The organism is Achromobacter sp. 10T422 (assembly GCF_056394065.1).
Window position 1 is genome coordinate 461,374 of record NZ_JBFTHD010000001.1, and the last position, 57,671, is coordinate 519,044.

The 57,671-nt window shown below is 62.1% G+C and carries 31 protein-coding genes and 1 pseudogene (2 of these 32 only partly in view); 7 read left to right on the top strand and 25 right to left on the bottom strand.

Annotated elements, in window-relative coordinates; translation table 11 throughout:
• From AC1DB0_RS02045 to guaB, 18 genes and pseudogenes are all read right to left on the bottom strand, one after another.
• On the bottom strand, positions 1 to 1,050 hold the 5' portion of the coding sequence (locus AC1DB0_RS02045; RefSeq protein WP_476756705.1) for a hypothetical protein. The gene continues 54 nt to the left of window position 1, outside the view; 1,050 of the gene's 1,104 nt are visible here — the first part of the coding sequence; the start codon lies at positions 1,048 to 1,050; its stop codon lies off the left edge, out of view.
• The gene (locus AC1DB0_RS02050; RefSeq protein ID WP_476756704.1) at positions 1,047 to 2,741 is read right to left on the bottom strand and encodes a hypothetical protein; all 1,695 of its coding nucleotides are present in this window, start codon (positions 2,739 to 2,741) and stop codon (positions 1,047 to 1,049) included. The genes AC1DB0_RS02045 and AC1DB0_RS02050 overlap by 4 nt, the downstream gene beginning before the upstream one ends.
• 606 nt (positions 2,742 to 3,347) lie before the next feature.
• Positions 3,348 to 4,583, bottom strand: a complete 1,236-nt coding sequence (locus AC1DB0_RS02055) for a Shedu immune nuclease family protein (protein ID WP_476756703.1) — start codon at positions 4,581 to 4,583, stop codon at positions 3,348 to 3,350.
• Between the two features lie 327 nt (positions 4,584 to 4,910).
• Complete coding sequence (locus tag AC1DB0_RS02060) at positions 4,911 to 10,052, bottom strand: ATP-binding protein (protein ID WP_476756702.1); 5,142 nt, start codon at positions 10,050 to 10,052, stop codon at positions 4,911 to 4,913.
• 19 nt (positions 10,053 to 10,071) lie between these two features.
• Positions 10,072 to 10,512: a hypothetical protein gene (locus AC1DB0_RS02065; RefSeq protein ID WP_476756701.1), complete on the bottom strand. Its 441-nt coding sequence runs from the start codon at positions 10,510 to 10,512 to the stop codon at positions 10,072 to 10,074.
• Positions 10,513 to 10,527: 15 nt separating this feature from the next.
• Complete coding sequence (locus AC1DB0_RS02070; RefSeq protein ID WP_476756700.1) at positions 10,528 to 11,439, bottom strand: AbiJ-NTD4 domain-containing protein; 912 nt, start codon at positions 11,437 to 11,439, stop codon at positions 10,528 to 10,530.
• Positions 11,436 to 12,227, bottom strand: a complete 792-nt coding sequence (locus AC1DB0_RS02075) for a hypothetical protein (RefSeq protein ID WP_476756699.1) — start codon at positions 12,225 to 12,227, stop codon at positions 11,436 to 11,438. Before AC1DB0_RS02075 ends, AC1DB0_RS02070 begins: the two co-directional genes overlap by 4 nt.
• Positions 12,228 to 12,518: 291 nt before the next feature.
• A complete protein-coding gene (locus AC1DB0_RS02080; RefSeq protein WP_476756698.1) occupies positions 12,519 to 15,605 on the bottom strand; it encodes an AAA family ATPase in 3,087 nt (1,028 codons plus the stop codon).
• A complete protein-coding gene (locus AC1DB0_RS02085) occupies positions 15,602 to 16,303 on the bottom strand; it encodes an ABC-three component system middle component 1 (RefSeq protein WP_476756697.1) in 702 nt (233 codons plus the stop codon). The genes AC1DB0_RS02080 and AC1DB0_RS02085 overlap by 4 nt, the downstream gene beginning before the upstream one ends.
• Positions 16,300 to 18,963: an ABC-three component system protein gene (locus AC1DB0_RS02090; protein WP_476756696.1), complete on the bottom strand. Its 2,664-nt coding sequence runs from the start codon at positions 18,961 to 18,963 to the stop codon at positions 16,300 to 16,302. Before AC1DB0_RS02090 ends, AC1DB0_RS02085 begins: the two co-directional genes overlap by 4 nt.
• A 972-nt stretch (positions 18,964 to 19,935) precedes the next feature.
• Complete coding sequence (locus AC1DB0_RS02095; protein ID WP_476756695.1) at positions 19,936 to 21,000, bottom strand: caspase family protein; 1,065 nt, start codon at positions 20,998 to 21,000, stop codon at positions 19,936 to 19,938.
• A gap of 18 nt (positions 21,001 to 21,018) precedes the next feature.
• Positions 21,019 to 23,511 carry a GAP1-N1 domain-containing protein gene (locus AC1DB0_RS02100; protein ID WP_476756694.1) on the bottom strand — a complete coding sequence of 831 codons (2,493 nt, stop codon included), beginning with the start codon at positions 23,509 to 23,511 and terminating at the stop codon, positions 21,019 to 21,021.
• An 18-nt stretch (positions 23,512 to 23,529) separates the two neighbouring features.
• A complete protein-coding gene (locus tag AC1DB0_RS02105; protein ID WP_476756693.1) occupies positions 23,530 to 24,360 on the bottom strand; it encodes a TRAFAC clade GTPase domain-containing protein in 831 nt (276 codons plus the stop codon).
• A complete protein-coding gene (locus AC1DB0_RS02110) occupies positions 24,357 to 25,226 on the bottom strand; it encodes a TRAFAC clade GTPase domain-containing protein (RefSeq protein WP_476756692.1) in 870 nt (289 codons plus the stop codon). The genes AC1DB0_RS02105 and AC1DB0_RS02110 overlap by 4 nt, the downstream gene beginning before the upstream one ends.
• 102 nt (positions 25,227 to 25,328) lie before the next feature.
• Positions 25,329 to 26,672, bottom strand: a complete 1,344-nt coding sequence (locus AC1DB0_RS02115; protein ID WP_476756691.1) for a GTPase-associated system all-helical protein GASH — start codon at positions 26,670 to 26,672, stop codon at positions 25,329 to 25,331.
• A gap of 790 nt (positions 26,673 to 27,462) precedes the next feature.
• Positions 27,463 to 28,729 (bottom strand): annotated as a pseudogene (locus AC1DB0_RS02120) (tyrosine-type recombinase/integrase).
• Between the two features lie 326 nt (positions 28,730 to 29,055).
• Positions 29,056 to 30,648, bottom strand: a complete 1,593-nt coding sequence (guaA, locus tag AC1DB0_RS02125) for a glutamine-hydrolyzing GMP synthase (RefSeq protein ID WP_046805861.1) — start codon at positions 30,646 to 30,648, stop codon at positions 29,056 to 29,058.
• A gap of 99 nt (positions 30,649 to 30,747) precedes the next feature.
• On the bottom strand, positions 30,748 to 32,208 hold the full coding sequence (gene guaB / locus AC1DB0_RS02130; RefSeq protein WP_054425503.1) for an IMP dehydrogenase: 1,461 nt from the start codon (positions 32,206 to 32,208) through the stop codon (positions 30,748 to 30,750).
• A gap of 263 nt (positions 32,209 to 32,471) precedes the next feature.
• On the opposite strand from guaB, the gene AC1DB0_RS02135 reads away from it, so the two are divergent.
• The 4 genes from AC1DB0_RS02135 (at position 32,472) to AC1DB0_RS02150 (ending at position 35,995) form a co-directional block, all read left to right on the top strand.
• Positions 32,472 to 33,110 (top strand): DUF2239 family protein, encoded by a 639-nt coding sequence (locus tag AC1DB0_RS02135; protein WP_476756690.1) that lies wholly within the window; start codon positions 32,472 to 32,474, stop codon positions 33,108 to 33,110.
• 107 nt (positions 33,111 to 33,217) lie between these two features.
• Positions 33,218 to 34,588, top strand: a complete 1,371-nt coding sequence (locus AC1DB0_RS02140) for an HdeD family acid-resistance protein (RefSeq protein WP_054425499.1) — start codon at positions 33,218 to 33,220, stop codon at positions 34,586 to 34,588.
• 210 nt (positions 34,589 to 34,798) lie between these two features.
• Positions 34,799 to 35,554 carry a sulfite exporter TauE/SafE family protein gene (locus tag AC1DB0_RS02145; protein WP_175169172.1) on the top strand — a complete coding sequence of 252 codons (756 nt, stop codon included), beginning with the start codon at positions 34,799 to 34,801 and terminating at the stop codon, positions 35,552 to 35,554.
• A gap of 60 nt (positions 35,555 to 35,614) precedes the next feature.
• A complete protein-coding gene (locus AC1DB0_RS02150) occupies positions 35,615 to 35,995 on the top strand; it encodes a DCC1-like thiol-disulfide oxidoreductase family protein (RefSeq protein WP_054425492.1) in 381 nt (126 codons plus the stop codon).
• A gap of 36 nt (positions 35,996 to 36,031) precedes the next feature.
• Here the strand turns inward: AC1DB0_RS02150 and AC1DB0_RS02155 are convergent, their stop codons facing one another.
• Positions 36,032 to 36,955, bottom strand: coding sequence for a LysR family transcriptional regulator (locus AC1DB0_RS02155; RefSeq protein ID WP_175169173.1), 924 nt, complete (start codon positions 36,953 to 36,955; stop codon positions 36,032 to 36,034).
• Between the two features lie 246 nt (positions 36,956 to 37,201).
• Here AC1DB0_RS02155 and AC1DB0_RS02160 point away from each other — a divergent pair, with 246 nt between their 5' ends.
• Together AC1DB0_RS02160 and AC1DB0_RS02165 are read left to right on the top strand one after the other, a co-directional pair.
• A complete protein-coding gene (locus AC1DB0_RS02160) occupies positions 37,202 to 38,197 on the top strand; it encodes a Bug family tripartite tricarboxylate transporter substrate binding protein (RefSeq protein ID WP_054425489.1) in 996 nt (331 codons plus the stop codon).
• Positions 38,198 to 38,356: 159 nt separating this feature from the next.
• Positions 38,357 to 39,322: a 2-hydroxyacid dehydrogenase gene (locus AC1DB0_RS02165; RefSeq protein WP_175169174.1), complete on the top strand. Its 966-nt coding sequence runs from the start codon at positions 38,357 to 38,359 to the stop codon at positions 39,320 to 39,322.
• Positions 39,323 to 39,377: 55 nt separating this feature from the next.
• Here AC1DB0_RS02165 and AC1DB0_RS02170 read toward each other — a convergent pair whose 3' ends face one another.
• The gene (locus tag AC1DB0_RS02170) at positions 39,378 to 39,779 is read right to left on the bottom strand and encodes a hypothetical protein (protein ID WP_054425468.1); all 402 of its coding nucleotides are present in this window, start codon (positions 39,777 to 39,779) and stop codon (positions 39,378 to 39,380) included.
• Positions 39,780 to 40,008: 229 nt separating this feature from the next.
• Here AC1DB0_RS02170 and AC1DB0_RS02175 point away from each other — a divergent pair, with 229 nt between their 5' ends.
• Positions 40,009 to 40,209, top strand: coding sequence for a hypothetical protein (locus AC1DB0_RS02175; RefSeq protein ID WP_054425465.1), 201 nt, complete (start codon positions 40,009 to 40,011; stop codon positions 40,207 to 40,209).
• A gap of 47 nt (positions 40,210 to 40,256) precedes the next feature.
• Here AC1DB0_RS02175 and AC1DB0_RS02180 read toward each other — a convergent pair whose 3' ends face one another.
• The 5 genes in view from AC1DB0_RS02180 to AC1DB0_RS02200 are tightly spaced (at most 15 nt apart) and all read right to left on the bottom strand, a layout consistent with a single transcriptional unit that may run on beyond the window.
• Entirely contained in the window at positions 40,257 to 41,048 is a 792-nt protein-coding gene (locus AC1DB0_RS02180) for an efflux RND transporter periplasmic adaptor subunit (RefSeq protein ID WP_441370888.1), read from the bottom strand.
• Positions 41,049 to 41,061: 13 nt separating this feature from the next.
• On the bottom strand, positions 41,062 to 43,035 hold the full coding sequence (locus AC1DB0_RS02185; protein ID WP_054425462.1) for a preprotein translocase subunit SecA: 1,974 nt from the start codon (positions 43,033 to 43,035) through the stop codon (positions 41,062 to 41,064).
• Positions 43,036 to 43,050: 15 nt separating this feature from the next.
• On the bottom strand, positions 43,051 to 45,204 hold the full coding sequence (locus AC1DB0_RS02190; protein WP_476756689.1) for an efflux RND transporter periplasmic adaptor subunit: 2,154 nt from the start codon (positions 45,202 to 45,204) through the stop codon (positions 43,051 to 43,053).
• 7 nt (positions 45,205 to 45,211) lie between these two features.
• On the bottom strand, positions 45,212 to 47,035 hold the full coding sequence (locus tag AC1DB0_RS02195) for a GAF domain-containing protein (protein ID WP_476756688.1): 1,824 nt from the start codon (positions 47,033 to 47,035) through the stop codon (positions 45,212 to 45,214).
• Positions 47,028 to 57,671, bottom strand: the end of a protein-coding gene (locus tag AC1DB0_RS02200) for a DUF4347 domain-containing protein (protein ID WP_476756687.1). Its footprint extends 21,747 nt past the window's final position; the window shows 10,644 of its 32,391 coding nt (coding positions 21,748-32,391); the start codon falls outside the window, past its right edge; it ends in the stop codon at positions 47,028 to 47,030. The genes AC1DB0_RS02195 and AC1DB0_RS02200 overlap by 8 nt, the downstream gene beginning before the upstream one ends.

A 57,671-nucleotide genomic window follows, 5' to 3' on the forward strand; every position in this document is an offset into this window, starting at 1 on the left:
CGCCATGTTGAGCATCTTGTCCGCCTCTTCGCTCATTGTCTGCCCAAACGCCCCATCCTGCCCGGCACTTATGGTATCCATCCATAGTCCGTGGAGAGACAATCTCCCCAGCGTCTCAAACAGCGAGATGTTGATGTCAACCGCATTGCGTGAATTCACAGCCATTGAAAGCGCGTAGCGCTTGTTGGAGAACGGCCCAACCTTCTCCTGGAAAAGGTGAGCGATGATGATGTGAAGCTGCACGACTTGATCGAAATGAGCTAGCCGCTCCTGTCGCGTCGCCCCCTTGCGCAGACGGGTAGTATCGCAGTGGGGCCAACTGCGTAGGAGTACCAGCTCAGATGCTCGATATGCTGCTTCAAGGTTATCGGCGTCGCGAGCCCATACAAAGAGTATCCAAAGGCATAGGTAGGCTTTGCGTAGCTGGCGTGTACGCTCTATCTGGCTCTTCGGCTCAGAGAAGATGACATTGAGCAAGTGACGGAAATGCCGATAAGCGACGTCGGGCTGGTCAAGCATCGCTAGCGCCTTCTGAAACACCCCCCGGTTCTCGCTCTCAATTAACTCTGCACGCAACATGCCACTAAGAATCAGATCCGCGAGACGATCTCCGTTCCACTCGGCGAAGTGAACGTTGGCTTTCTCGTTTTTCCGGCAAAATCCGCTCCACTGAGCGCGAATATCCTCGCGCATCTCGCCGCCCATGCAAACGCATATAACGACGGGCAGATCCGCTAAGTGGGGTGGGATGCGGTTCGGGATATAGTCATCCAGAACCTCGTTAAGCGATGGCCGCACGGCTTGCTGGCCGGTATCCCAATGCTCACGCGTCAAATCGCCGGATTTGATTGTGAACAGGAATAGGCTTCGAGCGCCATCGCGATCTGGATTGGGGCCAACTGCAGCGATGTCGACGCCGGCTTGCCGCGTGCCACGGCGAGGACGGGTTAGTACTTCAAATCCACTCTCAGCCAAAAGATCGGGAAAAATAGCGTCAAGTTCGTCGCGTTCGCGCAGCGAGCGCAGATAATGCATAACGACAAGTTTCATCGCTGTTCTCGCAGCTCAAGCTGGAAATGGACAAGCATATGATCGAGGCCAAACGGGTCAACGATGCTGAGGAGAGGTAACTCGGACGACACGGAAAACGATTTCATCTCGGTCTCGGTGAGATGTGTGGTGCCCTCCCCGGTATGGATCGGCGTCAACGACGATCGGCCATATAGGATGTACTGCTTGGTGATGAGATCATCAAAAATGGATTTCCGACTCCCCTGCTCCATGCTCCGTCCCATCTGCTCATGCCACTGAACTCGCTCCGCCACGCGCTGCATTTCGCTGGGGTGCAGTTCGACTAGGCGTTCAATTTCTTCCATCTCATCCTGAAGCGCTGCCTTACGTGCGAGCAGTTCAGCAAGGTCCAGGGTGCTCTCACCGCCGGCTGCGACGTAGCGCTCAAGGTAGCCCTTCAAGTTGCCTCCATAGCTAACGAGCAAGGGGTGGTAGATCAGTTCGAGGACATCATTTTTGATATCTGGAGACCCATCACGAAGTACAGCTAACGGTATGGCAGCTGCGGCCAGAGGATCAATGAAGAACCATCCAATGGCCTTGCGACAGAGGAATAATTGATCGGATGGAGCTAACGGAAGAGATGACGTGGGGATGGAGAAGGGAGGGTCATCGTTGCCCAGGCTGCAAACTTCGCTGGACAAGCATTGATGGGTGTGCGCACTCCCGTTCAGTAGCCAGTACACAACTGCGCTCCCCAGTACCTCAGGGCCGACATTTTGCAACGCGTGGTAAGTGCTCTGGAACGCGTCCAGCGTAATCCGGCCTTTTGACCGATCGAATAGCTCAGTAAGCAGATAAAACACTTTTTCAGCATGCCCAGCACCCACGAGCTGATATGCGGCATGGTCGAGATGCGAAATCGTGCCTGCGTTAGCTGGGTCAACATCGGCAGCGGCATTAAGGCATAGGTCCATCGCGTTTTCTGTGAGAGCGACGCGATGAATCCACAACAAGTTCGTTGCCAAGTGGATCGCTAAGGAACTCCTCGTCTGAAGGACTCGTTCAAGTTGTTCATCAAAGCCGACCGCTGCAAGTGTGTTTCGCTGTGCAGCAGCGCAATAGCCCGCCTCGAGGGACCGGAGCGCGATGTCTTCATCGTTGCTGGACGCTCCTTGGAGCAGGGTGTCGAGCACCTCACCGTAGCGTTCACCCAGTTCCATGGCACCCAAAGCCGAGATGGCTGCGAGCTTCGCCTCCCGCTCATGTGCTTGCGCGAAAATGAGGCCTTCCTCAACATCAGCGTTCATTAGGAGCACCGTGAATAGTTGACGCAGAGCCAGGCAATCGCCGGTACGTGCTGCTTCGTAGATCCTGGAAGATCTAACTGGGTTCTTCTTCGTCCATTCCCCAAAAGCGGTACTAGGGGCACTAGCAACCAGATCGTTGCCGCCCGCATCGCGCAGGCGCGCGATAAAGGCAAGAAGGACGTCCTGATCTACGTTCAGAAGGGGTATCAGATCGCAGAGAACATGCTGTACGAGGAAGAAGCGCGGTCCTTCCAACTCCGCCAGCGATTCTTCAACACGAAGGTCAATCGGTGGCCCATCGCTAGCGTTCAATATGGTTGCAAGTGTCTTGAGCAACGCATAATGGTTATCATCCCGAAGCCGATACTTCCGGTCCGCAAGAGTACCAACCAAGCCCCGTGTGCGGAGCTGCGTAGCCAATTCTCTTTCGTCTGGCGGTATCTCCACTGTTGCTATTGGCCTACCCATTGAATCCTTTGCTCCCAAAAGAGCTTCACTTCCACTCTGCGATCACTAAGCGGATAAAGCTCTTCCAAATCAATGCATTGGAACCCATAGTGCCCGACCATATAGGACCATGGCGTGAGACTACATTTACGCAACGTGCAAATGCAGCACATTGACCACCGAACCAAAGTTCGAATAATACCTCGTCACTCAAACCCCACAATCGACAATCGCCGCCCAAAATGAAAAGAGCGCCGAAGCGCTCTTTCCCTTTACTTCAACACCTGATGAACAGGATCACTCCCACTCGATCATCAACAGATCACGTAGACCCGCATGGTTAAAGGGATTGGCTTTGATTGACATGGAGCCTTACCGTCGTTTTTACCGTCAGCCCTGCAACTGATGCGGGAAATGACGGCAACTTGCGAGGGAACCACTCTAACAAGCTCATTATCAATCAGAGTCTAGGATAGCTGAAATCTGGCCCGCCGACAGCAAGCATTGGATAAGTAGGAGAAAGCTCTATTGCACCTATCTTGTCTCATTTGATGCCATACCAACAAAGCGTCACCTGATCTATCTCGCACTACCCTCAAGCACGAGTATGGTGTTATTCAGCCGACGCAACAGATCATCGTAGGTAACGATGTCCATGATGTTGGCGTACTTACGCTTGATCACTTCGAAATCTAGGAGCTGACCTCCGCTCATCCCCGCGCCGCCGATCTCATCACGGCCGACAATGATCGTGGCTTTGGGATTGGATATGCGGATCCTCATACCCTCCGGCAGTTCGTGAGCATATTTTTCCGTCAACGTCAGTTCACCTTTGATGCCCCATTTCGAAAGATGGAAGAGGTATTTCTCGGCTTGCATTATGCTACCGCTCAGCTCCGCAGTAGGAATACTGTTGCCTCGATACTGGCCTCTTCGGAGGATCTTATCCTCGAACGGTTTCTTTACCTCAATTACATCAAGATTTCCATTTGCATCGATGAGAGCTATGTCGATGTAGCGGTTGGTCTTCTTATTGGGATCGCTATAATAATCGTGGATAGTAACATTCTCAAGAATCTTAATGTACTTCGGGAACAACAGAAGCAGGACAGACATCATGAGCGACTGCCATTCGCGCTCAGAGATATCTAACTTCGTCTCTAAGGCATCAACTATCAGATTTCTGATCAGGATGTACTTCTCAATCTCCATTTTCTTGAGTTCTTCGAGATCGAATGTTGGGCCGGTCTTGCCGGCCAATTTTTTGTTAAGGTAGTTTTCGTAGCGGCTCCGAGCATCCTTCATGCCGTCCATGTACTGTGACAGAACCGTCGTCACACGAGCGTCCGCGTAGCGGTCCAGCTCGTATGTGTTCGGAAACTTGGCCTGCAATTCCCTGAAAACGTCCTTCGGAATGGCGTCGTTTCGAGAGCCACCGACGATGATCGGATTCGAATGATTCAAGAGGCTCGCGAGCCGGCCGAATATGGAGACATTTCGTTCCGCGGCGAAAAGCGTCCTCTTGAATTCCGACTCGATCTCAATCAGTACGTCGTTGTCAATTCCAAGCTTGCTACCGGCTATCCTGACGTAATCATTTTCATAAGCACCGAAACGAAACCGATAGGTAAACTCATTAATGTTGGAATTAGACTTCGGCGGTTTATTAATCAGATCTTCGGTTTCGAAATAGAAAACGCTAGAGATAATTACCTGTCCCTTGGTCTGCAGATCTTCGCGAACCCAGGCATTGCCGCCACGGTCGGCTTGATACTCGAAAATGAGACCTTTATCTGTGTGCACGAACTTAATCATCTTCCCTCTTGGAGGTATCCATTAACTGCATCTGGCTTCCTGCTGAGCGCGGCCGCCGGCCTTACCTTGCCGCTGCTGAAAGAGACGGAGCCCTTGATTGCGCTTGCGCAATCTTCTTCTCACGCTAGAGCGGCCACATTTGTACTAGCCGCCGTGATCTATCTTGCTGCAATCTGGTTCACCAACCCGCGCCGAACGACGACTCGAGAAAATTGACCATTGAAACTGGCGTGCGCTGAAGCGTTCAATGCGACAAACATCGACCACCGCCTTGTCTCCCAGACCGGGAAATTGAAGCTCACGCCCAGCGAGCGATGCAAGCTCGAATCAGATGAGTCCGAGACGGCTGGACAGTGAAAGGGCACGCACATTCTGTTGCCCCACCAACCAATCGAGCATTCTACGAAAAGCTGCAAAAATCTCCTTTGAGGATCTGATCTTGTGTTCCTCCCGATTCCAAGCTTCGCTGAGCAACGCCGCCAGTCTGTCGTGCGCAACGGACGCGCCACCTATCCCGACAAGTCCATCCCGCTGGATCATCTCATCGATCCACAGCAACGCTTCCAGGCGCAGCGCAATTGCGGCGGGGCCCGCAAGCCAGCCAGCAAAAACAGCGAGACGTTCGCCGTTAAGCGGTGCTTTCTGCATCCAGAGTCGGAAAACATCCAGAAGACTCCGGACTATCGGTTCGTGTTTGGCTTGCCAGGCCGGCCGGCAGACGAAATTCAACCCCAGCAACGCATCCCAGACCGCCTCGCGCGACCGCCAGACTTTCGCCTCGCCGGTCGACCCGAGCGCGTACACAGATATGCCACGAACAGTGTCAACGTAGTGCTTTGACACTTCATCAGCGATCAGTGCGGATCGATGCATTGCCGACATCAAGGTCTCTGGAAAAGCATGCCAGGCGTTCGGCAGATCAAATACCGGTCTCCACAACAAATGCGGCTCATCATGAGCCTCGCACTGCAACAGGACCACACCCAGGTTCTCGAGGATCCAGGTATCGTCATCCATCTCGTAGTACTGTTGGCGTGCCGCGGCCCGTTTTGCGACAAAGCTCGCCGCGTCCTTCCAGAACTGGACGATGCTCCCCCGCTCGCCTGCGCTCTCCGCATGGTTCGGTAACGGTAGCCACGTATGCGCGGAACGCACGACATCCAGGTCGAGCGCTGGATGTCCCCATTCAATTCGCTTTGCCTCGATAACGGGAAAGTGATCGGCGCTCTCGTATGCTTGCCAGGGAACGAGTTCGGCAGGCAGCGCCCCCGAGACGAATGCTTCGATCTCGTCCATGACCCAAGTTTCAATTTGCTGCCACAACTGCCCCAGCTCTGATTCGTCTACGCCAAAATGCTGGGAATGTTGCAAGAACAACTGGCAGCGCACTTTAAGAAATGCGGCATCCATCGCCAGTCTACAGAGACGCCAGAAATCGTCACCGATTCTGGAGCGAAACGGTGCGCACGCCTGGAACAGGGTCTCGCGCATTGCGAACTTCTGCAGCACCAGTACCATCTGGGCGACCCACTCGCGCAGATCAGGATTGTTGAGGTTTCGAATCCATAGCCTGGCAACCGACTCCGCCATAAAACATTCCCAGGATAGCGTGGAAAGACTATCGCCGATGTCGATGGTTCGCTGCGGCTGATCGTTCCAGAGCGCCAGCAATGTGCGCGTCATCCAGCCGTACCTCGACTCGTCTTCGGCGCACCAGTCCGAATGGCGCAACAGTACCGCAATACAGCCGCTGACCGCGTTGTCCCACTCATCGCCAAGGGTATCCGCCGCCGGAAGCGAAGGCCGCCCCTCTTCTGCGAGAGACCTGCAGAGTTGCCACCAGGCTTCGAGCTGCGTTTGATCAAGCATGTCGGGCGAGTCAAGGATCTTCCGGCATCGCAATGCGATTCTCACGAGCTCGGCTCGCTTCATCACGTCATCGTATTCGGATAGTTGCGCACTCCCGGATGCGCGACTGCCGAGCGCATCCTGGGTGGCGCGCTCGATACCCTTTACGCGCCATTCCGGATCCAGAAATCCGATGAGTTGAGTTCTTATCGAGGCGACAAGCGGGTCATGATCGCTCACCTGTATCCACTGCTCCCTTACTCGGGCAAGGTATTCGAGCGGCACCAATTTGGCTTCGACCATCCCGGCGAAACAGGTTCGCATATCGGTCTGTCTGTGCGGGAGAGCGTTAAACGTCAACGCCATGTCCATCACGAATTTTGGCGGACGTCTAAGGCCCACCATCGTTAGATGCGTTCGTCCCTTTGTCCCTTTTTCTATATCCCACAGAAAGATAGCCGCGTCAGACAACAACGGTCTGAGCGGCCCGAGAAACAACGCTGGCTTTCGCTTGCCCACATCCGCAAGAACGCCGAGTACCGCAGCACTCGAGCTTTTTGCAAGAATCGCTTCCAGCCTGGCCGAAATGTCTTCGCCGGCTTCAATATTCATATACAGATATTGCTCAAGCGCCATCAAGGCAATCGTCACGACCCTTGATGAACGACCTGCACCCATGCTCCAGAGAAACACGTGTCTGTTGCCATAAAACGGCTTCAGGCCGTGATCCATTACGAGCGTCAAGGCCTCCTGACTTTCCGCTCCATCTCCTTGGTCTACATCACGAGCGTCGTCATGCGACAGGGCCTCGCCAGTCGTCAAGTCAACGAGACGAACGATCAGTTCGAGGCCCTCGTCAAAGTTCAGGCCCAGACACATTAAAAACGGTCCATAAAGATAAATCGTGGGCAACCAGCTCATGCGTTCAAGAACCGGGCTGTCGCGCCGTCTGCGGTCAAACTCGATGACCGGAGACCTCGTGGGAGAGCTCAACAGCGTGGCAAGGATGACTTCTCGTGCGAGCGCCGGTCGTGCGCTGAAGAGCTCTTTAATACCTCTTCCGTCGAGAACGGCGCGTCGGAACGCCTCGTCGACCTCCATGCGCGGGCCGTCAGGCCACGGATGCGGCGCGTCATCGACCGGCGCCTCCTGAGCGCGCCCGCACGCTTCCAGTGCGAGCACCTCGACTTCGTCCGGGAACTCGCCTGCGGCCAGTAGCATGCAGCGGAATAGCAAACACCGTTCGTCCGCACAAAATGTGGGCTTCCCTCCTTTAACCCCGGCGATCGCGCATTTGCCGAGCGCCACCCCAAGCGCTGCCGCTTCGCTGCGTGCCCCAGCCTCCGCGGGCGCGCTTTCAAGCCACATTACGACGAGTTCGGAAACCTTGGGTGCCTGCGACGCAAGGATAGCCAGCCGATGCTCATACAAAAATTTGATGACCTCGGGCCAGACCGGGTGCCCCGGCACACGGTCAACGAGGCTTAGATCCGCTCCCTTTTTATTTTGTGTAGCCTGGAATGCCTGGGCGAGTCGTCCCGAACCCGTTGCAAAAGCAAGAAACCGCGTGAGCAGGCGATTGAGTAGCGCACCGTCCTGTTCCAGCAAAACGGGCAACAGTGCATTGAGATTTTCATGAACATTGCCCGAGTACAACGGACCTTCCAGAAATGCGTCTCTCGCACCGATATGGCGGCTCTCGCCGAGTGAAGCCAGAATGGCCTTCCACTCGCCAACGCCTTCCGGCTGCTCAATCACCGCTGTACCGAACAGACGCAGCGCGCGCTGCCACAGCGGGGAATCACCCCGGTCATGCAGATAACCGGCGAGATCATCCCGACGATTACGCAATGTTCGCAACCGCGCCCAGTCACCGTAGAGATCATGGGAGAACGCAAGCCTGTCGTTTGCGACGGTCTGGCAGATCTGATCTACCTGCAAGGACGGCAACGCTGAAAGATCGGAAGCGTTAAAGTCGTCAACGGCAACTGCGGAGACCAGTTGATCGGCCTGGCGCTGGGCAAGATCGCGGACAAACCGCCCTCTGGCGACATGGTCGCTTCCCCTGCTGACTTCGACGTCCCAAAACCAGCCCGCAACGCTAACCTCGCTAACCCATTGAGCCCCGGAGACCACCAGTCCTTCGCGGATTTTTCGTGCAACAAGATCCAGCACCTTCAAATTGAGCAGGAGCCTTGCCACGCGCGGTTGCTCAAGCAGACTCGCAAGGGCGGGAATCGAATCGATGACGGGAGTCAAATCGTCGGCAACCAACGGTTCCAGCCCCACGGTCGCTATTGTTTCTGCCACCCCGAAAGCGGCAAGGCGCTCCGAAACACGCGTCCACTCAGAAGACTGGCAAGGAATCAAGATCCGCCATCGGGTAGCCGGGGCAACCTGCCGGGATATCCGTATGAGCGTGACGGCGTTGCGAAAGGCCGCGTCATTGTAGATGCGGTCCAGGCCATCCACGATCAGAACCGGTGTGGCTGACAATGCCTTCGCAAACAGCTCCCTGAGCGGGTAGCCCAACTTCAACGTTGCTTCAAAAGCACTCAGATCGTTACACTCCAGCGAGCGGGCATCCACCCAAACCGCCTGTTCGCTGCTTTGCATGCGTTTTTCGAACACCTTGCGAGCAAGGACAGACTTTCCCGTACCGGACGCGCCAAGGAGCGCGATCACCTCTGCTGATGAAATCGCGTTTTCGACAAGATCGAGTGTCTGAGCGCGAGGAAGCTCCACGACACCACCGATCTTGTTTGCCACACTCGTGGCATTCTGTGCCGATACGCCATCGAGCTTGGCCCAGTCAGCGATGTAGTCAGGGCTTTCGGCAAGTTCGAAGTCATTGCGCAGTTGGCCGACCAGATCTTCCAGCGTTATCGCGCCGGCAACCTGTCTGCAGTTATCGGCGATCCGGCAAAGCCGGTCCCACAGCTTTTCACTGTCCGCATTGGAGCCACTCCGAACGCACAGCGAACACAGCCACAAACTGCGATCGAGTGAGGTAGACACCGCGCTATCAAAATCGCAGTGAATGAATCGCAGTTGTTTAAGCAGTCTGGCAGTCTCTTCCCTGGAAGGCGGAGAGTTGACGTTCAATGACGACGGACAGTGGAAGCTGGCGAACATGCCACGCTCGTTTTCGTTGGCCCATTTCGGTGTATCCATGTACGCTGGAAACTTCTGGGGATCCGCAGGCAACAGCTTTCTCGACAAGCCCTCGATGGATTGCCTGGCTGCGTCTGAGGGCGGCGCCGTCACAAGCACGAGGTAATCTTCCGCCTGATTGAAGACCCGTGAACCGATATGGAGCCATTGCTCCCAGATTGACTCCACGAAATCGCCCGGTGCGCCCGCCGCCGTGAACTGAGCGTTGCTCTTCACGGATAGCGCGAAGCTGTGGGTGGACGCAGCGCTCCGTGAGCTCACTAATGCATCGTCAAGAAACCACCCGCCCGGGCGTGTCTGGAAATCAACCTTCACTGGCACGCCAAGACGCGTATCCAGAAATGGGCGTTTCGCTAACATGCACGCAAATATCCACGCAACCACCTTACTCTCGAAGACATAGCCTCCTCCACCGGTATTCTTCGGCGCCGCCACGTTTTTTGCCATATTCGCTCGTTCTCCCGAGTTAATTTCTTATTGAAGCCGCAGTCGTCACGCCACGCGTGTCAGATGCGTAGTCTGCGCACGGCAGATATCCAGCGCGCTGCAGATCCCCTAACAACTCTCCCGCCGAGACCAGCTCCGCGAGCACCGCGCGACGGATGAGATCCGTGATGCGGTGATCGGCATGCGTCGTCAGCTCACTCACGTAGTCCGTCAGGTCCGCAGCGCCATACGCCTCCACCACGCGATGGGCAAGCGTTAGCAAGTCCTGCCCCTTGAACGTCGTGATCCGACTGCGCACGCACTTGCGCTTGCTGTTCATCGCCTCGACCGAGTCGCCCTCGCACAGCCCCAAGGCCACGCAAGCGGCAGGCAGCGCAGATGCGCTCACGGCCCACCATAAAGCCTCAGCGATCGCGTCACGCGGCATTTCGAGCGGCGGTGGTCGGTGTGGTTGTTCCATCGATGAATCTGTCTGTTATCGGGGCGCATTCCGGCGGATGACCAGTTGCACCATCGCGAACAACCGGTGGTAGAGGTAATCCACGTGATCGACATCGATCACCGGCGTCTGCTTGAGCTCATGGTGGCGCAAGAGATGTGCATTGCCGACCTGCGTAAGCTCGCGCGCCTCCTTCTCGAGGACTTCGCGGAACGCAGGCTCGAAAGCACTTCTGTCCAGGATCAACTGGGCCGACTTGGCCTTGTTTGCATCGGCCAGGGACTTGATCCGCTCCCAGGTATCGAACAGCCGTTCAAGTGCTTCGCGCCGGATCAAGGGATCCGGATCCGAAAACTTCGTCCGGCTCTCCTCCAGCATCACGTCCAGCGTCCGATCTCCCGTCTGAAAGTACGTCCGCACCAGGGACTCTCCGAGCACGGCCGGCAGCAAGCGGCGGATGTCGCCGTCCTCTCCCAATTCATAGGCCATGCCGTTGCGAGCGAGGATCCGGTTCACACCGGCGCGGAACGCTGCTCGCCCGGCCTCGATATCGAACGTGAGGTGGTGGTGTCGGTGATATTCGTGATGCCAGCCGACGACAGGCAATGCCACCTTGCGCCACACGAACTCCACGCAGTCCAATGCCAGTAAGGTCGGCGGCGCCCAAAGCTCTCGGGTGCGCGGGAAGCTTTCCTCATCGATCCGCTCGGTCTGCAGTGGCCATGACAGGCCGTGAAGTTCGACCTCGATCGCGCTTTTCAGGTCGGCGATTTCGTTGCCGCAGATTGCCTGCCCGTCCCGGCACCGCTCCGGGAAGCTGGCCCCGAAGGCGCCTCTGCTCGCCAACGACGCCGCAAGCGCCACGATACCGGCCCACGTCAAATGGCTTATTTCCCGTACGGTTCTGGCTTTGGGTCCGAGTTCGCGGTCGCTGAAATAGTCGCTCATTGAACATCCTTGGTCGTCTGCATCTTCCGCCCAGCGGCTATCTGGCTCGCCTCGACCCCAGCTTGCGCCTCCCGCGAGCCGTCCTCATGGGCGGCTGCCGTAGAAAAGCGTGGCGCCAAGACATCGAACAGTGTCATTAGCAATGCTTCCAGCCGGGCGATGGTCAGCGCGATCTCCTTGCTGCCCTGGGCAAAGTGCTGGCGAGCGAGTTCATCGACGTCGATGCCGCTGGTGTCCAGTCCGATCGACTGCACGGACAGGAAAAGCCCCAGTTCAGGCGTGCTGAACGCTGCGGCATGGATCAGCTCGTTGCGTGGGCCCTTGTAGCTCTTCACTGCCTGTGCAACCGCCAGCAGCGCAGACAGGAGCTCGTCGTCGCCCAATTGAACCTTTCGCTGAACATACTGGTTTCCGGAAGGGGCCTCGAACTTTTTCCTGTTCAGCAAAAGAGCAGCTCCGACCAGCCGATGGGCCCTGTCCACAAAGCCAATGACGCGCAGCACGAAGTTCTCGTAGTGGTAGCGGTAGATGTCAGGGCTGGGACTGGGCTGCGAACTGAGCTCTGTCACGAAGCCTGCGGTCAGGCGCAGAGCGGCCAACGCGTTGTCCAGTTCCGACGCCCTCTCGAAGACCTCTGCAGCGTAGATCTCCAGAGCCGACGCATGGAAGCGGCGCTTCTCGGATCTGAACGCCGCCAAGCCCCTTACCGCGTAGCTGCTGTAGTGCGGCCGCAGTACCTGCAGCCCCGGGTGATCGCTGAGGTTTCGCGTTTGTTTTTTGAAGTCCATCGTGTGGGGTCGCAGGCCAAGTACTTTTATGAAGGGCTGGGAGATTCGCAGTGGACTGCCGATCGATGAATCCGTCGAAAGCGCGCTGGAGAAACACCAAAAAGTGCCTCGGTTCCATGTGCACACCGCGCGTGATCTGCCGGACGCCCGCATTAAGGGACAGAAATCCGCCCGAGATCGCTGAAACGGACGGATAGTCAAGTGGACGTCCTGGGCGCTGGCGCGAGGGATGTCCGTGGCGTTCGTTCTATGAGGCTCCTCCGAACTGGTCGAGCGCCTGTCGGGAAACGATCACGCCAGCCGCGCCTCGGGCTCAGCAATCAAGCGGCGCGCAGCCGCATTGTGGCGCGGCTGTGCGACCCGTACGCCGTCCTTGGACGCGCCGACGAGTTCGACTACGGTGCATGGCAGCCCTGCCGCATCGAACTTGCGCGCGATGAACTCGCTCTCGTCGCGCTTGTGACTTGACATGATGAGCTGGTAGCCCTCTAGCTCGACCAGATTGCGCATGACATCGACGAAGGCCGCAGCATGGATGATATCGTTGTGCTGGAGTGGGTCGTCAAGCAACAGTGCTCGCCAGCGCGACCAGCGATAAGCAGTGCTGGCGGCGCACAGAATGCTAAAGCCGTTCGCCGCCATCTGTCCTTCGCTGAGCACGAGTTGCGGCGGTAGCGTGGTGTTGTACTGGGCATCATCAACAGCATCCGCATAGCGCAGCTGCATCGCGAGTGATGTGCGCTCGACAGTATGCTTGGCATTGAACTGCACAGTCGCGCCCGGCGTACTCAGCAGCGCTCGATTGAATCCGTCGATCAAGTCGTTAAGCGGCAACAAAAACTGGGTTGAAAAGCTCTCGGCTTCGGCTTGGAGTTGATTGCCATAGGCGACCACCGCGTCCCGGGTGGCTGCGGTTAGCTGGAGTGCCGCGCGCGCCGCTTGCAACTGCTCCTGAAGTTGTTGCGCGCGGAGGACGGGATTGTCCGCGGCTCCTTCCCCACCTTGCTTTTCCAGCATAGCGCGCAGCACGCGCAACTCTTTCTGCGCGAGAAAAGCTTCAAATCCCCGCGACAGCGTATTGGCCTCCTCAAGATGCACGGCCAGGGCGCTGGCTCGTTGACCTAGCGCCGCCTCCCAAGCCTCGATTGCCTGCGAAGATGGTTCACCGTCCATGCTGGCCTGCTGCCAGGCTTCGACTGCGGCCTTGCGCGCGGTCTCGGCGTCGCGGATTGCCGTGGCGATCCGATCACGTTCCGCGACAGCCGTAGCAAGCCGCTCGCGTGCCGCCATTTCCGAGTTGGCGGTGGCGGCGCGCTTGAGGGTCAAGTCCTCCAGGCTTGCGTGCGCATCCTCAAGCAACTTACGCTGCGCAGCAGAGGCAGCGTCGACGGCTTCGATGGTCCACGGCTTTGGGTATCCGACCAAACTCTCATCGATGGTGCGTAGGGTCGTCTCGCACCGAATGCGCCGTTGTACCGCCTTCGCAAGGCGCTCGTCCAGCGACGCCAGCGCCGCGGACAGCGTATCGACGCGCGTTTTGGCTGTACTGACATCGGTCGAGCTGCCGCCAGCATCTCGAATATGTTCAGCGCGAGTGCGTGCAGCCTCGGTCAATCGATCGGCGATCAACGATGAGAGGTTGGTGTCGGCAGTCACTCCCAAACCCTCCGCGATGGCGGCTCGCTCGCTCGCAGATGCCACTTCGGCAGCCTCCGCGGCTGTAGTGGTCGCGGCTTCGGCTGAAATCGACGATTGCGCATGCGTGAGCACCTGGGCTGCGCTCTTCGTACGATCGCATAATGTGTCGAGCGCGCGGACGTCGTCGGCGAGCTGAGCGTCTTGGGCTGCGAGCGCATTGCGCGCGCGTTTCTGGAGTTCGCCTACAGGAAAGCTGCTAGCGCAGACCGGGCAGTGCGTGTCGTCATGACCTATGTGGGCGGCGAGCCCGGACAGGAGCTGGGCGAGTTGCGACGCATCGTGCCGCCGCGCCGCCAGCCTCGCGTCCGCCGTTGCCTCGGCGTCGCGTGCATCGTCGAAGGCGCGCTGCAGCTCGGTCAACTGGCTGCGGGCAAGATCGGCAGCAGCGCTCGCGGCTGTAGCGGCGCTGCGCTGAGTCTGCGAGGCTCCCTCCTGGGCCATCAATGCAGCAGTGCGCGTGGACCAGAGCTGAAGCGTTGCCTGCTCGCCGTCCAGCCGGCTGAGCATCGCGTGCGCCTCATGCGCGCGGACTAGTTCACCCTGCGCACTCGTGATATCCGCCTGGTAGGTGCCGCGCTCAGCTTCCAACGCGGCCTCGTCGGCTTGTGCGGCCTGCCGCTCAGCATCGAGCACGCCGAGCTCGGCGAGCAACGTTCGTATTCGAACGAGTCCGCTATGCTCCGCTTCGTTGCGAGCGACGATCTCGGCCTGCAATGCAGCTACCTGTTCCGCCTTGGTCGACGCAAGCATCGCCTCGCTCACCAGGGTGGTCGCAGTAGCAACGGCAGCACTAGCGGCGACAAGGCGGCTGCCGTCCGGATCTGTGAGCGCGGACGCCTCACGAAATCGCGCCAGGGTAGCGAGAAGGCCGTCGAGGCCGACACGATTCCGCACGACCTGGTGCTGTTCCGCCTCGATGCTTGCACGTGCGATTTTCAGCCGCTCCGTAAAATCCTTCGGTGCGCGATTGCTTGACGGCAACACTTGCTCGATAGCCGAGAGCTTTGCGTCAAGCGTCGCCTCGGTTTCCGCACCCGCAGCCGCTCCACGTGCCTGGAGCTCGGCAAGCCTGGCGGTATTTCCCTGCCACTCCTCGAGCGCCCGTGCGGCAATGTTGACCGCGTTCTCTTCGCGTTCCGCCCGCCGACCAAAGGCAAGACTGGTCGGTCGCCCCCGCAGCGCGGTCCGGATTGATTCGAGCCGGTCGATCCCGCTTGGCCCTTTGAGAGCCTGCCATTGGTCGGATTGGACTCGGCTGGTGAAGCGCTGCTGCGAAGCTTGGCCCAGGAAATGGGTGAAGCCGAGATAGGCGCCAATATCATTGATCTCGGTCCATTTGGGATCCTTGAGCAAGTCGAGCAACGCCCCGGCCGCAGGCTGTTTACGCAACCCACGCACTAAGGGCTCGCCTTCCGAGAAGGTCAGACTTACACGATGCGTTCCGGCCTCGGCGTCGCGCCGGGTGAGGTAATCGCCCTCCTTGAGACGGCCGATATAGTCTTGGAACCGCCTAATGTTGCCGGTAAGGCACCATTCGAGGCCGTCGAAGAAGCTACTCTTTCCAAGGCCGTTGGTTCCGACCAGCAGGGTAAGTCCCGGTCCCGGCGGGACGGGTAGCGTGAATTCACCGAACGTCCGGAAGTCCTTGAGATGGACTTCGCGCAGAAATGTGACAGTCATGATGCGCTCCGCCGCTGCCAGGAGGCAACCACTTGGTCGACGAGGGAATCAGGCTCGATGCCGGGTTCCGTTGCAAGACGGATCCATTCTCCGGCAGTGTCGCGGGGAACTTCGTCAAAGGATGGCGCCTGGCTTACGTTGTCGAGGGGTGCCATCGAGAAAATCGCGTTCGTGATCCACGGCCGGGCAAGGAAGGTGCGCTTAGCAAAATCGGCGAAACTGTGCTCGTCGGCGCTCGCCTCCTGCGGACGCAGCCACACGAGCTTGCGCGCCACACGCTCGTCGCGTTCGACGATGAGGGCTAGCGCTTTCCACCGGTCCACACCCTCGCTGCCGCGCGGGCCAAGCATGATCGCGTGCAGGTCTAGCGTAGCAGCCGGACTCAAATAGGACCTAGCAACGACGCACTGGTTGCGCAAGCGCCGTACAACTTCACCGACTCCCTCCTCGTCGGGCGCCTCGGGAAGCAGCATCAATAGCACGGCATAGCGGCCGATCTGCAGGCCGCGCACATGACTTGGCAAGTCACTGGGCTCAAGCCGCGCCGATGGCGTGTCGCTCCCGCCAGCGAAGACTTGGCCAGCATAGCTCGGCTTAGCTTCGACGGTGAGGCCAAGCTCGGCCGCGAGTCTGCCGAGCAGACCCTCCCCTGCCGCCAGGATATCCCGGGCCGGGGACGATGACGCAACGTCGCTCATGCTCCTAGACCTCCCACTGTTTGGATTGCAGCCCTCATCCGGGCGAAATGCTCTTCCTCAATGTCCCGCAGCAAACCGCTCAGCACCGCTGCGCTGGTCGAGGCAGCTGTGCGAAACTTAGAATCGACCGCCAACATGAGCTTTCCGTCGGTCCCTGGCTGCCCGAGGAGCAGCGTGTCGGCATCGGATCTCCCTAATGATCTGTTCGCATCAGCAATCACCGCCGGCGGGACCGACTGCATAGGCAACAAGACGAATTCCGTGGTCCATGCGTGATGCAGCGCGATCAAGGCCATCTCTTCGCCGTCGATATAGCTTGCCGCGCAAGCATGACCGGTCCGTCCCGTTCCATTTGCATCGCGGGCGAGATTGCCTGGGTGGACGCCACTTGGCCCCGTAACCTGCCAAGCAGTTGCCACCGCGAGCGCTACCGCACACGCCCGAACGATCGACGGAAGCAACAGGGGGCCTGCGAGCGCCGATGCCTCGCCAGCAGCCCCTAGCTCATCTTTGGCGCAAACCGCCAAGCCAAGAAAGCGCGTCAACAAGGCGGGATCGCCTTGAAATCGCTGGAACCAACTCTGCCATATCGGGGCCATTTGCTGCCGAAGATCGGCAGCGGCTGCGAACGACACAGCACGCCCGGGATCCTCGCCCTGTGCGATGTAGCGTGTCAGGTGACGATGCACCGCATCGAGCAGCCACCGATCGAGGGAGCGATTGATGTCCGCCGCAAGATGATCCGGGGGCATCGTCACCGGATTCAAGATCGACGTAAGGCCGCCCAAGGCGCTGAGTCGCGGTGGCTGCAACCCACCCGCACTCGACGAATTACTCGACAGCGCGGATAGGAAAGGTTTCCAGCGTGCGACGTCGCAGAGAAGATCCACGCGCGGCGCGTGGATTGTCAGGCGCGCCACGGCGTGTGCAAGTTCCGACCCCAACGGGAGCGGGGCATCGATAACAGTAAAGTCGAATTGCGAATCGCCGTCGGACCAGAGCATAGCGACGTCCGAAAGTGCCACATCACCGCTCCATCTTGCATCGTCTCCGATCAGCCATAGCTTGCCACTACGCGGCATGGCAGCGATTACAGCTTCGTATTGATAGCGTGGCGGCAGCAATTTCGCTCGGGCAGCAAGCTGTTTGAAATGAGCGTGGGTCGCGGGGCACAGCTTGGGGGCGATGCTATCGGCGCGGAACTGCCGAACCCACGCCTCGTGCTCGGCTGCGTAGTCAGCAAGGAGGTTCGCGAACGGCTGACGAATCATGTCGCGACCGGGACCGCGACGCGCGATCAGATAGTCGGCGACGACGGACCTCGGACCGCATTCAAAGCGTCGCGAGCCATATCTGTCGCCGTGCTGCGAAGGTACCAAAATCACATCATTGGAAACAATATGCTCGAAATTCTGCGCGATCGGACGCGCACAGGCCTTGCGTAGCAGGTACACGGCAAACCGGTTCAGTCGCGCCGTCCTAATCGAGAGAAGCTCCGGCTCCCGCGTTTGAAGGAAGAGTTGGACGCCCGGTCGCAATCGACGCTGCATGTCATCGACTAGCCCGAGAGCCTCTGCTTGGTCGCCAACGGCTTGATCGTAGGCCGCGATGAAGTTGAACCCTTGTCCGTTCGCTTCAGCCGCAAGGGCCTGCTCGTCGATTTCCAGAAAGGCATTTCGCAATGCTTGAACGCCGGCGCGCTGAGCGATGCCGCGAACGATGTCATCGTGTCGGAAGGTAGCACTGGCGGATGCGATCAGATCGATCAACCCGCCATCGCCATTGCCACTGACTAGAAACGACGGCCGCGGGTTGCCGCCAATCTCTGCACCTGGCACACCAGCGTCGCTCCAATAGCTGGCCGTCTCAGTTTGCGAGATCGCGAATTGAGGCTCGACTCCAAAGCCGATCGCTAGCACAACGACGTCGACCTCCTGACTCCCGAGCTCACGTCCACCGCCTTGCGCCTCCCGCTCGAAGGCCACGATAAAGCGAGCAGCATTGGGGGTAATCGATGTGACCTCGTGCCGCTCGTTGACGGTTAGACGCCCTCCGGTGGAGGCTTGGACCTCACTAAATTCGCGCAGCACAGCGTTGCGTACGTCGGTGGCCGAACCCGAGCGCCAGTCCAGAATCGGAAGCTGGGCGGGCTCATGGTCTGCATCTGGATTGGGCCAATCGTATATGTGCGGATCCAGGCGGCGCCGTTGCGTGTCACCCTGCAGCGGCAGCAAGTGGTGCGCCTTTTCAAATAGATAAACGTCGGTCCCTCCTTGCAACGCAAGGGCGGCAGCGAACGTGATTCCGGCGGCACCGCCGCCGATCACCGCGACGCGGGCGTTCGCCGGGAGCAAGTGTTCAAGCTGCAGGGCATAGGCGAGCTCAAGCGCACGAACCTGCTGCGAATAGAAAGTGATGCGTGTGTCGTAGATTCCGAGCAGATAGATTCCCGGATGAGCCGCAGTCCGCGCGCCAGCGATGATATCGGCGGGGGTCAGCACGCCGACTCGACAGATCCGAAGGAAAGCGGCGCGCTGAAACGGAGCCGCTGCTGACTTGACGGCATTGGCAGGGGGCGCACAAACTTTCTTGCCGATGTCAGCAAAGATCGCTGCCACATGACACGAACCCCCGAATGCAAGGTGCACGACCTTGCGCACGAGTCCTCACCGATCACGCAGCGCGAGCCGCGACGCTGCTTACCGTGCGCTTTCGCCGTCAACGTCTTCGCCATCCCCGCCCTTCCCTAGCCTGTTCAAGCCGATACATTCTCAAGCCACTCGCCAATATGCAAGCTACAGCCCCTGTCCTCTGAAGCTCTTTATAACCAATGTAACATATTAACGCATGGTGACGAGAGACATGATCTCTGGGGACATGCGCTGAATGATCAGCATCGCGCCTTGAATTTGGAAATCCACCGAGCGGACCCAATGGCCAACAAGACCTCAGGTGTTCTGGAGATTTTGGTGGTGCAGTAAGTCAGATGTTGCATTGACCGAAGACCTGCCATGTCTTGCTCAACACCGTCCGCGATGTCACGGGATTATCCGAATTGCCTAACGGAACGCAGCGACCAGTTCGGAACTGCTGCTTGGCACTCGGTCGTGGCTAAGCGCGTTGAGCTGCTGTTACTTCGCAAATTCGCGAAAATCTAGGAAACTCCGATGCAATACGATGCACCTTGCCTGGCTACGACACGACCCGCTCGCCCACTCCATCATCAACAGGCCACCTAAACCCGCGTGGTTAAAGGGTTTGGCTGTGATTGACATAGGGCCATACCGCCACTTTTACCGTCAGTAAATTACGCCCTTTGAGGCGGGATTCGGGGTGACTTGTGGAGCGCCGATCTATCGACAACCAGCTTCAATCATACCTAACATGCGACAAGACTTCAGGCCATACCGCACTGTGCTGTCCAGGAAATTACCGGTAACAGCGAGGCCTGAGTTGTCAGCTCGTTGGAACGCCGTTACGACAATGGCCCTTTACGGCGCTTCGAAGCCCCTCTTCACTCCGTACGATGGTCTTGCTTGGGTTCTGCCAGTGGGAAAAACAGCGCACACTCTACTCACGTTCTGGCTGATGGGCTCCAAACATGGCTGCCGCAGACCCCGGGGCCTAGCGGATCAGCGCAGACCCTTAAGCTCGCGGTGAGCCGGAAACTCATCTAGAGTTGCGTCGACCAGACTCTCGCGCGAGATACCACCGCCGCCGCCCAGGGAGATCAGGCGAAGCGCGGCGAACCACTGCGCCCTTCCATTGCCGCTCAACCTGAGGCGCGAAACGTCACCGCCCGCTCGCAGCCAAATGTCCTGGTCCATAGGGCCGAGCGGAAAGAGATCTGGCATGATCTGCTCAAGGTCGCGGTGGCGCTGGTCGACGCTTGGCGAGATCGATTTGGTGCCGCCTTGCGCGAGTGCGATGGAGAAATTTTCTTCCAGGTCGCTCGCCTTGAACACTGGATGCTGCCTTCCGGGAACGGATTGCCTTACCGTCTCGGACACGTAGTTGAACAGGTCGAATACCCGGATGGTACCGTCGCTAGCGGCGGTGGCGGCGCCCTTGAGACCGGAAAGCATTGCGGTCGTGAACACGCTGTTCCGCTCGTGCCTGAACGCCAAGGACGTTTCTGTCGCGCGCGACGATGCGAGCACGACCCGGCCGGTACCCCGCGCCAGTTGCTGTAGCGACTTCTCGGTGAACCCTTCGTCGATCCCCTCCTCCTCGTGCTCGTCCAGGCCAGACTTGAGGGTAGCAGTCCCGGCGGCATGGCATGCGTCTACGACGAATATGACCCGCGGTGCCTTAATGACGGCGATCGCGGCGGACAGTTCGGCCTCGCCGAGCGTCGTTCCCGCAACGTCCGTGAGCTTGCAATCATAGGGGACGAGCGCACTCGTCGCGGCGCCCCCTTTGCCGATCCGCGTGCCGTGGCCCGAAAAGAAGATCGCGACGGTATCGTCGGCGGTCGCAGTCGCCGCGAGGTCAGAGAGCGCTTTGCGAATGTTTTCGAGCGTGGCTGCATCGTCGGTAAGGACAGTGACGTTCGCCTCCGGATAGCCGCAATACACGGACGACTTGAGGATCGCGGCAGTGTCGAGTGCGTCGTTGAGCACAGCGAGGGGAAGACTATCGACTTCCTCATAGTTGGCTACGCCGATGATCAGCGCGCGGCCTTTGTCGAATTTCATTCAGAACTCCATCGGAAATCAGGTGCCGCCGACGCTGTTTCGGAACAGCGGGTCGTTGGCCATAAGCCTGAGGTTGGGATTCTCGGGGAAGTCGGCCCGCATCTGCTGAATCAGCCTTGAAACGTGAAATGGCCTTCCGTTCTGGATATCTCGGATCGCGCCACGCCAGCGCTCCTTGCCGGTACCGTGGTGGCGAAGATCGGCATCCCGTCCGCCCGACCGCTCCCACAGCCCGTCCTGATCCGGTCCGTTAGGAAAGAGCTCGGCGGCCAGTTCGAGGAGCACGTCCCACTTCTGGAGAACGCTGACGGGCGAGAGTCCGAGGAACCAGCGATCGAAAAGGCCGATTAGGTTGATACAGTGGTTGAGCACCGGCGCGATGTCGTTGTGGCCCGCGCGGTAGATCGAGATCAGGTCGTCAACGATGTCGCGTTGTCCACGCGTTGCAAGGGCGCGTCCGAGCAGATCGGCGTCGAACGTGGAGAGGGGCCGGACCGCGCGTACGGCCGTCGAGACCCACCGACGGAATCGCGCGTGGTCGATCCCCCCGAGTGCCTCAATAACGTAAAGGCCTTCCGCGAGCGTCCTAGCCGGGAAACGCGTGAGGAGCTGGTCGAGCCGGGGATCGCGGACGATTCCCTCAACTAGTTCAGGCTCGATTGTGGTGCTCTGCTGATCGGTGCCCGCGCTCGCGAACCAAGCGTCCTTAGTCGCCGCGAGCAAGCGGTCTCTGATGGCCGCTGGCACCTTGCTCCAAACCTCGCTCCTCCGCGGGTACGCTGTCAGGTCCGCAAGCGGGGATGCAGACAGGAGATGAAGGAGTTCCGCCGGCGGCTTGCCGCCGTCAATCTGCTCGTCGAGTAGCTCGTTAAATGCCTTCCGTGGATCATCAGGTCCACGCCACGCTCCGGCGTCGGTCTTGAGTGCCGTCTCCCAGATGCCTCGGTTCGGGGCGGTCGACATGTCGCGCCCCACCAGGAGCGTCGGGTCCTTCGCCACCGCCTCGCCCGCGATCGCGAGTACCCGCCCGTCGGGAACGCTGGCCACCGCGTCGAGGATCTCTCGGGGCTTTGCGCGGCGCATCGCGAGCCGCATCGCGGTAGCGTCAACACCCGGTTCCACCGCACTCTGGGCGCTCGCCGCGTCCGCGGGCCTCATGCTGGCGCCCGCCGCGATGGCGTGCAGTCGAAAGAATTTCTGCTTCGCTGCAGAAGCCATGATCAGTTTCGAGGTCGCGGCATCCAGTTCCCTCGGGGCAGCAGCCTCGAGCGCTTCCAACCCCTCCCGGTCGCGCGCGACCAGTGCGATGAGCGGCGGGGAAACGCGAGCCTCGGACTTCGCCCAGCGCCAGAACCCAGCGGCAAACTTACCACTCGCTGCAAGGACCGAGCGGTTCAGGCCCCGCGTCACGGCCTCGCGCCAGGGGACGATAGCATCCTCGCTGATCAGCGCGTCAGAGAGGATAGTCACCATGTCGGCATCATCCGAAGGCAGGTAATCGTTCCATTCGAACCATGTCTCAAGCGCATGCCAGACGAGGCTGCTCGTTCCGAAACCCCGGAGCGCTAAGTTGCGAAGCGTAAGAATCTCCGATGGCTGAGCTTCGGGGAGCGCTTCTATGAGACGTTCAACGATGATGCACTTCTCGGCCCCACCACACGTTGGATCTGGCGAAAGCCGCTCGATCAACCGGGCGGCCGAGACGAGCCGCGCAACGTTGTCGGGTGTCGCAGATAGCATGGCGTGCGCCTGCTCAAGCAAATGGAGCTCTTTGAAGTCGTCGAGATTTGCGCCGACCCTGTTGCCGAACCCCAGCAACTCAGCACCGTCGGTCGAGCCGTCGATCATTCCCGCCGCCTGGGAGCGCTCGCTGCCACTTCGGCCGACTATCCGCTGCTGCTGTTGCCACCGCCCTAGGAGGGAGGCGGGCGTGCAGACGATCGTTGGTTCCGGCTTTTCTACCACGTCCTTTGGGCCAAAGCTCAGTCGGAAGTAGAGCCTTCGCCGCAGGGCCGGCCATAGGCGTCCCCACAATCCGACCATGAGATTCTCAAACCCGTCCGATCCGATTCGCACCACAGGTCCGGAACCGCGGCCAACAAGCGCCCGAGCCGTATCCACGAGATCGAATGTCGCGGGCGGCATTCCCGGCACCGGATTCACCTCAAGCGGCTCGACGGCCCCCTGCCCCCCGTCGAACGACGTGATGAGGTGCGCGAGCAGCGGGCGAAGGTCGTCCATGGCGGCAATCTCGTCTAGATCGCAGATCAGCGCGTGAGTGACCACCATGCCTGACCGGCCAGCAGACGGATCACTGAACGTCCTCGAAACAATGTACCGATTGCGTACGGCGAAGCCCGACGTGACAGGCGACCAGTCTGCACCTTGCGGCTCCGTGTCCGGCAAGTCGAGGCGCTGCGCCAGCTCGCCCGCAAGCTCGCGGTCGCCGCTCGCACATATGAGTGCGTGCCCATGCTTGATGGTGCCGTACATCGCCTGATCGACGCGCATCTTCCAATCCTCGTGCGTTCAGACGCTGGCATCGAGCAAGCGGTAAATGGGCAAGCTAAGGTCGCCACTCTTCGTACCGTTCGCCTCGACGACGTAGCCAAAGTGCTCGGGCCCCTTGATGGCGTATTCCATGTCGCTGGTCGTGGGGCTGAGCGGGCGTTCGAGCGCGGAGAGCCCCATGATTGACGACTTTCGCCAGTTCGATCGTATGAACGCCGAAACGAGCGGAAGTCGCGCCTCTAGGGCCCCCGATGGCGTCTGTGCGATCTCCGCCTCGTCCCAGCACGTGAGGAGCACGCCGAGATTTGGGAGGCGGTTCGATCTACACGTGGACCGATAGGAGAAGATGAGTATTTGGAGCAGTTCTACTAACCTGGCTTGATCGGAGGGATGCACCCTCCCGTTGTCAACCGAGACGCCTTTCAAACTAGCCAACGGCTTGGTGAACATGTCGTCGCCAACGTGTGTCTGCTGAAGCCGAATCAGCAGCAGCCACGCGTCGGCTTCGTCGACGCGCTTTTGCCACGCATTGGGTAGTCGCCGATCATCGATTACGGACTTGATCTGCTCGCCGCCATATTCGGGCCAAACCAAATCGGCCTCGCGACCGTCGGCATCGACCACCGGCCAAACGCTATCGACGTTAACGGACCGTGCGGTGTGGCCCGCTGCGCGTCCTTCGTCAAGACTCTCGAGCGCGGCTTCGAACGCCTCAAGGTTGGTGGCCGCGCCGTTCATACGCAAGGCCCCCGGGATGCGCATTAGGCGACGCAGCAGCTGAGCCCCATAGTGAGTCTTGCCCACGCCACTCTCGCCGACGAGGAGGATCGAGTTGGACGTCTGGCTCACAGCTGTCTGTTCCCGTAGATGAATAGGGGGTCGTCGGACGTTAATGCCAGCGGCGGCAACCCGACCCCAGGCCGTCTGACGCCGATCGCCCAATGAAAGAGCTCGACTAGGCCGGCGCCCTTGTTCAGCAGCGGATCCTCGTCGGGTGCCCCAACTACGCTGACTGAGTGTTCGGCCGCGTCGGGCATCGCGTCTATGACGGCGCTGCGAACTGCCTCCTCCATCTCTGGACGAATGTCGACATCGGACTTGGTCCAAACGAGAGCGACCGGCCGGCTGCCGCGTTCGGCGCCTAGGCGCTTCGCGATGCGCTGCAACGAGCCGCGCGCTGCGCCCATCGATTCACCGACGAGCGCCTCACGGTCAGCCACGATCATGAAGGCGTCGGCGTTGTCTGACACCCAGCGCGCGCCAGCTCCCTCTTCAGAATCCGTGTTAATGGCCCATCGCTGGAACCATTCACCGGGCGCGTCGGTGAAAAGATAGTCAACCGACCGTCCACCCTTTTCGCCGCGAAAGGATAGATGCAGGAGCCCAGGAGCCCTTCCGCCCCGGCTGGTGGTGTGAGCGGGAAAGCGTGGCGGCTGCCCCGGTGCCCACCGCATCGAACCCGCAACCGCCTCCCACCCGGATAGCGTAAAGGATCCGGCGAACAATTGGTCTTCAATACCGACTAAGCCGCGCCCCAGCAGGAGGTACCATGCCGCGAGCAGGGTCGTTTTGCCAGCGTTCTGCGGCCCCACGACGCCGATGACGATAGGCTTGGCGCGTCCCGACACGAAACCTAGATCCGCGAGGCCGAACGCGCTGCCAGACCACGGCATCAGCATCTCGCCAGAACGATTCTCGTCAATAGCAGCCGTCACTTTGGCACCATGCCAGCGTGGGCACTTCGACAGGTTTGTGTGGCCGAGGTCGCAGCCAGTATCGGGTACATAGCACGCCACATGCGAGCACTTCTCCATAGGTCAGCCCTTCTTCGGAGAGCGGCGCTTGGCAGCCGAGGCGTCCTTCGTCGCCTTCGAGGCCTGAAGCTCCCGGAAGAGCCATCCTGCCCATGCGACATCGCTGACTTCAGAACTAGCCGGCACGCCTGTGAGTCGCTGGAAGTCGTCTGCCTTCCGTGCCTCGGTATAGGCAGGGTGGCCGATCAAGGCGAGAAGTGGGCCGCGCCCCTCCGGCGGCGCCGCTAGCTTGGCGGCGGCGCCGCGGAGCAAAGCGAGATCGCTGTGGCCCTGAGCCTCAGCAACGAGGTCGCGCACAAGCCGCTTGCCGGGAGCATCCGTACCCTGCAGGCGCGCGACCGTCTCGCTTAGGAACGCCGAAACGCTCGCCGGTGAGAACAGCGGCACCGTCTCGAACAGGTCAAACGCCATGAGGGCAGCGGCGACCGAGGGCTGGAGTTCACGGTAGCTCTTGCCGACGGAGGGCGAATATAACGCTTCGCGCCACCACAGAAGATTGGTTCGCCGCTGGAGCCCGGCGGTGGCGGCACTGACCGACTTTAAGGTGTCGTCAACATAACCGGAAACCGCTGTCGCCAACTTGCTGAACGGCTCGGTTAAGTCCGGCTGGCTGACTTCGATCTCGGCCATAGCAGCGTTAATTGCGGCGGCAATCGCCGCTCCGGACCGTGTTCCAAATTCGTAGACCCAATGCTGGGGCGAATTTTGCGACCAATGTGGATTGCCATTTGTCGCGACATTATTTTGCTGAGGCTGGTGATACGTCGGGCCAGCAGCCGCTAGCATACTAGCCTGTAGGTCGCTCGTGGACGCCTCGCCGACCGTGACTTCTGATGTATTAAGGATCGGGATCTCGTACTTCAGCGGCTGGACCGATATGGTCTCGGGCGTCGCCCACTCCTCCTCCGCGCGGACGTCGACGCGGCGCTCGACGTGCTTGACAATGCCGATCCAAACGTCGCGCTCATTGTCAACGGGCAGGAGTGGAAGCGCGTTGCGCGCCGAAGCGACGAAGCATACGCCAATCCGGTCGTCTTCCTCCGCAGCATCAACTAGCGCGTCGAGCAAAATAGCGCGGATCACCGCGATCGGTGTCGCCGCGAAAGTGTTGCGGTAGGTTGCCCACTGGTTCTGAAGCGCCGCCAACGCCTCCTGGACTACGGGATCGTCCTCCGGCGCGTCGGGATCGAACGCGATGAGCGAATAGCTTAGCGCTTTAGAGGGGTTCTTTTTCAGCGCGCCCGCGAGATCCTTTGCCGCCTGTGAGAGCTTCTCTAGCTTGGTATCGTCCCCGCCGACGTCGATCAGCCCCTTGTTCAGGAACCCTTGAAGTGTGCCATTACTCACTCATCCCCCCTGTACCAATCCCACTTTGTTCTATCTAACGAAGCGAACAAACCATGACGAAGAAGACCTTTCGCTTCTAAACGGAAAAAAATCGACTCGCGCGAGGCCGCTTATACTAGATTAGTGTCAAAAATTATACGGCTATACGTAGGCCCGTAGCTTCTGCCGCATTTTGAGACGTCAAGCAACTACCTGCCGTCATGCCCATTACGTTCTGTTCCAGATCGTCCGCAATGGCGGTCGTTCCAGACGTCTAAAGCCGCGTACTGAATGATAGGAAACTCCGGCCATTCCGCGCACGAAAGGACTCCTTTCAGAAAGTCCACTAAACCATTCTCCGGCAGGTCGACAATCTAAAGTGAACGGTATGGCCGATTCCTCTCGACCGCCTCTTAGCTCAACAGCTAAGTTGAAACCGTAAAACTGATAAACATTTGTACACGGCATTCTACGACGGAATACTTCCACCGTCCCAATGAACGTTAGATTACCCTGAAACTGCCATAGTCCGAATAAGAACGGGAGGATCGAATTAGAGCCTCCCGTTCTTATTGCAAGGTCTACCGCCAAGCGGTTCAGCTAATCAGCGATAGCCCCGGACCGTCACCCTGACGTACTTATGAAATCTATACGTCGTGGTCATTGGCGATCGCTAGCGGTAGCCCCGAAGGACGATTCACTCATCATCAACAGACCACCTAAACCGACGCATCTAAAGGAATTGGTGTCGATTGACATGGGGCGATTCAACCACCCTTCCTAACAAGATCGCCCAGACTGCGGTCTGAAGCTACGTTCTCCAGCCATGATCAACACCAACATGTACGGGAGCCGCCAAGCTTTCCGGAAACAGCCTTTGAATGTAGGTCTGTGTTGATCCAAGCATCTACCATGTCCGCCCACTCCTGCAGCATGTGACGCCGCTGCTCGGCGTACTCGGCCTTGTTATAGATCGAGCGCGAGGACCGTCCGTCTTCATGCGCCAAGCACTTCTCGATCCAATCCCGATTGAAGCCCGATTCGTGCAGCAGCGTTGATCCCGTGCGGCGCAAATCATGAACGGTAAACGGCTCCAGTGGTAAGCCCGCAACTTTGGCCCTCTCGACCACAAGCTGCGTGACACGGTTCAGGGTCGCCTTGGACATGCAACTGTCAGCGTTGTAGCGCGACGGCAGGACAAACTTGGAACCGGCTGCACAGGTATGCAACGCCACGAAAATGTCGAGCGCCTGGCGTGAGAGACAAACCACGTGCGGCCTCCTCCCCTTCATTCGCTGCTTTGGAATCATCCAGGTTGCCTTCTCGAAATCGACCTCATCCCAAGTCGCCTCGATCAGTTCACTCTTTCGCACCAACGTCAGCAAGATCATGCGCAACGCTAGCCGGATCGTCGGATAGGTAGCCACGAACTCCAATTGCTTGGACATCAGGTGGATTTCCTGCGGAGACAAGGCACGATCCTTCGGCACGAAAGTCGCAATGGAAGCCGCATCTACGCTATCAGCAGGGTTTGCCACGTTCTCCCCATGCAGATTCGCGTAACCATATATCTGCTTCACAAGGTCCCGAATTTGAACGGCGGTGGCTGGTGCGCCTCGCGCTCTCACACGCAAGCACAGAGCGCGTAGATCCTCCCCATGGATTTCGCCAAGAAGGCGTTTGTTAAACGCCGGCAAGATGTCGCGATCCAGCACGCTCTTTCGCATCGAACGGGTCGACTCGGCCATGGTGGCCCCATAAAGCCAACGGTCGGCATGATCGCTGAAGGTCTGTGTTTCCGGCCCACGCCCCTTCTCTCGCTGCTGTAGTGCTGGTGAGGTACCCTCGCCCAGCAGCCGCCTGGCACGTCGCAGCTTTTCTCGGACTTCGGCTAGTGAAATGCCTCCGAAGCCGTAACGGCCTATGGTCAACGTCTCTCGTCGGCCATTGATTCGGTAGTCGTATCGGAAGGTAATAGTGCCTTTCGGCGAAACGATGACGTATATGCCGTCGCGATCGGCGACCTTGTAAAGGATCGCGCGGGGTTTCAAGTTCCGCAGGGCAAAGTCTGTCAGCACGGGATTAGTCTCCTGATTGAAACGGCCGATTGCCGTCGCCTATCACGAGACCTACATACCCTTGCGAGCCCGCATAAATCCTGATGTCTAAGAGAAAGAACTACCGTCGCTGACGGTAGTTCTTCCGAGGCTACGCCAACCCCAGCCCAAAGAGCTTGCGCACCCCGTCAAATTTACCGTCAGCTTCGCTGCCTGGAAGCTCTTGAAGGTAAATAGCCCACACGAAATACCCTTTAAGATCAACAGCCTAGAAGAATCACATTCTTATTGACGATCTTTTGAGAGACTTTCTAGACTGTTGATTTATAAGGGAAAACTGCTTCCCCTCACTCCCACTCAATCGTCGCCGGCGGCTTGCTCGACACGTCATAAACCACGCGGTTAATCCCGCGCACTTCATTAATAATCCGCGAAGAAACGCGAGCCAGCAGCGGGTGCGGCAGCGGCGCCCAATCAGCGGTCATGAAGTCAAACGTCTGGACCGCACGCAGCGCCACAACGTACTCATACGTCCGGCCATCGCCCATCACGCCCACCGACTTCACCGGCAGGAACACGGCAAACGCTTGCGACGTCAGCTCGTACCAAGTCAGGCCGCTAGCCTCATCCTTGGTGTTCCGCAGTTCTTCAATAAAGATCGCATCCGCACGGCGCAGCAGCTCAGCATATTCATGCTTCACTTCGCCCAGAATGCGCACGCCCAGACCCGGACCCGGGAACGGATGGCGGTACACCATTTGCGGCGGCAACCCCAACGCAACGCCCAGTTCGCGGACTTCGTCCTTGAACAGTTCGCGCAGCGGTTCCAGCAGTTGCAGGTTCAGCGTGTCCGGCAGGCCGCCCACGTTGTGGTGCGACTTGATGGAGGTGGCCTTGCCCGTCTTGGCGCCAGCGGATTCGATGACGTCGGGGTAGATCGTGCCCTGGGCCAGCCACTTGGCGCTTTGCTGCTTGCCGGCTTGTTCCTGGAACACTTCGACGAATTCGCGGCCGATGATCTTGCGCTTGGCTTCGGGGTCGGCAACGCCAGACAGCTTGCCCATGAATTGGGCGGTGGCGTCGACGTGAATGATCTTCACGCCCATGTTTTCGGCGAAGGTCTGCATGACCTGCTTGCCTTCGTCCAGGCGCAACAGGCCGTGGTCGACGAACACGCAGGTGAGCTGGTCGCCGATGGCCTTGTGGATCAGGGCGGCGGCTACCGAGGAATCCACGCCGCCGGACAGGCCCAGGATGACTTCGTCGGTGCCGACTTGCTCGCGGATGCGGGCGACGGCTTCGGCGACGTAGTCGGGCATATTCCAGTCGCCCTGGCATTCGCAGATTTCGTTCACAAAGCGGGCCAGCATGGCCTTGCCTTGGACGGTGTGCGTGACTTCGGGGTGGAACTGAACGGCGTAGAAGCGGCGGTCTTCGTCGGCCATGCCGGCGATGGGGCACGACGGCGTGGACGCCATCAGCTTGAAGCCCGGGGGCAGCTCGGTGACCTTGTCGCCGTGGCTCATCCAGACCTTCAGCATGCCGTGACCTTCGGGCGTGGTGAAGTCGTCCAGGCCTTCCAGCAGCTTGGTGTGGCCGTGGGCGCGGACTTCGGCGTAGCCGAATTCGCGGTGGTCGGAAAAGCTGACCACGCCGCCCAGTTGCTGCGCCATGGATTGCATGCCGTAGCAGATGCCCAGCACCGGCACGCCGAGTTCGAAGACGGCGTGCGGCACGCGCATCGAGCCTTCTTCGTAGGCCGAGGCGTGGCTGCCGGACAGGATGATGCCCTTCAAGCCTTGCGCCATCTGGTCGCGCACGAAGGCGTCGTCGACGTCGCCGGGGTGCACTTCGGAATAGACGCCGGCTTCGCGGACGCGGCGGGCAATCAGTTGGGTGACTTGCGAACCGTAATCAAGAATGAGGATGCGCTGGTGCATTGAGCTCTACCGATTAAATAAAACCGCACCGGCAGAACCGCTATTGTTAATGCGATTCTGCCGGTGCGTGATGCATGACATTGTAGTTGACTGTACGGATCAGTCGGCGCGGTAGTTAGGCGCTTCCTTGGTGATCTGCACGTCGTGTACGTGGGACTCGCGCACGCCGGCGGAGGTGATCTCCACGAATTCGGCTTTGGTGCGCATGTCGTCAATGGTGGCGGCGCCGCAGTAACCCATCGAGGCGCGGATGCCGCCGACCAGTTGGTAAATGATGGCCAGCACGCTGCCCTTGTAGGGGACGCGGCCTTCGATGCCTTCGGGGACCAGCTTGTCGGCGTTGTTGGACGGGTCCTGGAAGTAGCGGTCGGCCGAGCCGTCCGTCATGGCGCCCAGGCTGCCCATGCCGCGGTACGACTTGTACGAACGGCCTTGGAACAACACGACTTCGCCCGGGGCTTCTTCCGTGCCGGCGAACATGCCGCCCATCATGCACGAGAACGCGCCGGCGGCCAGCGCCTTGGCGACGTCGCCCGAGTAGCGGATGCCGCCGTCGGCGATGAGCGGAACGCCCGTGCCTTCCAGCGCCTTGGCCACTTCGGAAATGGCATGGATTTGCGGCACGCCCACACCGGCGACGATACGCGTGGTGCAGATGGAGCCGGGGCCGATACCGACCTTGACGCCGTCAGCACCGTACTCGACCAGCGCGCGCGCGGCGGCGGCGGTGGCGATGTTGCCGCCAATGACTTCAACCTTGGGGTAGTTCTGCTTGACCCAGCGCACGCCTTCCAGCACGCCCTTGGAGTGGCCGTGCGCGGTGTCGACGATCAGAACGTCAACGCCAGCGGCAACCAGCTTTTCCACGCGCTCTTCAGTGCCTGCACCCACGCCAACCGCTGCGCCAACGCGCAACTGGCCTTGGCCGTCTTTGCTGGCCATCGGGTGTTCGGTGTTCTTGACGATGTCTTTGACGGTGGCCAGGCCACGCAGCTCAAAGCCGTCGTTCACGATCAGCACGCGTTCCAGACGGTGCTTGTGCATCAGGGCCTGAGCTTCGTCCAGCGTGGCGCCTTCCTTCATGGTGACCAGGCGTTCCTGCGGCGTCATGATGTTGCGCAGGGGCTGATCCAGGTTTTCTTCGAAACGCAGATCGCGGTTGGTCACGATGCCGACCAGCTTGCGGCCTTCAACGACCGGCAGGCCCGAAATGCCATGCTGGCGCTGCAACGCAATGGCGTCGCGCACTTTCATTTGGGGGGTGACGGTGACCGGATCGATCACGATGCCGAATTCGTGGCGCTTCACGCGAGCCACTTCACGGGCTTGCTGATCAGCAGTCAAATTCTTGTGGATGATCCCGATGCCGCCCTCTTGCGCCATGGCGATGGCCAGACGCGATTCGGTGACGGTGTCCATCGCGGCGGACACAAGCGGGATATTCAGGCTGATATTGCGGGTCAGGCGGGTGGCCAGGGAGGTGTCGCGCGGCAACACCTCGGAATACGCAGGCACCAACAACACATCGTCGAAGGTGAGCGCTTTTTGAACGAGACGCATGGGTAACTCCGGGCGCAAAGCAAGATTATACGCCGCCCGCATGTTTTGCCTAGGTGTTGACCCTAGGTTTGTACGGAATTTTTGCGACGGCGGCGCCGCTGAACCGGCACCAGAACGCCGGTAATCCGACCCCGTTTTATAGCCTTGTTGTCGACATTCAACAAGGCCATATTTTTACCCGGATTATATTGACGATAATTTTTACCCGGATCATAATCCGCAGCGTGATTGATTTGAGATCAAACGAATCGGAACCGGACATCATGACGACCCACCCTACCCCGCGCTACACCGCTTTTGACGGCCACCGCATTCTGGCCGCCGGCCCCCTCGCCGACGTGGCGCTGGCGGTGAAGCGTGCAATGCACACGAGCAGCAGCAGCAGCAGCAGCAGCAGCAGCAATCCCCTGGTGTTCAACGACAGCACCGGCCAGCAGACCGACCTGGATTTGCGCGGTGACGATGCCGACATCATTGCGCGCCACACGCCCTCTGCGGCCGGCAGCCCGCCCTCGATGGAAGCAGACGTCGCCGAGACGCCCAACGCGCAGCCGCGCGGACGCGGCCGTCCCAAGCTGGGCGTGGTGCCGCGCGAAGTGACGCTGCTGCCGCGTCACTGGGACTGGCTGGGCGCGCAACCCGGTGGCGCATCCGTTGCGCTGCGCAAGCTGGTGGAGCAAGCACGCCGCGACAACGAAGCGCAAGACCAGCAGCGTCAACGGCAAGAGGCCGCGTGTCGCTTCATGTCGAGCATAGCGGGCGACCTGCCCGGCTTCGAAGAGGCCACGCGGGCGCTGTATGCGGGCGACGAAAGCCGCTTTGTTCAGTGCGTGGAAGCGTGGCCGCAAGATGTGCGCGGCTATGCGATGAGCCTGGCCTGGCCGGCGCAAGCTGCGGCCTGATCGCAGCGAAATCCGGATCGGCAACACGGCAAGGTTTCGGTACGATGCTGACTTCAGCCGTACCCACCTAACCCTTCAGCCGTATCCACCTCAACCGGATTGCTGGCATGCCACAACTCGTATTGCTGTTGTTGGGAGTTCCCTATCTGCGCAAGCGTTGGCGTGCCTTGGCGGGCGCCGGCGTGATCTTTCTCTTGGCGGGCATCTTCCTCTTGGTCGATGCGCTGGACAACGCCCTGTACTTTCCGCTGAACGCGTTCGCCGTGCTCTTCATCATCGAAGGGCTGGCCACCTTGTTGATTGCGTCCAGCGGCGTGGGCGGGCAGCGCGTGCTGCGCTACGCCAAGGGGATGTTCGTGTTGCTGGCAGGCGGTTTGATTCTGGCTGGCCACCATCATGGGCACTTCGTGCTGTCGATGATCTTTGGCTTGCTGTTCCTGATCGACGGCGTGCTGCAATGCCTGGCCGCGTATGTCGTGCGCTACAGCCGCTGGCGCTATGCGTTTGCCGGCGGCATGGGCGAAATTCTGCTGGCCATCTTTTTCTTTCAGCCCTACCCCACGAACTATGTCGGCACGGTGCCCTACTGCCTGGGCCTGTTCCTGTGCATTGCGGCGATCAAGCTGCTGTGGCTGGCGCGGCGGGTGCGGCATCTGGCGTCCAATCCGGCTTTTGCGGAAAACGATTCGTCCGACTTCATGCCCGCATCGCCTGCGGCACCGGCCCCGGTGTGGGATGGGCCGCCCAGTGATTCCGAACGCGCGTTGACCGTGCATGTGTGGACGCCGTCGGGTTCGGCCAAGGCGCAAACGCGCAACTACCCGGTGGTGGACCGCTACATTGCCGCGGTGGACGTGAACGGCGTTATCTCTACCGGCCACGCGGCGCTGGAGTCACCCGAAGGCATCTACATCAGCCTGTACCCGAAGGACGAAATCGACCGCTCGCCTGACGAGTTCGGCAACCTGCTGCGCGCCACGGCTGAAAACGATATCCCCGGCGTGTACCAGCCGGATTACGCCACCGAATCCCAAGCCTGGTGCCCGTCCACCACGCGCGTGCGCATTCGCAATTACGACGCCGAAAAGCTTGCCGCGTTCTGGAACGTCTATCGGCAGACCTGCATCTACAACCTGACGCACCGCAATTGCTCAAGCTCGGTCGCCCGCGCCTTGGACGCCGCGTTGGACGGCGTGGTCGGGCGGCTGCACGGCAGCCAGGCCGGTTGGCGCGTGCTGATTCGCTTGTTGTTGACGCCGGAATTGTGGGTGGCGTCGCAGATCCGCAAGCGCGCGGTGACGATGGCGTGGACGCCCGGGCTGACGCTGGACTACGCCCGCGCGATGAGCATGCTGGCCGATCCGCGCCCGTTTGGCTGGTGGAAGATGTCGCAAGTGGCGCTGCGCCGCATCGCTGAACTGCGCGCCAATTGGCGCCAGCAGGACCGCGACGCGCCACTGCGCCGTCCGCCGGCCTGATCATTTTTGCCTCCCTTGTCTCTTCTGCCTTGCCTGCTTCCCGCGCCCCCTGTCTGCGCTGCCTGCCCTGCCTGCCTCGCCCGCAAGCATTAGCCTCACCTTATCTATCTATCAAGAAATCGAATTTTTTCCTTATGGGTCTGAATCAGAATGCCTTCAGCCCGCGATCACTGAAACGCGCGAGGCACCCATAACAATTCGAGGATGACGATGGATTCGGTGTATCTGGTCGTGGTGGTTGGGGCGGTGGCCGCTGGATTTGTGCAAGGCTTGTCGGGCTTTGGATTCGGGCTGGTCGCCATGTCGTTCTGGGCCTGGGCGCTGGAGCCGCGGCTGGCGGCGACCCTAGCGGTGTTCGGCGCGCTGGTCGGCCAGGTGCTCGCCGCAGTCACGGTACGGCGCGGCTTCAATCTCAAGCAATTGGCGCCCTTCGTGCTGGGCGGGCTGGCGGGCATTCCGCTGGGTGTGGCCGTGCTGCCCCACCTGGATATGGACTGGTTCAAGGCAATGCTGGGCGGCTTTTTGATTCTGTGGTGCCCCGCCATGCTGTTGGCTCGCAACATCCCCAAGATCACGGCGGGCGGACGCGCGGCCGACGGCGCGGTGGGTTTCTCGGGCGGCGTGCTGGCGGGCATCGGCGGGTTTTCGGGGACGTTGCCCACGCTGTGGTGCACGCTGCGAGGCTATGAAAAAGACAAGCAGCGCGCCATCATCCAGAATTTCAACCTGTCGATGCTGGCCGTGACGATGGGCACGTACCTTGCTACGGGCATCGTCACCCGCGACATGCTTCCGCTGTTCGCCATCGTGGCGCCCGCAATGCTCGTGCCCACGCTGCTTGGCGCCAAGCTCTATATCGGTATCAGCGAGGCCCGCTTTCGGCAGATTGTGCTGGGCTTGTTGACGCTTTCCGGGGTAGCGCTGCTGGCGGCGTCCTTGCCGCGGCTGATCGAACGGCTGGCCTGAATTCCCCCATCGCCGCCCGTTGCGCTTTAATGGACCCGTGCATTTCAACCAAGGAGCATCATGTCCACGCCCAAGAACTTCCTGCTCTACGACGGTGACTGCCCCTTCTGCTCGAACTACGTGCGGATGCTGCAATTGCAAAAAGCGGTAGGCCCGATCGAGCTGCTCAATATGCGCGACCACCCCGATCTGGCCGTGGCCTACAAGGCGCAAGGGTATGACCTGAACCAAGGCATGCTGCTGCATCTGGACGGCCAGGATTATTGGGGCGCCGACTGCATCAACCGGCTGGCGCTGCTCAGCACCGGCAACGACTTCTTCAATAGCGTGAACGCCGCCGTCTTCCGCAACCGCTGCCTGTCGACCGCGCTGTACCCCTTCATGCGCACCGGCCGTAGCCTGGCGCTGACCTTGCTGGGCAAGAAGAAAATGCAGATGTAAGCAAGACGCAGAGCACCGGGCGTGGCGCTGGCGCAATCAGGCCGGCGTATCGCTCCGGGTCTCTTGGTCACCCGCCACACCCACGCCCACCCCCACCACGCGTGTCAGGAAGGCGTCCAACGCCGGATTGTCGTGCTGCGCGTGCCACGCCAGATACATGTCGGCGTACAGATTGCGCTGACCAATCGGCCGGAATTCCACGCCTTCAAAGCGCAGTTCACGCGCCGAATCCGGCACGATGCCCACGCCTAGCCCCGCGCGCACCAGCGCCAGCAGCGTATGGGTTTGCCCCGCCCGCTGTACGTAGTCGGGCTGCACATCCGCCAGGCCGAACGCCCCCACGATGCGGTCATAAAAGTACTTCCCTTCACGCGGCGAATACAGCACGAAGGGTTGGCCCTGCAACAGGCGCAGCGGCACGGTCTCGTGTTCGCATAGGGGCGATCCGGCGGGCAGCGCCAGCACCAGGGGCTCGCGTTCAATCAAGCGGGATTCGATACCGGCCTGCTGCGGCACGCTGCGCGCAAGAATGGCGTCCAGCTCGCGGGCAACCAGCAAGCGGTCAAGATCGGTGCTGACCGTTTCGCGCAGCTGAATTTCAACGCCCGCCAAGAGCTTGCGCGCCTGCATGATCATCGACGGCATCAAGCGGTACGACGCCACGGCGGTAAAGCCCAGCGTGATGTGGCCGGCCTCGCCGCCTGAGGTGCGCCGCGCGGTGGCGGCCGCGCGCGCGGAAAATTCCAGCAAGTGGCGCGCATCGCGCAGAAAGCGCCGGCCTGCGGCGCTTAGCAGCACTTGGCGGCTATTGCGTTCGAACAGCGTCACGCCCAGATCCTGTTCCAGTAACTGGATCTGGCGCGATAGCGGCGGCTGCGTCATGCAGAGCCGTTCAGCCGCACGGCCAAAGTGCAGCTCTTCGGCAACCGCAATGAAACACTCAAGCTGACGGAACTCCATCGATTCAATCCTTGAATTGATCAATGCTATTTATAGCTCGAACGGCTATCCATCGAAAGCCGTTTCTATACTCCGAAAAAACGGCCAGACCCCGTCGCCCAGCAATCGCCAAGCCTTCGCGCAAGCGGACACCTGGCAAGCGGCTGCCGGCCCGCAGAACCCAAAGGAGCATCACCGCAGCACGCAGTTTTTTCACGGCGTAAGCCGCTTGCCAACGCAAATTCACCCCAAAAAAAGAGAAGAGACATGGAGACAACCCCCATCGCCCGCCCTCGCGTCCGGCTCATCGCCGCGGCGCTGGCCCTGGCCGCCACCGCCGCGTTGCCCTGGAGCGCCAACGCCGCCGGCTACCCGGAGCGGCCGATCAATCTGATCGTGCCGTTTTCGCCAGGCGGCGGCACCGATATTTCGGCGCGCCTGTTGGCGGCCGCGCTGGGCGACAAGCTGGCGTCGTCGGTGGTGGTAGACAACCGGCCGGGCGCAGGCGGGCAGATCGCCGCCGACCTGGTCGCGCGTTCGCAGGCCGATGGCTACACGCTGCTGTTCGCCAATTCGGGCATGCTGGCGATCAACCCGTGGATCTACAAGCTGCATTCCGACCCGGCCACCGCGTTCGCGCCGGTGTCGCTGTTCTCGGACTTGCCGTTCGTGCTGGTCGTGCCCACCAACCTGCCCGCCAAGAACGTGGCGGACTTGGTCAAGCTGGCCAAAGCCGAACCGGGCAAGCACACGTTCGCCAGTTCCGGCACGGGCGGCGCGCCGCACTTGTCGGGTGAAATTTTCCAGCAGGCGACCGGCGTGGATTTGATGCACGTGCCCTACAAGGGCGGCGGCCCGGCCATGACCGACCTGATGGCCGGACGCGTCGACATGCTGTTTGCCTCGGTGCTGGAAACGATGCCTTACGTCACCGGCGGCAAGCTGCGTGCGCTGGCCGTCACGGGTGCCACCCGTTCGCCCGCCATGCCGGACGTGCCGACCATCGACGAAGCCGGCGTGAAGAACGCGCAATCGGGTTCGTGGACGGCCGTGCTGGCGCCCGCTGGCACGCCGCCTGCCGTCATTGAAAAGCTGTCGCAAGCCATCCGCGACATCACCGCCGACCCCGCCATGAAAACCAAGCTGGAATCACAAGGCGCCGTGGCGCACGGCTCGACTCCGCAGCAGTTGCAAGAGCTGGCTGCGAGCGAACGCGCGCGCTACGGGCAGATCATCAAGACTCGCAATATCCAAACCAATTGATCCCCGGCGGCCCGGTTTTGGGCCGTTGAACTAAACCTCTTTGGCCCGATTTCGGACCTTCGAACTGAACCTCATTGGCCCGGTTTCGGGCCGTCGAACTCATCCTTATTGGCCCGATTTCCAGGCCATCTCACCGCCCCTTCCAAATAAGCCGTATCCATGACAGATTCCCTGCCCTCCTCCGCCGCCCACCTGCTGATGGTCGGCCCCTTGTTGCCTGATCTGGTGGCGGACCTTGAGTCGCGCTACCACGTGCATCGCCTATGGGAAGCCGCCGACGCCAGCGTGCTGCTGCGCGAACACGGCGCGTCCATACGCGGCATCGCCACCAGCGGCCGCTTTGGCGCCACGCGCGAATTGATCGCCGCCCTGCCGGCGCTGGAAGGCATTTTCAGTTTTGGCGTGGGCTACGACACCATCGACCTGGCCGCCGCCCGCGAACGCGGCGTGGTCGTCACGAACACCCCGGGCGTGCTGGACGCCTGCGTGGCCGACACGGCGCTGGCATTGATGCTGGCCGCGCCGCGCCGCATCGCTGAAGCCGACCGATTCGTGCGCGCCGGCCGCTGGCCCAACGATGGTTTTCCGCTGGGCACGCGCATGAGCGGCAAGCGCTGCGGCATTGTCGGCCTGGGCAATATTGGCTTGCAGATCGCGCGCCGCGCCGCCGCGTTCGATATGGAAATCCTGTACACAAACCGCAAGCCGCGCGCTGACGCCCCCGCGGAATATCGCTACGTGCCGGACATCGAAACGCTGGCCGCGGAGTGCGACTTTCTGGTGCTGGCCGTGCCGGGCGGCGCCGCCACGCGCCACATGGTGAACGCGCGCGTGCTGGACGCGCTGGGCCCGAAGGGCTGGCTGATCAATATTGCGCGCGGCACCGTCGTCGACGAAGCCGCGCTGGTCAGCGCCTTGCAGGGCAAGCGTATCGCCGGTGCGGGCCTGGACGTGTTCGAACACGAACCCGCCACCCCGGATGCGTTCAACGCGATGGACAACGTGGTGCTGCTGCCGCACATCGCCAGCGGCACGCACGAAACCCGCCGCGCCATGGCCGACCTGATGGTGGCCAACCTGGACGGCTGGTTCCGGGAAGAGAAAGTGCTGACGCGCGTCGTTTAGACCCTGCGCGTCAAGCCGGCGGCGCCTGTCGAACAGGCAGAGCGCGCCGGCTGGGCTATTCGCTGACCCATTTCAAATCCGGCGACGGCGCGCCTTCTTGTTGAAAGTACAAGATGGCCGCCGCGGCCAGCTCGCGGCTCACGCACTGATATTGCTGATAGCTGCCTGACTGGCCACCCACCACCACATTCTCGTCATGATCTTCCGAGCGCGACGGATCAATCAGCGTATAGATGCGCGCGTCGTCGTCCAGCGTGATCGACACCACGAATGTGCCCGCGCCGCCTCCCACCGCCAAGACGGTTTCGTCTTCGGTCACAAACGCGATGGAACTGAACTCTGCGCCGTCCAATTGATCCAGCGCGGCAAGCGCTTCTGCGTCCGACGGATCGGCGCTTTCCCGGACGGCGGCCCGGTCGCCCTGGCGCCGTTCTTCAATGAGTTTTTTTATTTTCATGATCGTAAATGCCCCTGGTGATGCGCGCCGGGTCTCCCGCTTGGGCCGGCGTCTGATTGGCGCCGCGTCCTGAAAATCAGCACGGCGGCGTTCGCCAGTCTACCGGCTAACCGCCGCACGCGGGGTCCGACCCTTTGCGGCCTGTTGCAATTGACCGCTGGAAGCCCCGCCACGCCAGGCGTAACGTGAATGCACGGCATATGCCGCGTCACCTTGAGAGGGTCGCACCATGACGTCCCCGACTTCCCGCACGACGCATCCGCAAACGGCGCCCGCCGCCGACACGCCCCCGCACGCCGACAAGGATCGCGCGCGCGCCGAGCATCTGCAAGAAGAGGCGCGCCGCAAGGCAATGGCTACCGCGCAGCATAAAGAAAGCCCGCGCAACCTGTCCGCGCCCCGCTACCACGGCGGCCACCGGGGCGGTTAGCCGTCCGGCAGCACCCCGCGCCTAGCGCCGTCGCGCCAGGCGCGCCATCAGAACTTGACCGAGCACCGGATGCCCGACGGGATCGTGTTGCCCTCGTTCGGCACGCGCAACAGCACGGTGAACGTGCCGCTGGCCGCATCCATCACGCGGTCGATGCGCCACACCTTGCCTTGCAGCGGCTTGTCGCTGATGGCGGCATTGACCGTGACCTGCGCGGCCGCATCCGCCTTGATCTGGCCATACAAGCCTTCCGGCACCACCACCTTGACCAGCAAGGGATTGATCTGCGCCAGCTTGACGATCTTGTTGTCGTTGACGCGGTCGCCCGGCCCGGCATAGCGCTCGGCAACCACACCATCAAACGGGCTCTTGATGCTGCGCTCGGCCAGAATCGCCTGTTGCAGCGCCACTTGCAGCTGCGCCTGACGGCTGCGCGAGGTCATCTCGTCGTAGTCGCCTGCGGGCAGTAGTTGGCGTTTAAACAGGTCGGCGTTGCGGTCCACGACGCGGCCCAGGTAGGCGGCTTCGGCGCGGCGTAAGCCCAACGTGGCTTCATCGACGCTGGTGTTCAGTTCGGCCACGACTTGGCCTTTCTTCACCACGTCGCCACGCTGCACCAGCACATTGCTCAGCACACCGGCCGACGCACTGCCCAGCTCTGACACCTGAAAGGGTTCGATCAGGCAGGCCATCGGCGTTTGCAGGGTGTCGCCCTGCGAGGACAAGGCGGGTTCCGCCAGCACCGGCAGCCGCGCATCGGGCGGCAAGCCCTGCGCGGCGGCGCTGGCGATCAGGCCGCTGAATAGACCAAAGCAAAAGAAGCGTAGGCGATGTGTCATAGGGTTGTGGAGATCAATCCCCCTGCCCGGAAAAGGACAAGGAGTTTTCAAGTTCTTCATCCGCGGCCACCATATGGCGGCGCTCGCGGGCCAGTTTCTTTTCCGTGCGGGCCTGGGCGTAGCGCAGCCAGCGGGCCGCCACGCCATGCCCGCCCATTGAACGCAGCAATTGCGCAGGTTTGGCCCACGCCTTGCCCGCCACGCTATCCAGCACCGCGTCTTCCCAAGACAGAATGGCTTCGACGTGGCCGGGGTCGCCCTGGCGGCCGCAGCGGCCTTCCAATTGGCGGTCAATGCGCGCCGACTCGTGCCGTTCGGTCAGAATCACATGCAGCCCGCCCGCCTCGCGCGCGGCGTCGGACAGCGGAATGTCGGTGCCGCGCCCGGCCATATTGGTGGCGATCATGATGCTGCCCATCTGGCCGGCCTGCGCAATCATGTCGGCCTCGTCCGCGTCCTGCTTGGCGTTCAGCACCACCGCAGGCAGACCGGCTTCGCGCAACACTTGCGCCACCTGTTCCGACGCCGCCACCGAACGCGTGCCGATCAGCACCGGCACGCCTTGCGCATGCAGGACGCGGGTGCGGTCGCGCACGGCGGCCCACTTGTCGTTCAAGGTGGCGTACACCGCATCGGGCGCATGACGGCGGCGTGAGCGGCGATGCGTGGGAATGCGCACCACGGGCAGGTCATACACACGGCCTAGCTCAGCGCGAATTTCCGCCGCCGTACCCGTCATGCCAGACAAGAGCAGATAGTGTTTGAAGAAGCGCTGGTAGCTGATGCTCTTTAACGTGGAACGCGGTTCGCTCAGCGCCAGCCCTTCCTTGTGCTCCAGCATCTGGTGCAAGCCCTGGCCCCACGAGCGGTCCGGCATGACGCGCCCGGTGAACTCGTCCACGACCATGATTTTCTCGTCGCGAATGATGTATTGCTCGTCCAGCCGGTACATGTGCAGCACCGTCAACGCGCTTAGCACCAGCTCTTCGCGGCGAAACGGAATGCTCCAGGGCGCGGGCAAGGCGGCGCATTCGGCGCGCAGATGTTCGCGGCCCAGCTCCGTCAGCGTCACCCGGCGTTCGCCGCGCAGCAGCCGGTAATGCGCGGGGTCCATCGCGCCGGCCAGCGCCATGGCCTGGCGCGTCACGTCGGTGGTGTCGTCTTCCTGCACGCCTGAAATAATCAGCGGCGTGCGCGCTTCATCCACCAGCACGCTGTCGGCCTCGTCCACAATGGCAAAGCACAGGCCGCGCAGGTACAGCTGACTCAGCCGCCCCTGTTCGCCCCGCAGCCGTTCCAGCCGCAAGGCGTCTTCGTCCTTGCCGCCGTCCAGCACAATCAGGTCACGCAGGTAGTCAAACACCAGCGTCTTGTTCGAGCAATACACCACGTCCGCCTGATACGCCTGGCGGCGCGTGGGGATGTCCATCTCCATGCTGACCCAGGCCACCGACAGGCCCAGCGCTTCGTAGATGGGGCTCATGATCTGCGCATCGCGCTCAACCAGGTAGTCGTTGGTGGTGATCACATGCACGGGCAGCCCCGCCATGGCGACCGTGGCGGCGGGCAGCGTGGCGGTCAGCGTCTTGCCTTCGCCCGTGTTCATTTCGGCGACCATGCCTTGCAGCATGGCCCAGCCGCCCATCAGCTGCACATCAAAATGCGCCTTGCCCACCGTCAACCGGCCCGCCTGCCGGATCAGCGCAAACGCGCGTGCGGCGCTCGCGGGGGTGATGCCGTTGCAGCGCAGGTCATAGGCAATTTCGTCCGCACGCTGGCGCACGCCGGCCAGGTCAATGTCGCCCAGCGCCTGGGTTTCGCGGTGCACGCGGGCCACGATGCGGCGGGTGCGCGATAGCGGCTGGCGGCGCTTTCTGCCCAGCCAGCGCAAGGCGGCCGTGCCCCAGGCTTCGAGCTTGTTCGGATGCCGCTCGCTCTCCTTTTCAGGATAGAGCGGGTCCGGGTTCAGGGTGGCGAAGGCGTGCATGTCAGGGCGCGCGCATCAAAAGCGGAACTGGCGCAAGACCATCTGCCGGACGGCGTCATACGCTTGCAGCGCGATGGGCCGGGGCTCGTGCGAGAACTTCACGTACACGCGCGCGCCCAAGTACGCGCGCGGCGCATCTTCGGGCAAGCGCAGGTCCATCACGAACAGGTTCTCGGCCGACTTCGCCCGCCCTTCCTGGGACTTGCGCGGGTCCACGCCAATGCTGCCGCCGCCCTGCAAGCTCAGCGCCAGGCTGGGCAGTTCATCGGTTGCCGCCGGCACTTCACGCGAAATCTGCGCGGTGAATTCCTGCCCGCTGTCCTGCACCAGCCGCACGCGCACATCCTTCAGCGACCGGTGAATGCGCTCCAGGCTCGACTGCGGCACCACCACGCGTACGGTTTCGGCATCGGTCAACACATAGCCCAGCAGTTCACCGCGCTGCACATAGCGGCCCGTCATGTCCTCGGGCTGCGCCGACACATAGCGGCCCGCGTGCGGGCTGCGCACCTGCTGCGCCTGCACCTGTTCCTGGATGGCGCGCCGTTCGGTCTGCAAGCTGGTCCATTGATGGCGCATGATGGCCGCCTGCACCTGGTTCTGCGCGTAGGCCTGCACATAGCGCGCCTGGTATTCATCCACCTGCGCGGCCAGCATGGCGTCGCGGCGGATGAGTTCATCGTTTTCCAGCGCCATCAATGGCGCGCCCAGCCCCACCGGCGCATCATCGGCCGCCTGCCGCGCGCGCACGAAGCCGGCCACCGGCGCCCGCACCTGCGCCGTGGGCGGCACCCACACCACGCCTTCGGTATCGGTGGACGACGGCATCGGCACCGCGCCCACCAGCCCGACGACGCCCGCGATGCACAGCGCGCAGATGGCATAGGAACGCAAGCGATGCGCCTGAATCTGCGGGTCGGCATAGAACTGCCGGCCCAGCCGCCACAGCGGCATCACGATCGTGTTGAACAGCGCCCACATGGCCAGCAGGACGCCAAAGAAGAAGAACTGCCCGGCCATGATGAAGATGGCCAGGAACATGATGAACATGCGGTAGCAGAACGACAGCAGCGCATAGCCCACGAACCAGGCGCGTTCGCCCGGCGTCGCGCGCGGGGCTTCCACGCCGCGCAGCCCCAGCGCGTAGCGCTTGAACAGATAGCCCAGATAGCCGTTGGCCCGCTGGCCCAGGTTGGGAATTTCGATGCCGTCGGACAGCACGTAATAGCCGTCATAGCGCAGCAGCGGGTTGCCGTTCATGAACAGCGTCGACACCCCGCACAGGATGATGACGGTATAGGCCAGCGAGCGGCCCAGCCCCGGCTCCAGCTGCGTCCACGCAATCATCGCAACCGCCGCCAGGAACAGTTCCACCAGAATGCCCGCGCCGCCCACCAGCATCCGCCAGCGCTTATCGGCAAAGGCGGATGCCGCCGACGCATCCACATACGGAATGGGCACCAGCAGCAGGAACATCAGGCCGATCTCATGCACCTCGCCCCCGCGCGCCTTCACCGCGCAGGCGTGGCCAAGCTCGTGAATGGCCTTCACCACCGGATACACCAGCGCCATGGCCAGCACATTGCCCGTGGAAAACACCTGATCCCAGATGTTGTGGGTCAGCGTCTGCCAATGCATGGCGCCCAGCGCCGTGCCAGCCGCCACCACCGCCAGCCACAGCAGCGCGCCCACCCACGTGAACAACCAGCGATACCAAGGCAGCGTGCGCGTCAGCCAGCGGTCGGGGTCCACCAGCGGCATCTTCAGCGCGCTGGGGTTGCCGATGTATTGCTTGATCTTCTGCATGCGCTGGCGCTTGCGGCGTTCGACCAGGTCGCGCACATCGGGCGCGCGGTCGGTCGTCAGCACGTCAGCGCGGTGCAGCTGCGCCATCAGCCGGATGACTTCATCTTGCGGCATGGCGTCATCGTCCAGCTGGCCGCAGGCAATCTCCCAGATCTCCTGCACCGTGCGGCGCCCGTCCATCAGGCTGATCAGCAGATTGGCTTCGGGCGTGTAACGATGGAATTCGCCATTGCTCTGGTCCTGCATCACGTACCAGACCTCGCCGCGATACACGTGGCGATGAATATGAATGTGCGAACGCAGCCGCGGGCGCAGCGTGCTGACCCGGTGCCAGGAATTGCTATAGAGCGCGGTACCAGACATCTTCTTATCAGCCGAACCAGCCCCACCATTTCAGGCGGAGCCAATCAAAAAACCCGTGCGTCCAGATCCAGACGTAGCGGCGCTCGTCGATATCGATCCGGCCCACGCCTTCCATGCCCGGGCGCAACGCCTGCGCCGCCTGGGGTTCCAGGCTGGCCTCCAGGCGGAACACGGTCTTGCCTTCCTGCACCTGCGCCAGCGGCACGATGCGCGTCACCGTAAAGGGAATCTGCCGGTCTGGCATCGCGGCCAACGCCACGCGGCCGGTCTGGCCCACCGCCACGTCGTCAATCAGGCGGTCTTCCACATCCAGCCACAGCCGGTAGCCATCGGGCGGCGACAGCTTGAACAGTTCCTGGCCGCGCTTGACGGCCTCACCCAGTTGCTGGCTCAGGTCGCCGCTGACGATGATGCCGTCAAACGGCGCGCGCAATGTCGAACGCTGGATCTGTTCACGATAGAACTGAATCTGCGCCATGGCTTGGCGCGCCTGGGCTTGGGCGATGGCGGAGGCCGCGCTGTCACCCCGCGCCGATGCCTCTTCGGCTTGCCGGCGGTACTGCACTTCCAGGTTGCCCGCGCGCAGCAATTCCAGTTCGGTCTCTCGCGTATCCAGCGCGGCCAGCGCATCGCCCTGCTTCACGGTATCGCCCGCGCGGCGCGACGCATCGCTGATATAGCCATCGAACGGCGCGGCCAGCACGCGCTGCACCACGCCTTGCACCGTGGCCGTCGCGCTGATGCGATACGGGCCGTGCGCGAAGACGGCAAACGCCACCAAGGCGACCAGCGCGACGGCCGCCAGCTTGCGGCCAATGTAGCGGGGCCCAAGCAAACGGCCAGATTCGCGCAACACCGCATCGCGCCACTTGCGCCAGAATGGGCGTTCCTGCTGCAAGCGCTGATACAGCACGCGGCCGGCCAGCAGCACTACGCTTTGGCAAAGTTCGATGCTGGCTTTGTCGAACGGCAGGTCGTCCGGGCGCTCAAACACCAGCGCCCCGCGCGCGTCGCCATCGGGCGCGAACGGCACCGTCAGCACGTTGCGGTTGCCAAATTCGCGCGCAAGCTTCTGGTGCGCGCGCAGTTGGATGGTGCGGCCTTCGTCCTGCGGCACGCACAAGGTCGAGTTCTGGTCGATGGCTTCGTCCATGGCCTCGGCTACGCTGCGCACCAGATTCATGTTCTGCACCAGCCGGCTGCTGTGCGACAAGGCGTAGACCTTGCTGCGGCCATCCTGCCGAAAGCCGATGCTGACCCGGTCGCATTCCAGCCGCGTCGCCAAGTCAGTAACCAGCGTCAGCGCCACATCCTTGAACTGCCCTTCCTTCAGCGAACGCGCCACGCAATTGATCACCACCATCAGGCGTTCGACCGTCTGCGCGCTATCGGTTTCCTGATGCTGAACCAGCCACGCTTCCAACACGCCCGCTCCCCAGCGCAGCGCCTGCACCAGCGGTTCGGGCGCCTGCATGGGGGTTTCGAACGCCGCCACGCCATGGATGCGGCCGCCCAGCACGATGGGGTACGCCACCACCAGCCCGCTGGCATCCGCCGACACAGCCACTTCGCGGCCCTGCAAGGCTTCGTCCACCGCGCTGTAGAACACTGCGCCTGCGCGGCTGCCCGCCGGGGTTTGCGACACCGCTTCAAATGGCCCGGTGTCCGGCTCGCCCAGGATCAGCGCCGCGTGACGCACGCCCGGCAGCTGACCCGCCTGCAAGGCGAGCCAGGCGTCCAGGAAAGACTGGCGGTCGCTCGCGGCCGACAGCGCCGACCACCAGGCCAGGTCCGCGCGCTTCACCTGCGCGGGCACGACAGCATCATTCATCCTTGCTTCCACTCTCCGTGAGCGCCGGCTGCCGCACGCTCAGTCCGCGCTTGCGGCTGGCCTTCGGCTCCCAGGTATTGGTTTTTGAATTGAACACGACCGTGGCGTTGCCCGACTTGCCCAACGCACCGCTCAAGCCCAGGATGCCCACGCCCGCCGCCATGGCGACGCGCTCGGCCGTGGTGGATGCGTGGGTGTTCTCGGCAGCCGCCACGTTGTCAGCCGGCTGATCCGCGTCCGACACCGCCGCGCCTTGCGGCGCTGCGTCCTCGGTTGCTGCGTCCTGTCCTGCCCCGTCCTGTCCTGCCCCTTCCTGCCCTGCCAAATCAGCAGCCGGGTTGGACGCGTCCTGTGCGGGCTTCGGAGCGGGCTTAGGCTCTGGCTTCGGCGCCGTTTTCGCGCCGCTGGCGTAACCCTGGCCACCCCCGTCCTGCACCGTTTGATCGGTGCGCATGGACACCTCGTCCGGCGCGCCCGACGAAGCATAATCGGAAAGCCCGCCGTCGTGGCGTGCAATCACGATGTCTGGCGACGCCGGTCCCAGACGGATGCTGTTGACCGCATCCCGCAGGCCCGACAGGTACCACGCGCCCGCGTTGGGGCGGGTCAGCAGCGGCTCGAACACCGGGCGCTGCCATTGGCCGAAGTTGCCACTCCAGGAATACAGATCCTCCAGCGCGCGGGTGATCAGGTCAGGCGTATTACCGCCCATGCCGAAGCGGGTCAGGTTCACCACGCGGCCGCTCTCCGGTTCGATATAGATGGCGGCAAAGTCGCCCACCATCACGTCCTTGGCGAAGCTGCCGCGGAAGCTGTCGGCCCCGATGCCGCCCAACATGTAGTTGCCGCCCGTGCCTGCCAACAGAATGTCGTTGCCGCCAAACGCGATATCGACGGTTTCGATCAGGCTCCAGCGGTCGTTGACGAACACCACGCGGCCGCTGTCGCCAAACATCACGTTGTTGCCCGCGCCGCTTTCCAGCTGGTCGGCACCCATGCCGCCGATCATCACGCCTTCGCCGTTGTTGTACAGGCTGTCCGAGCCGCCCACCGACGGGTAGGTGGATTCGAACAAGGCGATCCGGCCGGCGGCGGTGAACACCGCCCGCGCGCCGTCGCCGGCGATCAGGTTGAAACCGCCCGCGCCCACCGCGCGGATGATGTCGTCGCCCATGCCGCCAAACAGCGCATTGCGGCCCGCGCCCACCGTGATGGTGTTCACGCCGCCCGATGGCAGGTTGATGGTCTCCAGCAGTTGCAGGCCAATGCCCGACAGATAGCGCGCGTCCGCACCCGGCGCGGCGGCGTCAATGAAGTCGCCGCGATTGCGCAGGTAGTTGACCGGCTCCACGTTCACGATGCGGCCGAAGTTGGCGAACACGATGTTGTTGCCGTCGCCCGCCGTGATCGTGTTGGCGCCCGCCGACAAGCCATCCGCCGACGCCCCCACCGCCAGCCCTGCCGCCTGCTGCGGCGTCAGCACCAGCGTCAGCGCGGCCAGCGACTGCTGGTCGGCCACCGCGGCCACGCCCATGTTCATCGGCGTATCCAGGTTGATGTTCATGCCGGCGTTGCCGAACACGATGTTGTTACCCTGGCCTGCATGGATGACGTTGCTGCCGCCGCCGCCCGCGATCAGGTCATTGCCCAACCCGCCATAGATCACGTCGTTGCCCGCGCCGCCGTACAGGATGACGCCCTGCGTGGTGGTGCGTGCGTCCAGCACGTTGTTGCCGCCGTTGCCAAAGTGCAGCGCCTGGCCTGCTACGCGTTGGCCGGGCGATGCGGTGTAGTAGGCGTCGTCCTGGCTGGTCGAGCCAAACAGCAGCACCGGMCGGTCCGTGCCGCCCACCGTATTGCCTTCGGCCACCAGCAGGTTATTGCCGCCGCCGCCCTGCACCAGCGTGACCGTGCCGACCGTGGCGTGGCGCACCGTGTAGGTGTCATCGCCCTGGCCCAGCATCGTGTTCACCGACTGCACGCCGTGGAAGACGATGCCGCGGTCGAACACATGCGTGCCCGCCTGGCTCGTCTGCAACACCGTGCCGCCCGCGCCGCCCAAGCCCGGCGTCATGCCCAGCCCGGTGATGCGGCCGAAGTCGCCAGCTTGCGCGTTGCTGTACACGCGGTCCAGGCCACCCATGTTGTCGACCTGATCCTGCATGCCGGTCTGGCCGGCCGTGGTGCCGTCATTGAAAATGCGGATGCGGTCATTGACGGGCGCGGCAGACGCCACGCCGTCATTGCGCGCACCCAGCACGCCATCGGTTTCGCTTGGCAGGCCCACGCCCGCGTGCAGCGTGCCGTCGTAATCCGGGCGGTCCAGCGTGTCGCCTTCGATCAGCAGCGTGCCTTGGATACCCGACACGTCATGCGGCTGGTCGCCGTAATTGGCGTAGCTGATGCCCGTTACCGGGTCCACCGTGATGATGGGCTGGTCGCTTGCGCGCGGGTTGCGCACCTTGCCCGGTTCGTTGGCGGGGCCGGCATAGGCCGGGTCCGCCACGCGCACCAGAATCGGCGGCAGGGCTACGTCTTGCAAGCCGGGCAGCGTCGTAAAGAGCGACGCCGACAGGTGCAGGTCAAGGCCAGCCAGGCTCAGCGGCGGCAGGCCTGCGCCCGCGCCGTCTTCCACCTTGACCAGCACCTGCTGCATGGCGCCCCACGCTTGCGCGCCGACACCGTTGGCGTCAAACGTCAGCACCACGCTTTGGTGCCAGGTCAGCCCGCCGTCGGTGGACAGCAGCAGCCCGCGCCCTTGCAGGCTTTGCAGGGCAGCCGCCATCGAATCCGCCGCGTTCAGGGCCACGCCTTGCGTCAGCGAGCCATACAAGGCGGACGCCACCATCGCACTGCTCAGCGACACATACGCCTGGCCCGACGCGGGGCGCGGCAGCACGCTGGCATCCAGATTGATCGCCAGCGACAGCGTATTGCCGCCGTTGGCGTCCAGCTGGCCCGGCTGCGCCGTGATGCTGACCGGCTGCGCGCCATCGAACACGTCGCGCGAACCGCCGCGGCCGGTCACGATGGTGTTGCCCGCCACGTCACCCGACAGATCGAAGGTATCGCTATCGCGTCCGCCGATCAGGGTCGTGATGACATTGCTGCGCGTGGACAGCACATAGATGTGGTCATTGCCTTCGCGCGCATCCAGGTTGACGCGCTGGATGTTCTGGTAGCTGGTGTTCAGCCCCGCGCCGCGGATGCCTTCTTGCGTCAGCACAAAAGCGTCGGCGTCTTCCGAGCCCAGCACGGTATAGGTATTGATCCCGTCGCCGCCATCCATCGACACCGCGCCGTTGATGACGTAGTTGCGCTCGCCGTTGGGCTGTTGCTGCGCTTCCTTGAACGCGTAGACCATGAACTCGTCATCGCGCTTTCCGCCAAAGAGCGCCAGCGGCGCGGCGTTGCTGTAGATGCGGAAGACGTTGCTGCTGTTCTCCGCCCCGTACAGGGTCAGGCCGAAACTGTTGCCGCGTGACAGATAGCCCTGCGTGGTTTGCACCGTGTCGATCTGGTCGCCCGCGCCCACGTTCGGGAACTGGCGGTCCAGCGCGTACAGCTGACCGACCTGGTATTCGTTGTGCTTGGACGCATCGCTACCCAGGCCGCCGTCGATGACCACATACGTGCTGGTGTCATCAATATAGAAGCGGTTGCCGCCGTCGACCGCATTCAGGCGCAGCCCGCCCGTCATGCTGCGGTCGTAGTTCACGCGCTGCACGTCATTCGCGTAGCCCGCGCCTTGCGGCGTGATCTTCGCGACGAAGTGCTCGCGCACCAGGAAAGTCTCGTCCTGCGTGGTGCCGTTGATCGTCAGATGGTTCACGTCCGACAGGTTTTCAAGGCCGTTGTCATCGGAATCATGCACGTTGATCAAGATGGACGTCAGCGCCGCGGCCAGGTTCACGATGATGTGATCCGAGCCTCGTCCGCCGTCCACATCCACGCGGTCGGTCACGCCGGCCACGCCTTGCTGGCTGGTCAGCGACGGCAGTTGATCCAGCACGATCAGGTCGTTGCCATCATTGCCATGCAGCGACACGCCGCCGGCCAGCGCGCGCGCCGACAGGTAGATCGTGTCGTCGCCCTCGCCCGCCAGCACGGTTGCACCGCCGCCCAACAGAATGCGCGCCATCCAGATCTTGTCGTCGCCGGCGCCCGCGTCCACTGCCAGGTGACCCAGGAAATCGGAGTCAGACAAGTTGATCAAGTCAGCGCCTGCGCCGGTGGTGATGCCGGTGTTGCCGCCCACCGTCACCGTGTCCAGCAGCACGACGTTGTCGCCGTCGCCCGCGTCTACGCTCAGGGAGCCGATCAAGCCGCTGTCCAGCAACGTGATCTGGTCAGCGCCTGCGCCGGTCGCAATCGCCGAGTTGCCGCCCACCGTCACCGTATCCAGCAGCACGACGTTGTCGCCGCCGCCCGCGTCTACGGTCAAGGAACCGGTCAGATCCGAGTCCACCAAGGCGATCTCGTCCACGCCCGCCCCGGCCATGATGGCGGTATCGCCGCCCACTGTCGCGGTTTGCAGCACGACGACGTTGTCGCCTTCACCAGCGCTTATCGTCAGTGAGCCTGCCAAACCGCTGTCCACCAGCGCGATCAGGTCATCGCCTGATCCGGTAGTGATGAACGTATCGCCGCCCACCGTCACGGTTTGCAGCACGACGCCGTTGTCGCCGTTGCCCGCCACGACCGTCAGGTCGCCCGTCAGATCGCTGTCCACCAGCGCGATCAAATCATCGCCCGAGCCGGTGGTGATGGACGTGTCGCCACCCACCGTCACAGTGTCCAACACCACGATGTTGTCGCCGTTGCCCGCGTTCACCGTCAACGCGCCGGTTAGCGCGCTCAGTTGCACGGTGATCTGGTCCATGCCCGCGCCCGCCGTAATAGCCGTTGCGCCGGCGATAGCGACGACGTCCAGCAGCACGACGTTATCGCCACTGCCTGCATTCACCGATACCGCGTCGCCGAAATCGCTATGCGTCAACGTGATCAGGTCAGCGCCCGCGCCTGACAGCAGCGTCGCACCGCCGCCTACGGTGACGGTATCCAGCAGCACCACGTTGTCGCCTTCGCCCGCGTCCACCGTCAACGTGCCCGTCAAATCGCTATCCAGCAGCACAATCGCATCCAGGCCCAAGCCGGTGGTGATGGCGGTATCGCCACCCACCGTGACGGTGTCCAGCAACAAGGTGTTGTCGCCATCGCCCGCCGTGATCGTCAGCGCGCCGGTCAGGCCACTGCCCACCACCGTGATCTGATCCGCCCCAGCGCCGGTTGTGATCGTCGTATCGACACCCACCGTCACCGTATCCAGCAGCACGATATTGGCGCCTTCGCCGCCGTCCACCGTCAGCGTGCCAGTGATAACGCTCTGCTGGAACGTCACGGCATCGTCGCCCGCCCCGGCCAGCACGGTGATATCGCCGCGCACGTCCGTGGTGTCGAACATGACCGTGTCGTCGCCGTCCAAGGTGCGCACGGTGGTTTGCTGCTGATTGATCAGCAGCGCGTTGACCAGAATCTGGTCTTGACCCGAACCGCCCGTGATATCCAGCAAGACGCCTTGCGTCAACGCGTCATGACCATCCAGCGCGCCGCCGATGTCGGCGGTGTTGCTGAAGGTGATGGTGTTGTTGCCGCTGTCGCTGCCGTACACATAGATCTCGGGCGCCACCAGGCGGCCGTTGATGTCCACCGCCGAGGCCTTGCCGTAGCCGGCCGTGCCGCGGTCATCGCGGTCCACGCGCAGATTCATGCGTTGGCCAGCCTGCATCAAACCGCCTGACTGCAAGCCGCTACGGCCCGCAACCGACAGGTTGTTGCCCGCCAGCAGGCTCAACACGCCCACGGTGCTGATTATCGCGTCCGGCGCCAGGACGATATCGCCCGAGGTGCCGGCTTGCGCGCCTTCGTAGCGCGCCACCAGCCACGCGTTGGCCGCGTTGATCTGGCCAACGTTGAACGACAGCGCCTGCGACACGCCCTGCGCATCGGTGGCGGCGCCCACTTGCACCAGCGCCACGTCGCCAACCGCCTTGACATTGATGGTCGACTGCGCGCCCACCGACGCCACGATCAGCGCGTCGTTGACCGCCGCGCCCGCCGTGTCGGACTGCACGTAGCCGCCCACCGAGCCGCCCGCCACAAAGAACAGACTGCCGCCCGTGACGACCGCAACGCTGCGCGTCTGGGACAGGCCCGGATGCGCGGTCTTGTCGCTGACGATGTTGGTGGCGCTGCTCAGGTGGACCTCATCGCGTGACCGCGACTCCACCCGCGCCAGCACCAGATCATTCGCGCCCAGCTGGCTGATCGACACCGACCCCAAGGCCGACGCCACCAGATAGCCGGACATATCCGTCAACAACGGCGAGCCCAGCTCCCCGATGGTGCCGGACAGCGTTTCCAGCCACACGTTGCGCGCGGTGATCGCGGCCTGGCCCGAAGCCGTGCCGTTCAAGATCGCGTCCAACGCATAGATGCGCACATCGCCGCGCACCCCACCGGCATCGACCACATCGATACCGCCCAGGCGCAAGCCATGCATGCCATACAGGTTGACGCCCTGCGTGGCCGACGCCCGCACCGTGGCCTGCGTATCGGTTGCCGACACGCTGACCAAGAGCGGCGTGCCTTCCTGCGAGACGTCGGCCCCCATCTGGCCCACCGACTGCCCGGCGATCAGCGCCACTTCGCGCACATAGCCCAGGCCCGCCAGCTCGGCGGCGCTCAGGTCAGACAGCACCACGTTGGCGTACTGGCGCTGGCCTTCGGACGTGGCGTTCAGGATGGACAAGCCCGCCTTCAACGTTACGCTGCCGGCCGACACCACTTGGCCCACGCGCAGGTTCGCGTCCGTCTGGTAAGACGAGCCGCCTGCCGCCGTGCCCTTGGTATTGGCCAGAACCAGGTTCAAGTCCTGCGCGCCCAACTGCGACACGCGCGCCACGCCACCCGCTTCCACGTACAGCGCGTGGCCAGCGGACAGGCTCAGTTGCAGATGCTTCGAGGCGTCGTACTGATAGATGCCATCGGCGTCCCGCGTGCTGCCCACGATGTCCTGATCCGCCACCAGGCTGACCTGGCCGGCGCTTTCCAGCGTGCCCGCATCGGTGCCGATGATGGAACCGCCCTGGGCGCTGACCGTGATGGTGATGCCGTCCTTGGCGTGGATATCGCCCAGGCGGATGCTGCCCTTGGGCGAATCCAGGCCGACGGTGGTGTCGCTGTAGGCGGACACCACGCCGTTCACGGCCTGCACCGCCAGCGAACGCGTGAGCTTCAGCGTCAGGTAGCGCGGGTCGCGCATGTCGCCCACCAGCATGCCGCTGGCAAGCGCCTGCGGGCTGGCGCCGTCTTGCGCCATGTACGGCACGTTGACGGGTTTCCAGACCGGGTCCAGGAAGCCGCTGCCAATATCCACCACCTGCACGCCATTGGCGCGCGCGGCGGCCACATTGGCCTGCCATTGGCTGATATCGGCCGCCGACGCGCCTTCCAGCAGCTTGCTGTTGTAGATGAAGACGTCGCGGCTGTTCTCGTACAGGCCGAAGCGGTCGGCGAACAGGAACTGCACCGCGCTATTGGCCGACAAGGTCGTGCCCAGCTTCAGCGATGCGTCGTTGGAGAACACCGGCTCAAAGCGCTGCCACAGGCTCGTGTCGCTGAAGTCGACGCTGGCGCGGTCCAGCGGCGTGGTGCCAGCCGGGCCAATGTAGCGGTACAGCGTGTGATACACGCCCGCCAGGTTGACCGCGTTGGCGCGCGACAAGATGGCCTTGTCGGCCTCGGGCAGCGAGTCAAACACGTTGGCGCGTTCGTCGTCCGACAAGCCGCCCAGGCTGGGCAGTTGCAGGGTGTAGTCGCCCAGCTCGGCGCCAATGGAACCCTGGCCCGACGTGCGCAACACGATGCCGCCGCCCGCCTTCACGTTCAGGAAGCGGTCTGCGGGCGGCGCGCCGTCCGTATCACCGTCCACGTCGAACACCTGTTCGTTGATGGCCGCCGACACCGGATACAGCAGGTTGTTCTCGATGTTGCGCAACGTGGCCGTCGAGAAATAGAAGAAGTAGCCCGCGTTGTAGGTCTGGCCGTACAGCGCAATATCAGCCGCCGTTTGCGCCGGCGCATCCGCACGCACGGTATAGGTGCGCGTGTAGGCTTCTACACCCGCCCCGTTCAGGCTGGATGCGTCAAACGCCAGCGTGATGGCCTCGCCCATGTTGGGATACAACGCCAGCAAGCCGTCGTTCTGCCCCGCGCCCGTCTGGTACAGCATGGCGTCGGCCAGCGACACCGCCAGGCGGATGGTGCCGTCGGCGCCAACGATGGCGTAGTACGCCGTGTCGGCCCGCACGTTGCCTACCGATTGGCGGAAGTAGATCTCGTCGCCGGTACGCAGCGCACGCAATTGCCCCGTCCCATCGTCCACGATGTTCATGTTGGCCAGCTTGAAGCTGCCCGCCCCCACTGCCGTCAGGCCCGAGCTCACCGCTCCCGCGGCGGACTCCAGGCGGTCGCGCCAGTAGTTGTGGTATTCGGCCGTTTGCGCCAGTTCCTTATCGACCACGTAGTCGTAGACGATCTGGTTGCGCGTGGACTTGACCAGGTTCTGCGCCGCCGTGATATCCAGCGCGGCAGGCAGGTAGTTGGGGTCAAAGCCCTGGTTCTTCAGCTGTTCGTGCAGCGCCTGCATCTGCGCGGTCAAGCCTGCCGTCGAACCGGCGGCCTGCGTCTGGAACAGGTGAGTCGACACGGTAAACATGCCGTTCACGTCTGCCGCAGCAAAGCCGCGCAGCAGCTCGCCCGTGATGCCGGCGTCGGTAAACAGCGCCTTGACCAGTTCGCGGCCCTCGGGCGTCTGGTTCAGCAGTTCAATCTGCTGATGCAGCACCGCCTGTTCCTTGGACGCAAACAGCTGAATCGTGTTGTTCGCACCCACCAGCACGTAATACGCCACGTTGGTTTGCAGGCTGGCCGTTTTGCCGATCTGCACGCGCACGTCGTTCAGGTAGACACGGTCGTAGTTCTGCAAGGCGCGGTAGCCCGTCACCTGGCCATTGGCATCCGTGACCGGGACGATATTCATGTCGGTCAGCGTGATGACGTTGTCGGCCGACACGGTAGCGCCGCTGGCGGCCGCGTCCAGCAGCTTCACCGTCACCGCGCCCGGCGTGCTGCCTGCCACGCCGAAGATCTGCGCAATCGATACCGGCGTGCCGCCGTTGAAAGCGCCGTCCACGCTGCTCGACAGCGTGACCACACGGCCGTTCACGCTCTGGATGTAATAGATGGCGGTCTGCGTGGAGTTCGCAAAACTCAGCTCCACGCGCTGGCCTTGCACCAGGCGGTCGTTGCCCGGCAAGGTCAGCGTGGCGGCGCCAAACTGCGTCAGCGACTGCTGCGTAAAGCCGTTGTCCACCAGGCGGATGCCGGCGTTCACCGTCATGCCGTGCAAATCGGGCGTGTAGCTGCCCGACGTCGCGGTGTCGTGAACGTTGGTGTTCTGGTAGACGTTCAGGTCTTCCAGCTGCGACTTCTCCGCATACACCTTGCCCGTGAACGTGATGCGGCCGGTCAGCCACGCGCTGTCGGGGCTGGACGCCGTCAACGGATTGCCGTCAGCGTCCACGATGGTCAGGATGTGCAGCGTGCCGTTGTCGTAGACGCCCAGGTCATGGCCTTGCAGCTTGCCATTCTGGTTGGTCATGTACAGCTCAAGCCCGGCCAGCGAGATCGACTGCCCGCTTTGCAGCAGCGCCTTGATGCTGTTGGCCAGCTGCGTGCGCGCAACATCGCTCAGGTTGGCGTTGGTCAGATCCCAGCTGAAGCCGTTGCCCATGTCGACGAAGTCGGCATACCCGGCGCCCGCCGTTTCCGTATAGGTATAGAACGGCAGCAGGTTTGTGCCGAACCAGCCCCAGTTGTTGTTCGGCGTATCCGACGTCAGCACGCCCTGCTTCAGCGCCGCAGCGCCAAAGCCGCGTTGGATCGTGTAGGCCACGGCCATGGAGCCGGTGCCCTTGCCCAAGCCCGTCAAGCCGTAGACCAGTTGCGACGGCAGCGGCGTTGACGTGACCATGTTCGCGCCGTTGCGCACGAAGAAACTCTTCAGCGAGACAGCCGCGCCCGAGAACGTGATCGAAATCTGGTTCTGCGCGTTGTAGACGCTGGTTGCCGGCGAGCCGTCGGCCTGGACGAGGCTCAGGGACTCGATGCGGCGCGTGTAGCTGACGCCGTCAATCATGAACGTGATCTCGCTGCCAATCAGCCCATTGACGGCGCTGTTCATCCACTGGTTGTAGTCCTGCACGGAATTGCCGGACGGTATCGACCAGCCCAGCGTATTGCCGGCCAGCTGAAGCTGGTTGCTGGTGATGGTGCGCTCAATGACCGTCCAGGTGCTGCCCGGCGTTGTCGACGTCAGGTTTGCGTACAGCGACCCGGCGCCGGTGTTGATCTGGCCTTGCGGGTGGTCCAGGTTGTATTGATCAATTGCCGCGATGATGTCGGCCGAAATGTTCTGATCGTCGGCGCCCAGCGCGGGCGCAGTCGTGCCCGACCCAGGCACCACGGGACGCGTGGCGTTCTGGGAACCGGTGACCTCGCCCCCGCCCAGCGT

What these genes read in the sequence shown, in the direction of transcription:
- guaB (WP_054425503.1), bottom strand. Translation starts at nt 32,208, where the DNA reads ATGCGTCTCGTTCAAAAAGCGCTCACCTTCGACGATGTGTTGTTGGTG.
- AC1DB0_RS02080 (WP_476756698.1), bottom strand. Translation starts at nt 15,605, where the DNA reads ATGACTGTCACATTTCTGCGCGAAGTCCATCTCAAGGACTTCCGGACG.
- AC1DB0_RS02170 (WP_054425468.1), bottom strand. Translation starts at nt 39,779, where the DNA reads ATGAAAATAAAAAAACTCATTGAAGAACGGCGCCAGGGCGACCGGGCC.
- AC1DB0_RS02060 (WP_476756702.1), bottom strand. Translation starts at nt 10,052, where the DNA reads ATGGCAAAAAACGTGGCGGCGCCGAAGAATACCGGTGGAGGAGGCTAT.
- AC1DB0_RS02075 (WP_476756699.1), bottom strand. Translation starts at nt 12,227, where the DNA reads ATGGACTTCAAAAAACAAACGCGAAACCTCAGCGATCACCCGGGGCTG.
- AC1DB0_RS02085 (WP_476756697.1), bottom strand. Translation starts at nt 16,303, where the DNA reads ATGAGCGACGTTGCGTCATCGTCCCCGGCCCGGGATATCCTGGCGGCA.
- AC1DB0_RS02185 (WP_054425462.1), bottom strand. Translation starts at nt 43,035, where the DNA reads ATGCACGCCTTCGCCACCCTGAACCCGGACCCGCTCTATCCTGAAAAG.
- AC1DB0_RS02155 (WP_175169173.1), bottom strand. Translation starts at nt 36,955, where the DNA reads ATGGAGTTCCGTCAGCTTGAGTGTTTCATTGCGGTTGCCGAAGAGCTG.
- guaA (WP_046805861.1), bottom strand. Translation starts at nt 30,648, where the DNA reads ATGCACCAGCGCATCCTCATTCTTGATTACGGTTCGCAAGTCACCCAA.
- AC1DB0_RS02195 (WP_476756688.1), bottom strand. Translation starts at nt 47,035, where the DNA reads ATGAATGATGCTGTCGTGCCCGCGCAGGTGAAGCGCGCGGACCTGGCC.
- AC1DB0_RS02145 (WP_175169172.1), top strand. Translation starts at nt 34,799, where the DNA reads ATGGATTCGGTGTATCTGGTCGTGGTGGTTGGGGCGGTGGCCGCTGGA.
- AC1DB0_RS02140 (WP_054425499.1), top strand. Translation starts at nt 33,218, where the DNA reads ATGCCACAACTCGTATTGCTGTTGTTGGGAGTTCCCTATCTGCGCAAG.
- AC1DB0_RS02070 (WP_476756700.1), bottom strand. Translation starts at nt 11,439, where the DNA reads ATGAGCGACTATTTCAGCGACCGCGAACTCGGACCCAAAGCCAGAACC.
- AC1DB0_RS02100 (WP_476756694.1), bottom strand. Translation starts at nt 23,511, where the DNA reads ATGCGCGTCGATCAGGCGATGTACGGCACCATCAAGCATGGGCACGCA.
- AC1DB0_RS02180 (WP_441370888.1), bottom strand. Translation starts at nt 41,048, where the DNA reads ATGACACATCGCCTACGCTTCTTTTGCTTTGGTCTATTCAGCGGCCTG.
- AC1DB0_RS02055 (WP_476756703.1), bottom strand. Translation starts at nt 4,583, where the DNA reads ATGATTAAGTTCGTGCACACAGATAAAGGTCTCATTTTCGAGTATCAA.
- AC1DB0_RS02135 (WP_476756690.1), top strand. Translation starts at nt 32,472, where the DNA reads ATGACGACCCACCCTACCCCGCGCTACACCGCTTTTGACGGCCACCGC.
- AC1DB0_RS02065 (WP_476756701.1), bottom strand. Translation starts at nt 10,512, where the DNA reads ATGGAACAACCACACCGACCACCGCCGCTCGAAATGCCGCGTGACGCG.
- AC1DB0_RS02175 (WP_054425465.1), top strand. Translation starts at nt 40,009, where the DNA reads ATGACGTCCCCGACTTCCCGCACGACGCATCCGCAAACGGCGCCCGCC.
- AC1DB0_RS02160 (WP_054425489.1), top strand. Translation starts at nt 37,202, where the DNA reads ATGGAGACAACCCCCATCGCCCGCCCTCGCGTCCGGCTCATCGCCGCG.
- AC1DB0_RS02095 (WP_476756695.1), bottom strand. Translation starts at nt 21,000, where the DNA reads ATGAAATTCGACAAAGGCCGCGCGCTGATCATCGGCGTAGCCAACTAT.
- AC1DB0_RS02165 (WP_175169174.1), top strand. Translation starts at nt 38,357, where the DNA reads ATGACAGATTCCCTGCCCTCCTCCGCCGCCCACCTGCTGATGGTCGGC.
- AC1DB0_RS02150 (WP_054425492.1), top strand. Translation starts at nt 35,615, where the DNA reads ATGTCCACGCCCAAGAACTTCCTGCTCTACGACGGTGACTGCCCCTTC.
- AC1DB0_RS02190 (WP_476756689.1), bottom strand. Translation starts at nt 45,204, where the DNA reads ATGTCTGGTACCGCGCTCTATAGCAATTCCTGGCACCGGGTCAGCACG.